Source organism: Roseovarius marisflavi (assembly GCF_900142625.1).
Classification (GTDB): domain Bacteria; phylum Pseudomonadota; class Alphaproteobacteria; order Rhodobacterales; family Rhodobacteraceae; genus Roseovarius; species Roseovarius marisflavi.
The window spans coordinates 1-57671 of the sequence record NZ_FRBN01000001.1 but is presented as its reverse complement, the minus strand read 5'-3'; the positions used below and the strand labels follow the sequence as shown (position 1 = coordinate 57671).

Here is a 57671-nt window from a genome sequence, read left to right as displayed (position 1 = left end):
CGGCCTTGCCACCATTGGCCGCATTCGCCCCGAAAAGGGCAGCGACCGCTTCGTTGAGGCGATGATCCGCCTGCTGCCCGACCACCCAGGCACCACCGCGCTTTTGATTGGCCGCGCGGCCAGATCGGATCAGGGGTTTCTGGACGGGCTGAAGCAAAAGATCGCGGCGGCCGGCCTGAGCGATCGCATTCTGTTTCCTGGCGAGGTTGCGCCCGATGCCCTGCCCGGCTTGGTGCGCGCGCTGAGCGTGGTCGTGCAATTGCCCCGCTACGAGGGCTACGGCATGGCCCCGCTTGAGGGCATGGCCAGCGGCGTGCCCTTCGTGGCCACCGATGCGGGCTATTACAGGAGCTTTTCGTGTGGCGGCGGTTGCGGTGTGATTGTGCCCGAGGAAGCCCCGGCCGAGACCGCCGCCGCCATCGAACGCCTCTTGAGCGCGCCCCAAACCCATGACGCCATGGCCCGCGCCGCGCGCGAGGCCGCCCAAACCCGGTTCAGCATCGTGGCCGAAGCCGACGGGATCGGCGCGGTTTATGAAATACTCTGGTCCGGCGCCTAGAGCATGTTGCTCAAAAGTGGGAACCGGTTTTGAGCGTCGACAACATGCAGAATCAATAACTTAGAGCCTGTCGCGTGAATTTTGAGCGAACGCGACAGGCTCTAAGGCAGCTCGACCGCGGCCTCGATGGTGCCGAAATCGGGATATTGCAGCAAAACCACCAGCGGGTCATCGCCGCTGATCCGGGTGTCGATCTTCAGCGGCGCGCTGCTGTCCCAGACGGCGAGTTGGATCATCTCGGTGACGATATTGGAATATTTCAACACCTTGCCCGCATTCTCGCCGCGTTCAATCGCAACGGTCGCCTCGGGGCGATAGCGCAGTAATTGAACCAGCATCGGCATGCCCTGGGCGACATCGGTCCTGGCGGTGATGCGTAGAAGGTTACCATCGCGCGTGGCCTTCAAAACAATGTCATCGACATCAGAACGGTGTTTCTCAATAAGTTCCGTCACATCGCGCGGCCGGTTGCCGACCACGTGATCCTTGCCATTGATGATCATCTGCGGGGTATAGACCATGCGGCGGTCCCCAGATTTGGCATAACCGCGCTGGCGGGCGGTGTGCTCGGGTTTCGCAAAAATGTCGGCCCAGCCAATGTAATCCCAGTAATCCACATGGAGCGACAGCGCGATCACATCACCGCGCGCCGCAAGTTGTTCCATGAATGCATCGGCCGGCGGGCAGGACGAGCAGCCCTGCGAGGTAAACAGCTCGACCACCACGGGCCGATCCTGCGCCTGCGATGCAACCGGCAGGGCAAGCATCACGGCGGCAGCGAGGATGGGGATGATCTGTTTCATAGGGTAAGCCTGGTCTGGGGGTGCGGTGCGTCTCATGTTATCATAGTTAGGCTCACACGCCGAGAATATCCAATCAAGGTTTCGAGAGACCGGCAAGAAATATTGAAATTCCGGCAAATTGTGTGCAATAGTATACAAAAGAATGCCTGCCCCTCTTGATCGAACCCCGCAAATCGGTCAGAAGCAGGGCAAATACTTCCTCATCGAACGTGAAAGGACGGCTCAAATGCCCATTAGCGTCGGACAAGACAGCTCGAACACCCGCAAAACCCTGAAAGTCGGCGACCAGACTGTCGCCTATTATTCGATCAAGGCCGCCGAGGCCGCCGGTCTGGGCGATTTCTCGCGCCTGCCCGCCGCCCTCAAGGTCGTGCTTGAAAACATGCTGCGGTTCGAAGACGGCAAGACCGTCACCACCGACGACATCAAGGCGTTTTCCGAATGGGCCGCGAACGGTGGCCGCGCCAACCGCGAGCTGGCCTATCGCCCGGCCCGCGTGTTGATGCAGGATTTCACCGGCGTTCCGGCGGTTGTCGACCTTGCGGCGATGCGCGACGGGATCCTGGCGCTTGGCGGCAAGGCCGAACAGATCAACCCGCTCAACCCGGTTGACCTTGTGATCGACCACTCGGTGATGATCGACGAATTCGGCAATCCGCGCGCCTTTCAGATGAACGTTGACCGCGAATACGAGCGCAACATGGAGCGTTACCAGTTCCTCAAATGGGGTCAGGGCGCGTTCAACAACTTCCGCGTTGTGCCCCCCGGCACCGGCATCTGTCACCAGGTCAACCTTGAATATCTGGCCCAGACCGTCTGGACCGATGTCGATCAGAACGGCGAGACCGTGGCCTATCCCGACACGCTTGTCGGCACCGACAGCCACACCACGATGATCAACGGCGTGGCGGTTCTTGGCTGGGGCGTTGGCGGGATCGAGGCCGAGGCCGCGATGCTGGGCCAGCCGATTTCGATGCTGATCCCCGAGGTTGTCGGCTTCGAGCTGACCGGCGCGATGCTTGAAGGCACCACCGGCACCGATCTTGTGCTCAAGGTCGTGGAAATGCTGCGCGCCCAGGGCGTTGTCGGCAAGTTCGTCGAATTCTACGGCGCGGGTCTTGATCACCTGCCGCTGGCGGATCGCGCGACCATCGCCAACATGGCGCCGGAATATGGCGCGACCTGTGGCTTCTTCCCGATCGACGACGAGACCCTGCGTTACCTGCGCAACACCGGCCGCGAAGAGGCCCGCGTGCAGCTGGTAGAGGCCTATGCCAAAGAAAACGGGTTCTGGCGTGGTGTCGATTACGCCCCGGTCTACACCGCCACGCTCAGCCTTGACATGGGCACCATCGTGCCCGCCATTTCCGGCCCCAAACGCCCGCAGGATTACGTGGCGCTGGATCAGGCGGCGGACAACTTTTTCAACGTGGTGTCGGAATACCGCGGCGAAGACCAGAGCGATGCCGCCGAGGATATGGCCTCTGAGGGCCCCGTGCCTGATGCGATCATCGACCCGCGCAAATCGCAAAAGGTCGAAGGCGAAGATTACGAGATTCGCGATGGCTCGGTCGTGATCGCTTCGATCACGTCGTGCACCAACACCTCGAACCCCTACGTGATGATCGGCGCCGGTCTTGTGGCCCGCAAGGCGGCCGCGCTTGGCCTGACCCGCAAGCCCTGGGTCAAAACCTCGCTCGCCCCCGGCAGCCAGGTTGTCAGCGCCTATCTTGAGGCCGCCGGCCTTCAGGAAGACCTCGACAAGATCGGCTTCAACCTTGTCGGCTATGGCTGCACCACCTGCATCGGCAACTCCGGTCCGCTGCAAAAAGAAATCTCCGAGGCGATTTCCGCAGGCGATCTGATGGCGACATCGGTCCTGTCGGGCAACCGCAACTTCGAGGGTCGTATTTCGCCCGACGTGCGCGCCAACTATCTGGCCTCGCCGCCGCTTGTCGTGGCCTATGCCCTGGCCGGTGACATGAATATCGACATCTCCAAAGATCCGATCGCGCAGACGCCCGAGGGCAAGGATGTCTATCTCAAGGATATCTGGCCGACCTCGAAAGAGGTTGCCGATCTGGTCGAACAGACCGTCACCCGCGAGGCGTTCCAGTCGAAATATGCCGATGTCTTCAAGGGCGACGAAAAGTGGCAGGGTGTCGAGACCTCCGAGGGCGAGACATACGACTGGCCCGCGCAATCGACCTATGTCCAGAACCCGCCCTACTTCAAAGGCATGTCCAAGGACCCCGGCACGATCAGCAATATCGAGAACGCCCGCGTTCTGGCGCTTTTGGGCGATATGGTCACCACCGACCACATCTCGCCTGCGGGCTCGTTCAAGGAAGACACTCCGGCGGGCAAGTACCTCACCGAGCGTCAGGTGCCCGTGCGCGAATTCAACTCTTACGGCTCGCGTCGTGGCAACCACGAGGTGATGATGCGCGGCACCTTCGCCAATATCCGCATCAAGAACGAGATGCTGGACGGGGTTGAAGGCGGTTACACCAAAGGCCCCGATGGCGAACAGACCTCGATCTTTGACGCCGCCGAGGCCTATCAGGCCAACGGCACCCCGCTGGTCGTCTTTGGCGGCGAGCAGTATGGCGCCGGGTCGTCGCGTGACTGGGCCGCCAAAGGCACTGCCCTCTTGGGCGTCAAGGCGGTCATTGCCGAGAACTTCGAGCGTATTCACCGCTCCAACCTGGTTGGCATGGGCGTGATCCCGTTCGAGTTCACCGGCGGGGATACCCGCAAGTCGCTTGGCCTGACCGGCGAGGAAAGCGTCTCGATCTCTGGTCTCGACACGATCAAGCCGCTGCAGGAAGTGCCCTGCTCGATCACCATGGCCGATGGCACGGTGAAAGAGATCATGATCAAGTGCCGGATCGATACCGCGATCGAGATCGAATATATCGAACACGGCGGCGTGCTGCATTACGTGCTGCGCAACCTGGCCAAATCGGCGGCCTAAACGTTCCAGGCATAAGAAGACAGGTAAATGCGGCTCCGAAAGGGCCGCATTTTTTTCCATTCAAGGCGATATTTTCGCAACAAACATCTACTTTAAGGTGTATTTGGAACGATTATTCCTTGACCAAATCTCTAGATTTTTTTTAGTCAGTATTATTGATTAAGGGAACTATGTAATGAGTCTATCGACGGAACAGATGATGCTCGTTGAGCAACGACTAAATAATGAGAAAAAATCTATTGGAATGGTATACCTGCTTTGGTTGTTTTTGGGTGGCCTGGGTATTCATCGCTTTTATCTGGGTAAAACGCGTAGTGCAGTTGGGATGCTGGTTCTGACTATCTTGGGTGGATTCACGCTTATGGTTTCCATAGGTGCTTTTTTACTGATTGGCCTCGGTATCTGGCTGCTAGTTGACGCGTTTCTCATTCCTGACATGATTAAGGCGGATTCGCAGGCGAAGCGCGCTATGATCGCGAATGAAGTGAACATCATGGCAAACTCAAAATTCACCTGATCCTTTTCGAGCGCAGGTCGCGTGCCAAGCGATTTCGACAAGACGAGATGACGAACTGAGGGCGGCCCACAGCGGGCCGCCCTTTTTGCAGTCTGCGCAAAAACCCGCCGCTGCACCGCAGAAACGCGCCATTTTTCGCCAGTGTCATGCGGATGACACAAGCGTTAGGGTATCCCCTCTTTCAAATTTGTCCAATGCGCCCAATCTTGGATGCAAGCCGATAGAAAGGAATATCCGATGCGTACTGCTCTCATTCTTTTACAGGCAGGTCTTTTGAGCTTTCTTGCCGTTTATGGTGCTCATAGCGAGGCGCACACCGGCTATGCCTGTCCCCTGCCCGCCACAATGAGCGGCACCACTTGCGCCGAGTGACGTGACCGCCCCGCCCTAGCGGGCCTCTTCAATCGCGGGCAGGATGGTGCTTTGCATCACCCGGCTGGTGATTGGTCCGGCAAAGCGCAGCACGATATTGCCCTCGCCGTCGATCACATAGGTCTCGGGCACGCCGTAGACGCCCCAATTGAGCGCCATGCGCCCCTTTTCATCGGCGCCCATGGCGGCATAGGGATTGCCCAGCTCATCCAGAAAACCAAGCGCATTCGCGGGTTTGTCCTTGTAGTTCACCCCGTAGATCGTAATCCCCTGCTCTGCGAGGGTTTCAAGATTGGGGTGCTCGACCCGGCAGGGCGCGCACCAGCTTGCCCAGTAATTCACCAGCTTGACCTTGCCATCTCGCAGGTCGCCATCGCCAAACACGGGCCCCGTGCCAAGCGCCGTGACCTCGACGGCGGGCGCCTGTTTGCCCTTGAGCGCCGAAGGCAGCTCATTGGGGTTGTCGCGCTGCAACCCGATAAAGGCGAGCCCGGCAAAGCCCGCGAAGATCACCAGCGGCGCCAGCATGAGCGGCGAAAGCTTAGCCATTATTTTTCACCTTGTTTTCAATCTCTTGAAGCTGTTTGTTCACGCGGTTCGCGCGCATCACGCTCACCACAATCAACCCGATGATAATGGCAATCGAGATCGCATAAGACGACAAAACCGCCTCGGCGTATTTTCCCAGATCCGGCATCATGCCCCCATTCTTTCACGTGCCAAAAGCACCCGCATCCGGCGGGCGCGGATTTCGGTGCGCGTGCGCAGCAAGACAAGCGCGACGAACAACAAGACGAACCCCGCGATGCACACCAAAAGCGGATACCAGAACACATCCGCGACGTTTTCCTCTTTATCAAGGCTAAGAGAGGCGCCCTGATGCAGGCCCTGATTCCAGAAATTGACCGCATAGCGGCTCAGCAGCGCAAAGACCGAGCCGACAAGGCACAGGATACTGGTCAGATCGGCGGCGGTGTCGTCATTCTCGATCGCCTCCCAGAGGGCGATATAGCCCAGATAGAACAGGAACAGGATCAAAAAGCTGGTCAACCGCGGATCCCAGGCCCACCATGTGCCCCACATCGGCTGGCCCCAGATCGCCCCTGTGATCAGCGCGATCACCGTCATCACCATGCCCACCGGCGCCGCCGCGCGGGCCGCAAGGGCGCTGACGTGATGGCGGCGCACGATCCAGACCAGCGAGGTCACCAGCATCATCAGCCAGGCGTTGATCGCCATAAGCGCGCTTGGCACATGCAGGTAGATGATCTTGACGGTCGATCCCTGCCGGTAATCCTCGGGCGTGAAGAAGAACCCCCAGATCAGCCCGAGGACAAGCGCAAGCGCCGCCAAGCCGGCCACCCAGGGCAAAACCCGGTCGGTGGTCTGGATAAATTTCTTGGGGTTCGCATACGCCCAGAGTGTGTTCAAGTTCATCCCAAATCCCATTTATCTAGCGCAGATTGACCCTTAGTACCGCAGCCGAGGCGAAAGGCAAAAGCGCGATGGTGCCGCAGGTGATCCCGGCCAGCATCAACAGCGGTGTCGTGGTATCAAACCCTTCGGCGCCGCGCCGTGCCATCTCGGCGCCAAAGATCAATGTAGGCACATAAAGCGGCAGCACAAGCAAGCTCAGCAACAGCCCGCCCCGCTTGAGCCCGACAGTCAGCGCCGCACCGAAGGTGCCGATCACGCTCAGCGCCGGGGTGCCCAGCAACAGCGACAGCACCAGCGGCTGATAGCCCGCGGCGGGCATGTTGAGCAGCAGGGCAAAAACCGGCGCGGCCAGCACAAGCGGCAGGCCGGTGGTCACCCAATGCGCAAGCGCCTTGACGGTGACAATCGCCTCCATCGGCAGCGGCGAGGTCGCCAACAGATCAAGGCTGCCGTCCTCCCAATCGAGCGCGAAAATCCGGTCGAGCGACAGCAGGCAGGACAACAGCGCGCCAAGCCAGAGGATGCCCGGCGCGATCGTCGCCAAAAGCGCGCTCTGCGGCCCGACACCGAAGGGCACCAGCGTCACCACGATCAGGAAGAACGCCAGCCCAAGGCCAAAGCCCCCGCCCGCGCGCATCGCAAGCCTGAAATCCCGGATCAGAAGCGCGATCATAAAAAGGCCCCGTCGAAATCGTCATGCTCAAGCGGCTTGGCCTTGAAGGGGGTGACATCAAGCACCTCTGCCTCGGTAAGGCCAAGGTCGATATGCGTGGCGATCACCGCAAGCCCGCCACCCGCAAGATGGGCGCGCACGGCGGCGGCAAACATCGCCACGGCCTCGACGTCAAGCGACACGGTCGGCTCGTCCAGCACCCAGATCTCGCGCCCGGTCACCAGGAGGCGCGCCAGCCCAAGGCGGCGCTTTTGCCCGGCCGAGAGGGCGCCGGCGGGCCGCTCGCCAAGCGGGGTAAGCTGAAACGCCTCCATCGCCTGTGAGATGTCGCTATTGCCAAAGGCCTGCGCCCAGAAGCCAAGGTTCTCGCGCACCGTGAGCGTGGCCTTGATGCCATCGGCATGGCCCGCGTAAACAAGGGAATCGGCGGGCGCGTCAACCTCGCCCGACACGGGCGGCTGAAGCCCGGCAATGGTGCGCAAGAGCGTGGTCTTGCCGATCCCGTTCGGCCCGCGCAGCACAAGCGCCTGACCGGGGGCAAGCGCAAACGACAGCCCCTCAAGCACCCGGATACCGCCGCGCGCGACGCTCAGATCACTGACACTTAGCCCCATCCCGCGGCTCACACCGGCAAAAGCGCCACCGCCACGCGCCGCCCCTCGGATAAAAGCACATTATAGGTCCGGCAGGCCGTGGGCGATGTCATGGTTTCAACACCAATTCCCGCCCCCTCAAGCGCGGTGCGCAAAGGCGCCGGGATATGGGCCATCTCGGCGCCGGTGCCGATGAACAAAACGTCGATCTCGCCGACAAGCGCCAACAGGCTCTGGCTGTCAGCGTAGCCGCCCCAGCCGCGCGCGCCGGTCACGGTGACGCAGATCGGCCCCTCCATCACCTGCCCGGCGACGCGGAAAAAGCCGGGGCCATAGCCGTCAATCGGGGTCGCGCCGTCAAAGCTGATTTCGGTCATGCGCATGGGTAAGCTCCCTTATGTCCAGAGTGGCAGGCCGCTTAGCACGGCCAGGGCGATCACGCTATAGGCCGCCCAACGGTAAAGCCGCTGATGGCGCGGGTCAAACAGCGCCTGGCCAATCAGCGAGGTGATGAAATAGGGCACCGCCAGCGTCAGCGCCAAGAGCGCGGTCGTCCATTCCAGACTGCCGCGTGACAGAAGGTTCACGGCAATCACCACATCAAGGGCCGCAAGAAACAGGATCGTGTTGGCGCGCACCGATTGCGCCGCCGACTGGCCCGCCAGATAGAACAGGATCACCACCGGCCCGGTCAGCCCGGTCATCCCGCCAATCACCCCGGCCATCGCGCCAATCGCCAAAAGCATCGGCCGCGAGACGATGCCGGAAAACCGCCAGCCCGCCACAAGCGCGCCAAGGGTAATCGCCGCCACCGCCGCCACCACCCAACGGATCGTCTCCGCCTCCAGCACCTGCATAAGCCAGAGACCAAGCGGCACGGTCACAAGCGCGGCAAGCGCCAGAAGCCCGACCTCGCGCCGGTCCGCCTGTCGCCAGGCGCGCGGCAAGAGGACGAAGGTGCTGACAATGCCGGTGAGGGTCATGACCCCGACCACGGTTTGCGGCGCAAGAAATATCCCCGCCACCGGCACGAAGACAAGCGCCGTGCCAAAGCCGGTAAAGCCCCGCACGATCCCCGCAACACCAATCGCCAGCAAAAGCCAGATCAGTCCGGGCGTCGCCCAGACCTGCCAGAGCAGATCAGGCATCGATGTTGGCGAACTGGTTCCCGGTCGTGGCATCCGGCTTGGACCAGTCCCGCTTGACGCCAAGCCACAAGAGAACCGTGCTTGCCACGAAGATCGACGAATAGGTGCCGACAATCACGCCCCAGATCATCGCAAAGACAAAACCGCGGATAACGTCGCCGCCAAGGAAATACAGCGCCAGAAGCGCCAGAAGCGTGGTGACGGATGTCATGACCGTGCGCGACAGGGTTTCGTTGATCGACAGGTTCAACACCTCTCCCAGCGGCTTTTTCTTGTACTTGCGCAGGTTTTCACGCACCCGGTCAAACACCACCACCGTATCGTTGAGCGAATAGCCGACGATGGTCAGAAGCGCCGCGATGATCGCAAGATCGAACTGAATCTGCAGCTCGGAAAACACACCGATGGTCAAAACCACGTCATGCACAAGCGCCAACACGGCACCGACCGCAAACTGCCATTCAAAGCGCATCCAGATATAGATAAGCACCGCGCCAATCGCCAGAATGACCGCGATCACAGCCGTCTGGATAAGCTCGCCCGAGACCTTGGGGCCGACGCTTTCGACCGACGTGAATTTGACATCCGGCACCGCCTCTTGCAATGCCGCCTCGACGGTAAGGATCATCTCTGCCGAGACGCTTTCCTGATCGTCCTGCGCCTGGATACGGATCATCGCCACGTTCTGATCGGCGCCAAAGGTCGGGTCAAAAACCTCGGTGATGCTGATATCGCCAAGCTCCAGCCCATCCATCGCCCCGCGATAGGTGCCGATATCGACCGGCTCCACGCTTTGGGTGCGGATCGTCGTGCCGCCTTTGAAATCAATCCCGAAATTCAGCCCCTGAAGCCCGAAAGACCCAAGCGCAACCAGCACAAACACCCCCGAAATGCCTAGCCAGAGCTTCCAGCGGCTAAAGAAATCCCAGCTTGTGACATCGGGCACAAGCCGCAGGGCACGGCCCTGAAGAACGGTTTTGGGGCGGCGACGCTCAAACCAGATCACCGCGATCAGACGGGTCACGAACAGCGCGGTAAAGACCGAGGTGATGATGCCAAGCCCAAGCGTGATCGCAAAGCCGCGCACCGGACCAGAGCCCATGGCATAAAGGATCACCGCCGTCAGGAAGGTGGTCAGGTTGGCATCGACAATCGCGCTCATCGCCTTTTCATAGCCAAGCTCGATCGCGCGCGCCGGGCCCTTGGCCGATTTCATCTCTTCCTTGATGCGCTCGAAGACAAGCACATTGGCATCGACCGCCATCCCGATGGTCAACACGATCCCCGCGATCCCCGGAAGGGTCAGCGTGGCGCCGATCATGCTCAGCAGGCCAAAGATCAGGCCGACGTTCACGATCAGCGCAATATTGGCGAAAATCCCGAAGGTGCCATAGCTGGCGAACATGAAGACCAGCACAAGCACGAAAGCCACGATACAGGCGATCTTGCCCGCCTCGATGCTGTCGGCGCCAAGTTCCGGGCCGACGGTGCGCTCTTCAAGAAACTCAAGCCCCGCAGGCAAGGCCCCTGCCCGCAAAAGAACCGCCAGCTTGGTGCTTTCCTCGACGTTGAAATTGCCGGTGATGATGCCCGATCCGCCGGCGATATGGCTCTGGATCACGGGCGCGCTGATCACTTCGCTGTCAAGCACGATGGCAAAGGGGTTGCCGATGTTCTCGGCGGTGTAATCGCCAAATTTGCGCGCGCCGGTCGGATTGAAGCGGAACGAGACCGCCGGGCGGCCGTTCTGGTCAAAATCGGGCTGGGCATCGACAAGCTCTTCTCCGGTCACCACCGGGGCGCGCTCAAGGATGTAATAGACGCCCTCGTCATCCAGCGAGGGCAGAACCTCGTTGCCGGCACCGGGGCGCTCTTCGGCGTTCGAGGTGCGGCTGACCACCGGCTGAAAGGTCAGTTGGGCGGTGGTGCCGATGATCTGCTTGAGTTCGGCCGCGCTGCCGACGCCGGGCACCTGGATCAGGATACGGTCGGCGCCCTGGCGCTGGATCGTGGGTTCGCGGGTGCCGACCTCGTCGATCCGGCGGCGGATGATCTCAAGCGCCTGACGCACGGTGCGGTCATCGGTGGCAAGCTGTTCGGCCTCGCTCAGGCGGACAATGATTTCACCGGCTTCGGCGCTGACGTCGATATCGCTGGCCCCGGCCCCGGTCAGGCTTGTGACCGGACGCGCCAGACCGCGCACAAGGCTGGCCGCCTCGCTTGCCATGTCCGGGCGCTCGACAAGGCGCACGCGCAGCTCGGCGTTCTCGGTGGATTGCAGACGGATCGGGCCGATGCGGTCGCGCTCTTCGCGCAAGAGATCACGCACCTCGGGCCACATGCCCTCGACCCGCGCCTGATAGACATCGGCCACCTTGACCTCGGCCAGAAGATGCGCGCCGCCGCGCAGATCAAGCCCGAGATTCACCAGCCCCGAGGGCATCCAGTCGGGCCATTGCGACAGCGCCTGCGCGATCTCCGGCGTCTCGGCGTTGCCCGCCTCGACGGCGGCGATGGCGTCATTATGGGCCTCGACCCGCGGGTAGAAAGCATTCGGCAGGGCCAGCCACAGACCAAGGGCGACAACCCCACAGATACACAGGCGTTTCCACAGGTCAATTTGCAGCATAATCCTGCCTTTTCAGAGAGTTACAGTAGGCCTTCGAGCTTAGCTTTCGGCCGGCTCGGTCTTGGAGAGAACCTGCGCGATGGTCGAGCGTACAACCCGCACCTTGACACCCTCGGACAGCTCGACCTCGACCTCATTGTCATCCTTGACCTTATGCACCTTGCCGATAAGACCGCCCTGGGTGACCACCTGATCGCCACGGCGCAGCGCATCGACCATCGCTTTGTGTTGCTTGAGCTTTTTTTGCTGCGGACGGATCAGCAGGAAATACATGATCGCGAAAATCAGGATAAGCGGGATAAACTGGCCAAAGGCTTCCATAGAGTCGTGTCCTTCATAGGTTGCGGCGGGAAAGACCCCGCGAATTGTTGCGGAAACTAGGGGGGGCGGTGGGTATTTGCAAGGCGCGAAAGCAAGCTATGGCCGAGGGAATGCCCAGACAAGCCTACAGACCCAAAGTGTCGCGCCTTGTGGCGCGTCCCGTTTCGCGGCAAGGTTGTGATCTGGGGATTGAAACAAGGTTATTTTCAGCGTGCAGATTTATGAAACCTATCAGGGCATCGTAACCCATCCCCTCTTGTGGATCTTCCTCGGCCTGACGCTGGTGTTCTATCTGGTGCAGGGTGCAACCCGCCAAAAGGAAAAGGGCTGGGTCTCCCCCGAAACCCATATCAAGGCCGTCGCCGCCTCTCTTGGGCTGGCGGGGGTGCCGACTTTGATCTTCGTGGTGATCGGCCTCACATGGCTTATCGTCGCAACAACGCTGTTGTTCGGCCTCTACAAGCTGATCTGGGACATGATCTGGCATGCGGTCCCTCAGGGGGATGATGAGGTTTGGCCTTGGCGGTTTTCGCTGGCGCAGGTTGCCGCGCTGACAACCGTCTTGGGCGCGGTGATCGCCCTGCCTTTGACCATCAACCGGCTGCTCTTGTCCCGGCGACAAACCGAGACGGTTGAACAGGGCCACATCACCGACCGGATCAATAAGGCGGTTGAGGGGTTGGGAGCTGAAAAAACCGTCAAGCGTGATGGCGATGAAAGAACCGAAGCCAACCTCGAAGTGCGGATTGGCTCGATTTATGCCTTGGAGCGGCTTAGTCAGGACAGCGAACGCGATCACATCCAGATCATGGAAATCCTTTGCGCCTATATCCGCCAGAATGCCGGGCGAGAGGATGTTGCCCTGCCCGAGGGCGAGGTGACGCCCGAGGCGTGGCGGGACTGGGCCAAGCAGGGGCACGAGCATCCCCGGCTGGATGTCGATGTGGCGCTCAAGGTGATCGAGCGGCGCGGGGCAGCGCGCAAGCAGCTGGAGAAAAACCAAAACCCGCCCTATCGTCTGGGCCTTGAACGCGCGCCGCTGCGCAAGATCATCCTGTCACAGCGCGACCTGACCGGGGCGGATTTACGAAATGCCGAGTTGCAGGGGGCGGACCTCTGGCGCGCACAGTTGCAGGGGGCGAACCTCTGGCGCGCGCAGTTGCAGGAGGCGCACCTCTGGGACGCGCAGTTGCAGGGGGCGGACCTCTGGGACGCGCAGCTGCAGGGGGCAAACCTCGGGGGCGCGCAGTTGCAGGGGGCGAACCTCGGGGGCGCGCAGTTGCAGGGGGCGAAGCTCTGGCACGCGGAGTTGCAGGGGGCGCACCTCTGGGACGCGCAGTTCGATGAAAACACAAACCTCAGCGTGGCTACTCTTCGAGGTGCCACGCTGAGGTTTATGAATTGTACAAATATACCACAACTCACCGAGCATCTGGAAGGCATGTTTGGCGATGCCTCGGTCACCCTTCCCGGCGGTCATGGGCCGGAACATGCAAGCTGGCCCAGGCATTGGCCGAGGTTTGAGTTGGGCTTCCGGCAGTTCGAAGAGTAATGGAAAAAATGGCAGGCGGACCCGGAGGGGTATGTGCCGCCCGGAGAGGACGCGCAGGGGTGAATGAGGTCCCGGGTCAGGCCCGGGATGACCGGGTTTCGTCTCATGCGTCGGGGCGTGGGTTTCACCCACCCTACACAGCCACAAAAAACTGGTGCATAAGGCGCTGACGACTCAACCACGCCAAGGATCAGACCCATGCATGATATCCGTGCCATCCGCGACACCCCCGATGCCTTTGATGCCGCTCTTGCCCGGCGCGGGGTGGCGCCGATCTCGGGTGAGATCCTGACGCTTGACGAGGCCCGGCGCGGCCGCATCCATGCCGCCGAGACCGCGCAGGCCGAGCAAAACCGCGCCAGCAAAGAGGTCGGCGCCGCCAAGGCCAAGGGCGACGAGGCCGAATTCGAGCGTCTGCGCGCGCTTGTGGCCGACAAGAAGGCCGAGGTCGCCACGATGCAGGCCGAGGCCAAGGCGCTTGATACACAGCTTAACGATCTGCTGATGGGCATCCCCAACCTGCCCCACGCCGATACGCCCGATGGTGCCGATGAGGCCGATAATGTCGAGATGCACCGCTGGGGCACGCCGCGGGTGTTCGATTTCACCCCGAAAGAGCATTACGAGCTGACCGGCGTCGTGCCGGGCATGGATTTCGAGCTTGCCGCGAAACTCTCTGGCAGCCGCTTTGTCGTGCTCAAGGGCGCGGTGGCGCGCATTCACCGGGCGCTTGCGCAGTTCATGCTTGATACGCATGTGGATGAAAACGGGCTAAGCGAGACCTGGACCCCGGTTCTGGTGCGCCCCGAGATGATGCTTGGCACCGGGCAGTTGCCGAAGTTCGGCGAGGACAGCTATGAGACCACCAATGGCTGGTGGCTTGTGCCGACCGCCGAGGTGACCCTGACCAACACCGCCAATGGCGAGACCCTGGACGAGGCCAGCCTGCCGCGCCGGATGGTGGCCCATACGCAGTGTTTCCGCTCCGAGGCCGGAAGTGCGGGGCGCGACACCGCCGGCATGCTGCGCCAGCATCAGTTCGAGAAGGTCGAAATGGTCAGCCTGACCCACCCCGACCACAGCCGCGCCGAGCTTGACCGCATGACGCGCTGCGCCGAGGGGGTTTTGGAAAAGCTGGGCCTTGCCTATCGCACGGTTGTTTTGTGCACCGGCGATATGGGCTTTGGCGCGCAACGCACCCATGATATCGAGGTCTGGCTTCCCGGTCAGGATACCTATCGCGAGATTTCTTCCGTGTCGGTTTGTGGCGACTTTCAGGCGCGCCGGATGAACGCGCGCTTCAAGCCCGCCGCCGGTGGCAAGCCCGAGTTTCTGCATACGCTCAATGGCTCGGGCCTTGCGGTCGGGCGCTGTCTGATCGCGGTGCTGGAAAACGGCCAGAACGCCGATGGCTCGGTGCGCCTTCCCGATGTTCTGCACGGCTATCTGGGGGGCAAAACCATGCTTCAGGCGGATGGCACGCTTGCCTGATCGCGTCGCCGCGATCCTTGTCTTTGTGCTGGCGATAGGCTTTGCCCTGTCGCCGTTTGCCACCGGCGGATTTGCGGGGTTTCGTCCGGATCAGTTTCCGGTGCCACAGATCAACGCGCCGGTGCAACCGGCGGGCTATGCCTTTGCGCTCTGGGGGCTGATTTACCTCTGGCTGATCTTTGGCGCGGGGTTTGGCGCTATCCTGCGTGTTGCCGCCAGCGACTGGCAGCGCGTGCGCCTGCCGCTGATGGTGAGCCTTGGGATCGGCATCTTCTGGATTCCGGTGGCGCAGGTGACTGTTCTCTGGGCCACGGTGATGATCTGGGCAATGCTGGCTGGCGCGATCTGGGCGCTTTTGCGGGCACATTACCGGGATCGCGTCTGGCTTGAAGGGCCGGTCGGGCTTTATGCCGGCTGGCTGACGGCGGCAAGCTCTGTGGCGCTTGGGCTGGTGCTGGCGGGCTATGGCATTCTTGGTGCGCAGGCAGCGGCGATTGCGATGATCGGGCTGGCGCTGGTGATCGCGCTTGCGGTTCTGGTGATCCGGCCAGGCACGCCAAGCTATGGGTTTGGCGTTGGCTGGGCCTTGGTCGGGGTGATCATGCGCAACCTTGAGACCGGCAATATGGCGGTGATCACGCTCTGTATCGCGGGCCTTGCGGCCATCGCGATTGTCACATGGCGCGGTGCGCGCGCCCTGTCGCGCGCCTGATCCAAGCCGGGCAGCGGTGCCCCGAAGGGCACCTCCTCAGGGTTTCGGCGCTTTGCCAAGATGCTTGCGCAGGCTGGACGGCCCCGACTTTTTCTTGGCTTTATAGGGATTCTTGTCCGACTGGCTCCGCATGTAAAGGCGGATCGGCGTGCCCGGCATGTCGAAATCGGTGCGCAGGCCATTCACAAGATAGCGCGAATAGCTTTCCGGCAATTTATCGGGATGCGAGCACATCACAACAAAGCCCGGCGGGCGGGTCTTGGCCTGGGTCATATAGCGCATCTTGATGCGCTTGCCGCCCGGCGCGGGGGGCGGGTGCTGTTCAAGCATGCCCGTCAACCAGCGGTTCAGCTGGGCGGTGGTGACCCGGCGGTTCCAGACCTCATAGGCTTTTTCCACCGCGTCGCGCAGCCGGTCCAGCCCCTTGCCGGTCTTGGCCGAGACGGTGACAAGCGGCGCGCCGCGCAGTTGCGGCAAAAGCCGCTCAAACGACTCGCGCAGATGGCGCAGCTTTTCCTGTTTCTCGGGTTCGATATCCCATTTGTTGACCGCCACGACCACCGCGCGGCCTTCGCGCTCGGCCAGATCGGCGATCCGCAGGTCCTGTTGCTCGAAGGGAATTTCCGCATCCAGCAGCACGACGACCACTTCGGCGAATTTCACCGCCCGAAGCCCGTCGGAGACCGACAGCTTTTCAAGCTTTTCCTGAACGCGCGCCTTTTTGCGCATGCCCGCCGTGTCAAAAATCCGTACCGGAAGCCCGTCCCAGTCGATCTGAAGAGAAATCGCGTCGCGGGTGATTCCCGGCTCGGGGCCGGTCAACAGGCGGTCTTCACCGAGGATCTTGTTGATCAGCGTCGATTTGCCGGCGTTGGGGCGGCCAACAACCGCCACCTGAAGCGGCCGCGCCGTAGTGGGCCTGCGATAGGTGTCTTCGTCTTCGTCGTCCTCATCAAGGGCGACATCGACTTCGGGGGTCTCGGATTTGGCGCGCTCTTCAAACGCGTCCGACAGCGGCATGAGCTGTGAATAAAGATCGTTGAGCCCCTCACCGTGCTCGGCCGAAAGGCGGATCGGCTCGCCGAGGCCAAGGCCGTAAGCCTCGTTGACGCCCACGTCGGCGGCGGCGCCTTCGGCCTTGTTGGCGGCAAGGATCACATGCGCCGAGCGTTTGCGCAGGATTTCGGCCAGCGTCTCGTCAAGCGGGGTAACCCCGGCGCGCGCATCAATCAGGAACAGGCAGATATCGGCCATATCCACCGCGCGTTCGGTCAGCTTGCGCATCCGCCCCTGAAGCGATTCGTCGGTCGCATCTTCAAGGCCGGCGGTGTCGATCACGGTAAAGCGCAGGTCGCCCAACCGCGCGGCGCCTTCGCGCAAATCGCGCGTCACGCCGGGCTGGTCATCAACCAGAGCAAGGCGTTTGCCGACAAGGCGGTTGAACAGCGTGGATTTGCCAACATTCGGGCGGCCCACGATGGCGAGGGTAAATGTCATCTTTGTTTCTGCTCCGACACGGGATCAAGCCGGTCTGATACAGGATCGCGCGGTCAACGGAAAGCCAGCAATTGGCCCTTTTTTGAAACGACGTAAAGCGTGTTGCCCGCAACGACCGGATTGCTGGTCGCCCCGCCGGGCAATTCGACCATCCCACGCGGCAGGCCCGAGGCCGGATCAAAGAACCGCAGCACCCCGTCGCCCGAGGCCACGATCAGCTGACCACCGGCAATGACGGGGCCAAAGTGGCCGATGATGTCGGACTGGCGGCGCGGACGCTTGTTCTTGAACAGCGGAAGCTCATGCCCCCAGATGCGGCGGCCATCCTCGGTTGCCAGACGCACAAGCTCGTTGCGGTCGGTGACGATGAAGATGGACTCACCCGCAGGCCAGACCCGGTTCAGCGGGCCTTCGGTTGCGGTCCAGATCCGGGCGCCATTGCCAAGGTTGAGCGCGACGGTGCGCCCCGAGTGGCTTCCGGCGTAGACACGCTCGCCCACGACCACCGGATCGCCGGTGATATCGTCAACCCGCGCACTGGCAACACCAAGCCGCTCGCCCGCGATCTGTGCATCCCAGAGACGCAGGCCACCCTTCCGGAACGCGCCCTGAAGCTCGCCCGCGCCAAAGGCAAAGACCGCGTATTTATCGGTGATCGCCGGGGCCGGACCGCCCAGAACATTGTGGATATCGGGCGAACCCGAAAGCTGCCAGCGGATGCGCCCGGTTTCGGTTTCCAGCGCCCAGGCGACATCATCGCCGGCCACCACATAAACCAGATCGCCAAAGACCGCCGGGGTGCCGGTGCCGGCGGCGCCAAGCTCTTGCTGCCAGATCACGGCGCCGGTGGCCGGATCAAGCGCCGTCAGAAGGCCAAAACCCGAAGAGACAAACACCTTGTCCGCGCCATAGGCCAGACCACCGCCGCTGGCATTGGACGAGGCGTCATTCGGCGGGGTGATATCGGTTGACCACAACAGCGCGCCGGTGGTCGAAACGGCGCTGATCTGGGCCTGTGCGTCAAGCGTGAAGACACGCCCGCCCGCGACAACCGGATCGGCGGTGATGCGCACGCGACGCCCGTCACCGGCGCCGATATTCACCGCCCAGGCCAGTTGCGGATTGGCCCCGAGGGCCGGATGGCTTGTGCGGGTGGCGGCTGTGCCGATGGCCTGGGGCCAGTCTGAATTAGCTGTGGCGGCGGGCAAGGCGACCAGTTCGACGCTGTTCTCGGGGGTCACGTTCGCCTCGGCCTGGCCCGCATCGGTTTGCAGAACCTCGCGAAGCCCCTGACGCTCGCCGGGCAGGATCGGGTCTTTCTTGTTACAGGCGGTCAGGGCAAGGACCGTTACCAGCCCAAGGATCAATCCGTTGCGTTTCACTACTCGTGCCCTCACTTTTCGCCCTTTTCCGCCCATCGGAAATCTACCCGCTGAGCGCCCCGTCTTACTCGGATGCGGTCGCACCCACCTGGTCGATGCGCGCCGTCTCGGGCGGTTTGCCGCCCAGGGCCACAATCACTTGTGTGACGCGCCGACGCAAGCCCGCTGTGGCCTCGGCGTCAGCGGCGATTTGCATCATCCGCTCCAGCGCCGCTGTCTTGTCGCCGGTTTCCAGATCAATCAGGCCAAGCTGCTCTTCGGCCAAAAGCCGCACAAGCCCGCCCGAGCGCGTCAGCCCGTCCATCAGGGTGCGGCGGGTGGCAACGTCAAGCCCCGACTCAGGAAGCGCCACCGCCTTAAGCGTGGCAATCTGGCGATAAACCGGATCGGTGCCCTCGCGCTCGGCCATTGCCAAAAGGCGCCTGGCGGCGTCCTGCGGGCTCTCGGTCGCGGTCTCGGAGGCGGCCAGAAGATCAAGAACCGCCTGCGCCGACGGGTTGGGCACGGTGATCTCGCCCAGGGCCTGCGCGCGTGCATTTCGGTCTTCGAGGGCAAGCGCCGCTATAATCCTGTCGCCAAGCGCCTGTGCCGCATCGCGGGCCTGCGCCTTTTGCCACTCGTTCCAGGCCGCGCCGCCAACCAGCAAAAGGATCGCCAGAACCGCGATCCAGCCATAGCGGCGCATATACCCGAACAGACGGTCGCGGCGGACCTCTTCTGTGACTTCTTCAATGAAACTGTCGCTGTCGCTCACGCCCCGGCTCCCTTGCATTTTTCCCCTCTTAACCCGAAGCCCTGGCCCTGCCAAGGGGCGGCGGGCATTGCCGCGACGGAGCGGCTTGCGAGCGGCCGAAGAAAAGTTTAATCTGAACTGGTCAGTTTAGCGTGTGACGGTTTAAAGCCTCCGCATGCGCCTTTGTTGTGCAGCATGGTGGTCATGCGACCTGATGCGCCCGAGTCGGAAAGTTGCAAGATGCGTATAGTTCCTATTTTGATTGCCATTCTGGTCTCTGCGCTGATCTACGCCTTTGTGTTCGAGCGCGAACGCCTTCTTGCGCTGCTGCCCGCGCCGACACCCGAGGCGAGCGAGACCGCAAGCGACACCCCCGATACTGACGCGCCGAGCAATGCGCCGGACAAGGTTGGCGTCGTCGCCATCCATAGCCAGGCGCGGGTGATCGACAGCGCGGTGATCCTGCGCGGACGCACCGAGGCGGATCGCCTTGTAGAGCTGCGCGCCGAAACATCCGGCCTCGTGATCTCGGAACCGCTGCGCAAGGGCGCCTTCGTGGCCAAGGGCGATCTGCTGTGCCGCCTTGATCCGGCGGCGCGCAACGCCAATCTGGCCGAGGCCCGCGCCCGCCTTGCAGAGGCGATGACCCGCATCCCCGAGGCCGAGGCCCGCGCGGCAGAGGCCCGCGCCCAGCTTGCAGAGGCCGAAATCAACGTCAACGCCGCCGAGAACCTTGAGCGCGGCGGTTTCGCCTCGCAGACCCGCGTGGCCGCCACCCGCGCCGACCTCAGCTCGGCGCGGGCCTCGGTACAATCGGCCAGTTCCGGGCTTGAGGCCGCGCGCGCAGGCATCGAATCGGCCCGCGCCGCCGTAAGCGCCGCCGAAAGCGAGATTGCCCGCCTTGAGATCGCCGCGCCCTTCGAGGGCGTTCTGGAAACTGACACCGCCGAAATCGGCAGCCTTTTGCAACCCGGCGCGCTTTGCGCCACGGTGCTGCAACTTGATCCGATCGCGCTTGTCGGCTTCGTGTCGGAAATGCAGGTGGCCCGCGTCGAGCGTGGTGCCATGGCCACTGCGCGGCTTGCCTCGGGCCAAACCGTCGAGGGGCGTGTGTCCTTTCTGTCGCGTGCCGCCGATAACACCACCCGTACCTTTCGCGTCGAGATCGAGGTGCCCAACCCGGACCTTACCCTGCGCGACGGCGAAACCGCCGAGATCACGATCAGCGCCGAAGGCAAGACCGCGCATCTGTTGCCGCAATCGGCGCTGACGCTTGATGATGAGGGCACGCTTGGGGTGCGCATCGTCGATGCCGAGAGCCGCGCCCTGTTCACCCCGATCACCCTGTTGCGCGACACGCCGCAGGGGGTCTGGATGACCGGCCTGCCCGAGAGCGCCGATGTGATCGTGATCGGCCAGGAATACGTCACCGACGGCGTGCCCGTCAGCCCCGCCTTTCAGGAGCTTGGCCAATGACCGGCATCGTCGATTGGGCCGCCGCTCGCGCGCGCATGGTGTTGGCCTTTGTGGTGCTGTCGATCCTGGCGGGCACGCTGGCCTATGTCGGCCTGCCCAAAGAGGGCGAGCCCGATATCGAGATACCGGCCCTGTTCGTTTCGGTCCCCTTCCCCGGCATTTCCGCCGAAGACAGCGAGAAATTGCTGGTCAAGGTGATGGAAACCGAGCTGAGCGATCTGGACGGGCTCAAGAAAATGACCGGCACGGCGGCGGAAAACTATGGCGGCGTGGCGCTTGAGTTCGAATTTGGCTGGGACAAGACCAAGATTTTGGCCGATGTGCGCGATGCGATGGACACCGCCGAGGCCGAATTTCCCGATGGCGCCGAGAAATACACCCTGCGCGAGGTGAATTTCAGCGAATTCCCGATCATCATCGTCAACCTCAGCGGCCCGGTGCCCGAACGCACCATGGCGCGGCTTGCCAAGGATCTTCAGGACACGCTTGAGGGCATGGAACCGGTGCTTGAGGCCGGCATCGCGGGCAACCGCGACGAGATGGTCGAGGTGGTGATCGACCCGCTGCGCCTTGAGGCCTATAATGTGACCGCGCTTGAGCTGATCAATGTGGTGCGCAACAACAATCAGCTTATTGCCGCAGGCGAAGTCGACAATGCGCAGGGCACGTTCTCGGTCAAAATCCCGTCGTCCTTCGAGGAAACCCGCGATATCTATCGCCTGCCGATCAAGACCAATGGCGACCGGGTGGTGCGGCTTGGCGATCTGGCGACGATCAACCTGACGTTTGAGGATCGCATCGGCACCGCGCGCTTTAACGGCGAGACCACGGTGGCCTTGCAGGTGGTCAAGCGCAAAGGCTTTAACATCATCGACACCGCCGACCTTGTGCGCGCCGAGGTCGCCCGCGCCGCCGCCCGCTGGCCCGACGAGGTACGCGCGGCGGTAACCGTGGGCACCTCGAACGATCAGTCGCGCACCGTCGCCTCGATGGTAAGCCAGCTTGAAGGCTCGGTCCTGACGGCGATTGCGCTTGTGATGATCGTGATCCTGGCGACGCTTGGCATTCGCCCGGCCCTTTTGGTGGGCTTTGCGATCCCGACCTCGTTTTTGCTGTGCTTTGCCCTGTTGGCGATCATGGGCGTGTCGATTTCCAATATCGTGATGTTCGGCCTCATTCTGGCGGTGGGCATGCTGGTGGATGGCGCCATCGTTGTGGTCGAATATGCCGACAAGCGGATTGATGAGGGCGTCGGCCCGATGCATGCCTATGTCAGCGCCGCCAAGCGGATGTACTGGCCGGTGGTCAGCTCGACCGCGACCACGCTTTGCGCCTTTTTGCCGATGCTGTTCTGGCCCGGCATGCCGGGTCAGTTCATGGGCATGCTGCCGGTCACCCTGATCTTTGTTCTCAGTGCGTCGCTACTGGTGGCGCTGGTCTATCTGCCGGTGCTCGGCGGGGTGACCGGGCGGTCCGAGCGGTGGTTCAAGGAGCGGACCGCGCAGATCGCCAACGGCTTCTGGCTCTGGCATCTTTTGTTGCTGCCAGTGGCGGCGGGCGCGGTCCTGCTGGCTGGCAAGGCGGTGCCGCTCTTGCTGGCGGATGTCAGCGCCGCCTTTGCCGGCATGGACAGCACCGAAATCCTGGGATCGGTGATGCCGGTCCTGACCAAGGTCTTCGTGCTTTTGCTTGGCGTCGTGATCTTGGCGGCCATCGCGATCAGCGGCGTCGCCGGGTTTTTCCTCGGACTTCTGGCTATCGGCCGCCGTTTTGGCAATATGGGTCGCGCGCTTCTGCGTCGCGTGCTGCCCGACCGCCGCCCGCGCGTCAAAGCGGGCTATCGCCGCTCGCCCTTTGGCCGGGTGATCCATCTGATCACCGGCAATCCGGTCTCGCCGCTGCTGGCGTTTTGTGCGATTTTCGTGCTCGTCGGCTCGGTTCTGATCTATTACGTCAACAACAACAACGGCACCGAATTCTTTGTGGAATCCGAGCCGGAACAGGCCATCGTCTATGTGCGCGGGCGCGGAAACCTGTCGATTGATCAAAAGGACGATCTGGTCAAACAGGTCGAAGAGGTCGTGCTGGCGCATCCCGGCGTGCAGACCGCCTTTGCCTTTGCCGGGGATGGCGGGCTGAACAACAACACCGGCGGCGCACAGCCGCCCCGCGACACCATCGGTCAGGTCCAGCTTGAAACCATCCCCTGGGATGAGCGCCCGGTGAAGCGCGAAACCTGGTTCACCATTCCGCTCCTTGGCTATGAGGTTGGCCGTGCGGTCAAGGACGAGGCCTTTGACGGCGACACCATCATTGCAGAGCTGACCACGAAGCTTGAGAAAATCCCCGGCATCAAGATCGAGATACTCGGCAAGGCCCGCGGCCCGGCTTCGGCCAAGCCGTTGCATCTGCGCCTCAAGAGCGATGACTGGGACGCGCTGATCGGATTTACCGAAACGGCACGCGGGCATTTCGATGAAACGACCGGTCTGCACAAGATTGAAGACACCCTGCCCCTGCCCGGCATCGACTGGCAGATTGATGTCGATGTGGAAAAAGCCGGCCGCTTTGGCGCAGATGTGGCCACCGTCGGCGCGATGGTTCAACTTGTGACCCGCGGCATCCTGCTTGACACGATGCGGGTCGAAAGCAGCGATGAAGAGATCGAGATCCGCGTCCGCCTGCCCGAAAAAGACCGGGTTCTGTCGACGCTTGATAACCTCAAGGTGCGCACCGAAGACGGGCTTGTGCCGCTGAGCAATTTCACCACCCGCACCCCGGTACAGAAACTGGCCCAGATCGACCGTGTCGATCAGACCCGGTTTTTCGACATCAAGGCCGCCATTGTTGACGGGCTGAGCAAGACCGCCACCGATGCGCAGGGCCACGACATCACCGTGCCGATCACCGCCAACGAGCGAATCGAAGAGCTGACCACCTGGCTGGAAAGCGGCGTCATGCCCGCCAATGTGACCTATGAATGGACCGGCGACGCCGAGGACCAGAAAGAATCCGGCGCCTTCCTGCAAAAGGCTTTTATGGGCGCTTTGGGGTTGATGTTCATTATCCTGCTGGCGCAGTTCAACAGCGTCTATAACGCGGTTCTGGTGCTCTTGGCGGTGGTGCTTTCGACCACAGGCGTGTTGATCGGGATGCTGGTGATGAACCAGCCGTTTTCGATCATCATGACCGGCACCGGCATTGTCGCGCTTGCGGGGATCGTGGTGAACAACAACATCGTGCTGATCGACACCTATCAGGAATTCAGCCGCTACATGCCCCGGATCGAGGCGATCACCCGCACCACCGAGGCGCGCATCAGGCCGGTTTTGCTGACCACGATCACCACCATGGCGGGGCTTGCGCCGATGATGTTCGGGCTCAGCCTTGATTTCGTCGCGGGCGGCTATGCCTTCAACAGCCCGACCGCGCTCTGGTGGAAACAGCTGGCGACGGCGGTGGTGTTCGGGCTTGGCATTGCCACCGTGCTGACGCTGATCTTTACGCCTGCGATGCTGGCGATGCGGGTCTGGGCGGGCACCTATGTTCTCTGGGCGGCGCAATTGATGGCGAAACTGTCGATGGGTCGCAGCAGCCGCGCCGCGCGCGATTGGGCCCTCACGCGCGCCGCACGCCGGGTGCATGCGCCGGAACTTGTCTGGCCGGATGAGAGCGCGCCCGAGATCGGTTATGTTGAAGAGCCCGACACACCGCCCCCCGATCTTGAAGACCTGAAGCGCATTCTCGAGAGCCGCGACCCAAGCAAGCCGCTGCGCGCAGCCGAATAATTCGCTCAGGCCGCAAAAGGCGGCGGTACCGCGATTGCCCGCTGTCGGTCGTCGATTTGGTGAAATTTGGAAACAATCCGACAGCCCTGCCCGTTCTGTTTCACTCAGCGCCCCAGAAACGCCTCCGCCCTTGAAATGTGGCCATTTATGGGCAAATATATGTCGAAATATAGAGCAAAACGCATGCCGGGGAGACAGCGTCATGTGGGATTGGTTCACTTATTACTATGGCGGAAGCACGGGCGACTCCGGCGGTTCGACCTCAACGGCATCTTCGGTGCCCGAGATGGATGCCGCAAGCGGCACGCTGGCGATTGCCGTGGTACTGGCCGCGCTTGTTCTGGCCTGGGAAATCAAGCGCCGCACACGGGCCTGATCAGATCACGGGCCTGATCAGATCAGCGACCAGTCGCCCCGCCAAAGGGCGACAGCTGCGATAACAGCATTGGCAACAGCATGGGCGGCAATGGCATCAGCCAGCCGCCCTTTGCGCATGTAAAGCAGCGAAAAGACAAGCCCCGCAAGCCCGGCCTCGATCCAGCGACCATGCATCGCGGCGAACAGCGTGGCCGAGACCAGCACCGCGACGATCCGCGAGACCACCCCGCCTGATCAAGGCGCGCCTGAACATAGCCGCGCAAAAACATCTCTTCGATCAGCGGCACAAGTACCACCGTTCCGAAAATCCGCAAACCCGCCCATAGCGCCAGAGCCGCCCGGCCGGGCCAGATAACACATTGCGGTCGCGCGCGCCCACCAGAGCGCGCCCAGCATCATCGCCACCTGAAGCGGATAGCCAAGTGTCGGCGAGGACCAGAATGCCTGAACAACAAGCCCCGAGAGGGCGAATACGATAAAGGGCACAATCCGCTCGGCCACGTCATCCTGTGCCAGCGGGGCAGCAGGTTCTCGTTCGCGCTCCAGATCGCGCATCACAAAGCTACTGCGGCTGACCAGAACCAGCACGCCAATCGAGAGGGTCGAGAACATCAGCCAGCCGGCAAAGCTGTGAAAGCCGTTGACCGCAAGTTCTGGCGACAGATGCGCGCCGATCAACGGAAGCGCGGTGATGCGCAGCACGTTGAACACCCAGCTTGTCACAAGCGCCAGAGGCCAGATCACCAGCCAGAAGCGCTTGAGGCGCAAAGCGTCGCGAAACAACACCGCGAAGAGCGCCAGAAACACCGTGATCAGAACAAAGCCTTCGATCCCCGAGCAGCTATCGGCGACCCTGACCAGAAAATCATCCGCCCCGATCACATGCACGCTCGGGTCCGCTGTCACCCGGTCGGACACCAGCGACAAAATCACCACCACGGCGATAAAGGTGATATCGGTCAGAACCTCCTGATACCAGAGCGGCCCAAGCAGAACCATGAGCCCCGGCAAGACCGCCGCAAGCCCGATCAGCGCCAGGAGCGACCGCGCCCGCCCACGCAGCCAGTGCCACCAAGCGCCCGGCTTTGCCAGCCAGAAAAGACCGCCAAATGCGGCCAAAGCCGCGCCAAGCACAAGCACCGGAAACACAAGGTGAAACGCCGCGCTCATATCCGGCGGGGCCACCACGCCAAGCGGCGCAAGAATCAGGCCAAAGCCAAGCCCATGCACCAGCCCGGACATCCGCCCGCCCGGTGCGGTGCGACAGATATCGGCACAGTCGTGGCGCGCGCGGTCGCGCCTAAAGGTAGATGCCAAGCAGGAAACTGACGCACATCACCCCAAGCGCCAGCCCGGGCAGACCTCGGCAGGCGCCCTCAATCGCGGCCTGGCGGCATTCAATCTGGCTCAGGACCTGAAAGGCGAGGATCACCACGACCATCTCGGCCACGTATAACGCGCCAAGCCAGACCGCCCGCGAGGGCAGAAAGCGGGTCTGTGTTGCCTCTGTCATGGCCCAAAGCCCTATGTCCGAGACTTGATCGCAATAAGGCAGGCTTTGGGCGATTTGCAGGAGACCGCGTTAAAGCCCGAGCTTGTCGCGCATAAAGGCAAGCGCCACGCTTAGCCCATCAGGCGCAATCCCATGGCCCGTGCCCTTCATGATATGGGCATAGACATCCTGCCAGCCCGCCCCCTGCAAGGCCTCCGCGGCCTCGGGCAGGGATTGCACCGGCACCACGTCATCGGCATCGCCATGCAGCAACAGGATCGGCGGGCGGCTGACGGTATCGTCCTGCAACATCTCAGGCGACAACAGACGCCCCGAGAAGGCCACGACACCCGCCACCGCATCTTCGCGGCGCGGCGCCACATGCAGCGACATCATCGTGCCCTGGGAAAAGCCGAACAGGACCACCTGTTCGGGCAACAGATCCTCATCCACCATCAGCGCATCCAGAAACGCGTTCAGATCCTCAGAGGCCGCCATCAAGCCGCGATGCGCCTCTTCCTCGCTTGATCCGTCGATCCAGGGGATCGGAAACCATTGCAGCCCGAACGGCATGCCGGAAATGGATTCAGGCGCATCAGGCGCCAGGAATAACGTATCGGGAAGGTGCTCGCCCAAAGGATCGGCCAGCCCCAGAAGGTCGGCACCATTGGCGCCATAGCCGTGCAAAAAAACCACCGCCGAGCGGGTTGCGCCCGAAATTGGTTCCTTGCGCTCTGCTTTCAATACGCGTGTCATCTGATCCCTTCCCTGTCCTTCGCAATCCGGTAGTAGGCCCATAAAAGCCGCGCCGCAACCGATCGCCACGGCGCCCAACCTTCGGCCATCTGCCGAAACGCCCGCTCTTTCGGGCGCTCCGGCAGGTCATAAAGCAGGCGCGCGGCCTCTTGCAACGCAAGATCACCGGGAGCAAAGACATCGGCGCGCCCGAGGCTGAACATTGCATAAATTTCCGCCGTCCAGACCCCGATTCCGGGCACTTGGGTCAGCGTGGCGATCACCGCATCGTCGGGCGCGCTGCGCAGGGCATGATAATCAATCTCGGCCTCGGCCAGGGCGCGGGCATAGCGCGCCTTCTGACGGCTAAGCCCCTCGGCGCGCAGGCTCTCCTCTGAGGCGGCCAGAACCGCTTTCGGCTCGCTTAACCCTGCGGCCTTGAGCCGGGTCCAGATCGCATTGGCCGAGGCGACGCTGACCTGTTGGCTGACAATCGCGCTCAACAACCGCTCAAACCCATCCTCTGTGCGCCGCAATGGCAAGTCGCCGGTCTGCGCATAGGCCTCTTTCAGGCGCGGGCAGATGCCACAGAGATAGGCCGTACCCTCTTTCACATCCGCCTCGGTCTCAATAATCCGCCCGGTCATAGCGCATTCACCCAAGTCAGCGCCGCCTCGACGGTTTCCACGCGCGGCGCGTCGGGCTGTTCGGGGCGGTTGATCACAAGCACCCGAAGGCCAAGATCGCGCGCCGCCACGAGTTTCGACATCGGCGCGCTGCCGCCTGCATTCTTGACCACAAGCCAGTCGATGGCGAGGCGCTTGAACAGCTCGCGCTCATGCTCTTCGCTGAACGGCGGCCGCCCGATCAGGTATTCGCCGTTTTCAAACGGAAACGCCGCCTCGGGCGGGTCGATCTGACGACAGATAAGATAGCATCCGGCGAGGTTGGCAAAGCGCTCAAGCGTTTGCCGCCCGGTGGCCAGAAACACCCTCGCGCCCTTCGGGATATGGGCGACGGCGTCTTCTTCGCGGTCGATGAACACCCAATTATCACCGGGGCCTGCCGTCCATTCGGGGCGCAACAGCTGGCAATAGTGAATGCCCTGCGCCGCGCAGACCCGCGCGCTGCGCCGTGAGATATGCGCCGCAAAAGGGTGCGTTGCGTCAAGCACCGCCCTGATCTCCGCCTCTTGCAGATAGCGCGCAAAGCCCTCTGCCCCGCCAAACCCGCCAATCCGAAGCGGCACACCAAGCGCCTGCGGCGCCCGCGTTGCCCCCGCCAGCGAGGCCACTACATCGCGGCCCTGCTCGCTCAATGCACGCGCCAATGTCTGGGCTTCTCCCGTGCCCGCCAGCAACAGGATCGTCATGCGCCCGGCCCAGGCGCGCCCGCGCGGGCAATAACCGCGCCCTTGCGATCAATCACCACGATATCAACGCCGATCGCATCGGGCAACATGGCCCGCACCTTTTCAAGCGCCGTCTCCGCCACCCAATTTGCCAGGGTTTCCCCAGCCTCTTCATAGGCTTGAAGCGCAGTATTCATGTATTTCAGGTCAGGCATGCCAAGCACCTCGGCCAGGGCGTCAAAATCCACCTGACTGCGCCCGGAATGCAGATCGCGCGCGCCCTGCGCCAGCTTGACCATCTTGCCGATCCCGCCGCCAATTGTGACATGGGGCAAGGGATGCTTGGCGAGATACTTCAACAACCCACCGGCAAAATCGCCCATATCCAGCATGGCATGATCCGGCAGGCCGTAAAGCTGTTGCACCACCGTCTCGCTGGTGGCCCCGGTACAGCCCGCCACATGCGCCAGGTCGGCACCACGCGCCACGTCGATCCCGCGGTGAATAGAGGCGATCCAGGCGGCGCAGGAAAACGGCCGTACAATGCCGGTGGTGCCAAGGATCGACAGACCGCCCTTGATGCCCAAACGCGGGTTCCAGGTCTGCTGCGCAAGCGCCGCGCCGCCGGGCACCGAAATCGTGATCTCGATATCGGGGCGCTCGCCAAGCCGCTCGGCGGTGTCGGCAACGGTGGCCTGCATCATCTGGCGCGGCACCGGATTGATGGCCGGTTCTCCGGGCGGGATCGGCAGGCCCGGCATGGTAACCACACCCACGCCCTCACCCGCGCGAAACACGACGCCCTTTGCCGAGTGCGCCACCCGTGCGATGATCATCGCGCCATGGGTGACATCCGGGTCATCGCCCGCATCCTTGATCACCCCGGCCTCGGCCCAACCCTCGCCCTGATCGGCATGCGCGATGGCAAATTCCGGCATCTCGCCCTTGGGCAGGGTTATCACCACCGATTTCGGGCAAGGCGCCCCCCATAGCATTTCAAGCGCCGCGCGCGTGGCGGCGGTGGCGCAGGCGCCCGTGGTCCAGCCGCGGCGCAGGGGGGTATCGGGTTTGCGTGCCATATCTTGCGCGGACTATAGGCGCGCCGCCGCACAAGGCCAATTGCCAAATCCACCCGGAGGATCTTTCGCGGCCTCCCCCTTCTTCTTGCCCTAAATATCCCCGCCGGAGGCTCCTCAGCTGTCCGCATGCGGAGCGCGTGAAGTGTGATCATGTCGCTCTTCACCCGGTGTTGCGTCGCTTGCCACCTTTTCCCCCGGGCAGACTCGCGGCATATAGAGGCATGACCGACTCGCACCCCTCTTTTCCCGCCCGCCTTGCCGGGCATGACTGGCCCGAACTCAAACCCGGCTGGGTCTGGCTTTGCGGCGCAGGCCCCGGTGATCCGGGGCTTTTGACGCTGCATGCGCTCAATGCGCTCAATCAGGCCGATGTGGTGATCTATGACGCCCTGGTGCAGCAGGATATTCTAGCCTGGGCCCCGCAGGCCCGCCACATCTATGCGGGCAAACGCGGCGGCAAGCCCTCGGCGAAACAGCGCGACATCTCTTTGCAACTCGTCGATCTGGCACGCGCCGGTCACAAGGTGCTGCGCCTCAAGGGCGGCGATCCGTTTGTCTTCGGGCGTGGCGGCGAAGAGGCGCAAACCCTGGTGCAACATGGCGTGCCGGTGCGCATCATCCCCGGCATCAGCGCGGGCATCGGCGGTCTGGCCTATGCCGGCATCCCGGTGACCCATCGCGACGTCAACCAGTCGGTGACCTTTGTCACCGGCCATGATCAATCCGGCGAAACCCCCTGTTCGCTCGACTGGCAGGCCATCGCCAAGGGTAGCCAGGTCCTCGTGATCTACATGGGCATGAAGCACGCAGCCCAGATCACTGCCTCGTTGCTCGCCGCGGGCCGCCCCGCGGATGAGCCTTGCGCGGTGGTGTCCTCGGCCACCACCCCGGACCAAAAAGTGCTTGAAACCACCCTCGGCCAGATGGCCGCCGATATCGAGGCCAGCGGGATGGAGCCGCCGGCGATCCTCTGCGTCGGGCGCTCTGTCCTGATGCGTCAGGTGCTTGACTGGCAAGGCATGATGGCAGGCGCGGCACCGCGCGACCTTGATCCTCTGGGGCGTGGCCTCCCGGCCGAGGTTTCATGCCCGGGCTGATCCTGGCCGCGCCCTCGTCGGGTGCGGGCAAGACAACCGTGACGCTGGCGCTTTTGCGGCTTTTGTCCCGCGAGGGGCTGGCGGTGCGCGGTGCCAAATCCGGCCCCGATTACATCGACCCCCGCTTTCACGAGGCCGCCTGTGGCGCGCCCTGCCCCAATCTTGATGCCTGGGCCATGTCACCTGAGCGGCTTGCCGATCTGGCCGCAGGCGACGGTCTTTTGATCATCGAAGGCGCGATGGGTCTGTTTGACGGCGCCGCGCCCGACGGGCGCGGCGCGGTGGCCGACCTTGCGCGCAAAATGTCGCTTCCGGTGGTGCTTGTGGTCGATGCCGGGCGAATGGCCGGTTCTGTCGCCCCGCTGGTGGCCGGATTTGCCGGGTATGATGCCTCCGTGCGCGTGGCCGGGGTCATTCTCAACAATGTCGGCTCCGAGCGCCACGAGGCAATGTTGCGCCGCGCGCTCGCCCCGCTAGGCCTGCCGGTTCTGGCAGCCCTGCGCCGCAGCCCCGACCTCGCGCAGCCCTCGCGCCACCTTGGATTGGTGCAGGCCTCAGAGCGCGCCGATCTTGAGGCTTTCCTGAACACGGCGGCGGATGCGCTTGGTGCCACGCTTGATCGCAATGCGATTTTGGCGCTTGCCGCACCCTTGCCCGCCCCCGGCAAAGCCGCCCGCCTTGTGCCACCCGCGCAGGTGATTGCCGTGGCACAGGACCGCGCCTTTGGCTTTGCCTACCCGCATATGCTGGGCGATTGGCGCGCGGCGGGCGCAGAGCTTCGCATGTTCTCGCCACTCGAAGATGAGCCGGTGCCCGACGCCGGTTTCGTGTTTCTGCCCGGCGGCTATCCCGAGCTGCATGCCGGGCGGCTGAGCAACGCTCACACCTTCATGCAAAGCCTGAGGATCTCCGCGCAAAACTCTGATATTTATGGAGAATGCGGCGGATACATGACCCTTGGTGAGGGCCTGATCGACGCGGACGGCACGCGCCACGCCATGGCAGGCCTCTTGCCGCTTGAGACCAGTTTTGCCACACGCAAACTGCACCTGGGATACCGGCGGCTCACCGCCCCTGACGGGCCGTTTCGCGGCGCATGGGCCGGGCATGAATTTCATTACGCCAGCACCCTGCGCGCCGAAGGGCCGCCGCTGTTTGCCGCTCAGGACGCCGAGGGCACCGCCCTGCCCGATATGGGATTGAAGCACAGCCGGGTCAGTGGCTCGTTCGCGCATCTGATCGACCGGCGTTAATTGCGCTTGCGGCGCATGCGCACGCGGTCTAGCACTTTGCCCATGACTGATGCCGCCCTCATGCCCGACGATAGCCGCGCCCGGCGCAATGTTGCCGTTCTGGTCGCTGCACAAGCGGTTCTTGGCGCGCAGATGCCGATGATATTTGTCGTGGCCGGCTTGGCCGGGCAATCCTTGGCCACCAATATCTGTTTTGCCACCCTGCCGATTTCGCTGATCGTCCTCGGCTCGATGCTCTCGGCAACGCCGGTTTCGCACCTGATGCAGACCTACGGGCGCCGCGCCGGCTTTATGCTTGGCGCAGGGGCTGGCGCAATCGGAGGGGCAATTGGGGCCTATGGCCTTTATGTCGCGTCGTTTCCACTCTTCCTTTTCGGAAGCCTGATCACCGGCACCTATATGTCAGCACAGGGGTTTTACCGCTTTGCCGCTGCCGACACGGCCAGCGACGGCTTTCGCCCCAAGGCGATCTCTTACGTGATGGCGGGCGGGTTGCTGAGCGCCATTATCGGCCCGCAACTTGTCAAGATCACCTCGCAGGCGATGGTGATTCCGTTTCTCGGCACCTATCTTGCGGTGATTGCGCTGAACCTTGGCGGCGCGTTCTTGTTTCTGCTGCTGGATATTCCCAGGCCGCCGGTGCCGTCAGTGGACGCACCGCGCGGGCGTACCCGGATGGAATTGCTCAGAACACCACGCATCGCCGTCGCCGTGATCTGTGCAATGGTGGCCTACGCGCTGATGAACCTGGTGATGACGTCGACCCCGCTGGCGGTGGTCGGCTGTGGTTTTACCGAAAACCATGCCGCTGATATTGTCACGGCCCATGTGCTGGCGATGTATGTACCGTCCTTCTTCACAGGCCATCTGATCGCGCGCTTTGGCGTCGAGAGGATCGTGGCGACCGGCCTTTTGATCCTGGCCGCTGCCGGTGCCGTGGCCTTGCAGGGCATCGAGATCGGCAACTTCTTCGGCGCATTGATCCTGCTTGGGCTTGGCTGGAACTTCGGCTTTATCGGGGCCACGACCATGCTTGCCGGAGCCCACGCCCCGCACGAGCGCGGCCGGATGCAGGGGCTGAACGACCTTCTGGTCTTCGGCGGCGTAACCTTCGCCTCTCTTGCCTCTGGCGGCTTGATGAACTGCTCGGGCGGTGATGCTCAGACCGGCTGGACAGCGGTCAATCTCGCCATGGCGCCGTTTCTGGTTCTGGCGGGCGGCGCGCTGATCTGGCTGATGCTGCGCCCGAAAGACGCCTGAGAGCTATGAGACAAATGTCGAATTTGAGTATTTTCAGAACGGTGAAAGACATGTTGCCTCCTTTCATCTTTCCCTGAAATACTCATTTCCAAGGGGCCTGCCGCAAACACTAACCGAATTGGGAATCACATGATTTTGGACATTTGGCAAAGCTATCGGCGCCTGCCCATTTGGGTGCAGCTTTGGGTCGCGCTTATCCTTGTGCCGGTGAATGCCGCCTCGCTGGTGTTTTTGGGGGCGCCGATGGGGGCCTGGGTGGCGGTCATGGCTGTCGGGGCGATGCTTTTGAATGGGGTGATCATGCTGGTTGAGCGCGGGTTTTCAAAGATGATGGCCCTGCCGCATGTGCTGATCTGGACGCCGCTTGTCGTGCTGATCCTGTGGCTTTTGGCAAAGGGCGATCTCGCGCCGGGATATGCGCGTTACCTTATGGTCCTGCTTGCGGTTGATCTGTTTTCACTGGCGCTGGATTATGCCGATACCGTGAAATGGCTCAAGGGAGAGCGCCACATCGCGTGACGCTGGCCCGAAGCGAGGCCGCCCAACCGGGAGGAAGAGCGGCCTCCGTTGCTGCTTTAGCCGAGTTTGCTCAGGCGTTTGAACAGGCTTGAGGTATCCCAACGCCCGCCGCCCATGTTCTGCACATCCTTGTAGAACTGATCCACAAGCGCCGTGACCGGCAGGCTGGCGCCGGTTTCATCCGCCGTGCTCAGGCAGATGCCCAGATCCTTGCGCATCCAGTCGACGGCAAAGCCATGCTCGAACTTGTCGTCGATCATCGTCTCGTAGCGGTTCGACATCTGCCAGCTGCCGGCGGCGCCCTGGCTGATCACCTCGACCACGGCACGCCCGTCAAGACCGGCCTTGTCGGCGAAATGCAGCGCTTCGCTGAGCCCCTGAACCAGACCGGCAATGGCAATCTGGTTGCACATCTTGGTCATCTGACCGGCGCCACTCTCGCCGATCCGGCGGCACAGCTTGGCATAGGTGTTCATCACCGGCTCGGCCGCGTCATAGGCGCCCTGATCGCCGCCACACATGATCGAGAGCTGGCCGTTTTCGGCCCCTGCCTGACCACCGGAAATCGGCGCATCGACAAAGTTCAGCCCCGCCGCCTTGGCCGCGGCGTAAAGCTCGGTCGTGACCTTCGCCGACACCGTGGTGTGATCGACAAATGTGGCCCCGGCCTTCATACCCGCAAAAGCCCCGTCCGGCCCAAGACAAACGCCGCGCAGATCATCGTCATTGCCGACGCAGGCCATCACGAAATCCGCGCCTTCCGCCGCCTCGCGCGGGGTCGCGGCATGCGAGCCGCCATGCTCGGCCGCCCATTTATCGGCTTTTGCCGCCGTGCGGTTATAGACGCAGACATCGTGGCCAGCCGCCTGCAAATGCCCCGCCATCGGATAGCCCATCACACCGAGCCCAAGAAACGCCAGTTTCGTCATTGTCTTTCCTCTCCCATTGTCTCGCCCCGGATTTCTGACTATCCCCAAAGCCTGATGCAAGTGGAAAATAGGACGGGCGACAGGCATGTCACAGGTTATGAAGTGGTTATTGCGCCTTGCGGGCGGGGCCGTCCTTCTGGCGCTGCTGGTTTTGAGCGGAGCCTATTTCTTGTTGTCGCGCTCCTTGCCCGATTATGACAGGCACCTCACGGTAAGTGGCCTGAGCGCCCCGGTCGAGATCGTGCGCAACAATGCCAATGTTCCGCATATCTTTGGTACCACCGACGCGGATACGTTTTTCGGGCTCGGCTATGCCCATGCCCAGGATCGCCTCTGGCAGATGATGATAATGCGCCGCACGGCTCAGGGCCGCCTCTCAGAAGTGTTCGGCGCGCGCACGCTCAACATCGACAAGGTGCTGCGCCGCTTTGATCTTTACACGCAGGCGCGCCAGTCGGTCGAGGTGCAGGATGCGCAAACCCTCGCCGCGCTCAAGGCCTATTCCGCGGGCGTTAATGCACGGCTGGCCGAAATCAACGCCTCCGCCCTTGGCCGCGGCGCGCCGGAACAGTTCCTTTTCAACGCACCGATTTCGCCCTGGCAGCCGGCCGATTCCATTGCCCTGATCAAATTGCTGGCCGTGCAACTGTCGTCGCATCTTGAAAACGAGGTGCTGTTTGCGCGCTCCTCACTGGCGCTTGAAGACGCGGCACGGCTTGACGATATCATGCCGCTCGCCCCCGGAAGCGGGATCGCCGCCCTGCCCGGTTATGCCGCTCTGTTCCCGGCCGAGAGCTGGCGGCGCGTGGCCCGCGCCGAGACCGCGCCCAAAGACCCGCTGTCGCCGTTCAACAAGCGCGCCTTTGCCGGGGCCTCGAACGCCTTTGCTGCTGCGCCTGCGCGCTCGACCTCGGGGGGCACTCTCTTGGCCAATGATCCGCATCTGGGGTTTTCAGCCCCCGGCATCTGGTATCTGGCCCGGCTTGAGTTGCGCTCCGGTGGCGTGATCGGCGGCACCATTCCGGGCATTCCGGTGGTCCTGACCGGACGCAGCGCGCGCTTGGGCTGGGGCGTGACCTCGTCCTACATGGATGATCAGGACCTGTTCATCGAAGAGCTCAACCCGGCCAACCCGTCGGAATATCGCACGCCTGACGGGTACAAACCGTTCCGCACCTCGCGCTCGATCATCCAGATCAAGGACGAGGCCCCGGTCACGCTGACCCTGCGCTGGTCCGACAATGGCCCGATCCTGCCCGGCAGCCACTATGACCTCGCCGAGGTCACCCCCGCCGGTCATGTCGCCGCCCTGAGCTGGACCGCACTGAGCGCGCAGGACACGACGATGACCGCCGCAATGGCGCTGATGCGGGCGCAATCGGTGGATCAGGGGATCGAGGCCGGGCGGCTTTTCGTGGCGCCCTCGCAGAACCTGACGCTTGTCGATCAAGAGGTGATCGCTCTTAAGTCCATCGGCGCAATGCCGCGCCGCGATGCGCGTCACGAAAGCCAGGGCCGCATGCCAAGCCGTGGCTGGTTGCCGGAAAACCGCTGGCAGGGGATGCTGGCCTATGCCGCCCACCCCGAATTCATTGCCCCTCAGGGCGGGATCCTCGGCAACACCAACAACAAGGTGGTTGACCGGCCCTTCCCGCTTCACATGAGCTTTCTGTGGGGCGACACACAGCGCGTGCACCGCTGGCGACGCCTGATGCAGAACCGCGAGGTGCATACCCGCGACAGCTTTATCGAGGCCCAGCTTGACAACGTAAGCTTTACCGCCCGCTCGCTTCTACCCCTGATCGGTGCCGATCTGTGGTTCACCGGCGAGGCCGCCCCCGAGGGCACACCAGAGCGCCTGCGCCAACGCGCGTTGACGCTTTTGGCAGAGTGGAACGGCGAGATGAACGAACACCTGCCCGAGCCGCTGATTTACGCCGCCTGGATGCGCGCGCTTCAAAATCGGCTGATCCGCGATGATCTCGGCCCCCTGGCTTATGAGTTTGACCACCCTGACCCGGTCTTTATCGAGCGCGTGTTCCGCAATGCCGATGGCGCTTCGGCCTGGTGCGATGTCAAGCAATCCTCGCCGATTGAGACCTGCACCGATATCGCGCGCATGGCACTTGACGACGCGCTGATCTGGATATCAGAGCGCTATGGCACCTCGCTGGAAAGCCTGCGATGGGGCGACGCACATCAGGCCACCCATGACCATCAGGTCCTCGGCGAAGTGCCACTCCTGCGCTATTTCGTGAACATCCGCCAATCCACCTCGGGGGGCGACAACACCCTGTTGCGCGGGCGCACACGCGGCGGCGACGGGCCCGATCCGTTCCAGAACGTGCACGGCGCCGGCTACCGCGGGGTCTATGACTTCGCCGATCCCGACAGCAGCGTGTTCGTCATCGCCACCGGCCAGTCGGGCCATTTCCTCAGCCGCCATTACGATGACCTCTCGCAACTCTGGCGGCGCGGCGAATATATCCCGATGTCGCTTGACGAGGGCCTGGCGCGCGCCGCTGCCGTGGGCATCACCACGCTGACCCCGGCAGCCCCCTGACACCCCTTCTTCTTGGCACAAATACTCCCGCCGGAGGCGTCCCGCCCGCGCCCCATGATACAGCACCGCCCATGAAAAATGGCAGGCCCGTAAAGGCCCGCCATTCCAATCGCTTCGCATGGCGTTCAGGATCAGTGCGCAGCCGCCACCGCGCGCCGGGTCATCACCGTCACAAGATGGGCGCGGTAATCGCCCGATCCGTGCAGATCGCTGATCATGCCCGATCCATCAACGCTTAGTTCCTCAATCGCCTCGGGGGCGAAATTCGCGCTCAGCGCGGCCTCGGCCTCAGACCAGCGGAACACGCCGCCCTCGGACGCGCCGGTCACCGCCACGCGCACGCCGTCGGCGTATTTGGCGACAAACACCCCGACAAGCGCGAAGCGCGAGGCGGGTTGCTCGAACTTCTGATAGCTGGCCTTTTCGGGCACCGGAAAGCGCACCTCGGTGATGATCTCGCCATCCTCAAGCGCCGTGGTGAACAGCCCGTCAAAGAAATCATCCGCCGCGATCTCGCGATTGCTGGTGATGATTGTCGCGCCAGAGCCAAGAACCGCCGACGGATAACAGGCCGAGGGGTCATTATTGGCCAGGCTGCCGCCGATGGTGCCGCGATTGCGCACCGCCGGGTCGCCGATGTGACCGGCAAGATCGGCAAGCGCGGGATAGGCCCCGGCGCCCGCCGCGACATCGGCATGGCATGTACCACCGCCAATGCAAAGGCTGCCGTCATCGGTCGTACAGATCCCCTTCATCTCGGAAATCCCGGTCAGGCTGACAAGTTTGGCCGGCGCCGCAAGGCGCTGTTTCAGCGTCGGGATAAGGGTCTGCCCGCCGCCAAGCGCCTGCGCCTCTTCATGGCCAAGGGCGCTCACCGCATCGCCGATGGTGGTCGGACGTTCGATATCAAATGCATACATGCTGTCTCTCCTTACCCTTGCATCGCTGCCCAGACCCGCGAGGGGCTGAGGGGCATGTCGATATGGGTTACGTTCTTGCCACCAGATTGCAGCGCGTCGATCACCGCATTGACCACCGCAGGCGGGCTGCCGATGGCCCCCGCCTCGCCGCAGCCCTTCACACCCAAGGGATTGTGGGTACAGGGCGTCTGACAGGAGTGATCGACCGTATAGAACGGCACATCATCGGCGCGCGGCATCGCGTAATCCATGTAGGATCCGGTTTGCAACTGGCCGTTCTCGTCATAGGCGCAGGCCTCAAGCAGGGCCTGTCCGATGCCCTGACCGATGCCGCCATGCACCTGGCCGGACACGATCATCGGGTTGACGATATTGCCAAAGTCATCTGCCGCCGAGAACCGCTCGATGGTGACGCGCCCGGTCTCGGGATCAACCTCGACCTCGCAGGCATAGGCGCCCGAGGGGTAGGTAAAGTTCGACGGATCGTAAAACGCGGTTTCCTCAAGGCCCGGCTCGATATCCTCAAGCGGATAGTTGTGCGGCACATAGGCCGCCAGCGTGACATCGCCCCAGGCGACGGATTTATCCGTGCCCGCAACGCTGAACGCGCCGTCCTTAAGTTCGATATCGGCCTCGCTGGCCTCCATCAAATGCGCCGCGATCTTCTTGGCCTTGTTGATGATCTTCTCGGTGGCGCGCACCATCGCGCTTCCGCCCACGGCGAGCGAGCGAGAGCCATAGGTGCCCATGCCCATCGGCCCGTTGTTGGTGTCGCCGTGGATAATCTCGACCATGCTGGCGTCAATCCCGATCATCTCGGCAATCACCTGCGGAAAGGCGGTTTCATGGCCCTGTCCGTGGCTGTGGCTTCCGGTCATGACCACAAGACCGCCGGTGGCATTCACCCGCACCGTGGCGGATTCATAAAGGCCCGCGCGCGCGCCCAACTGGCCGACAAGGTTGCTGGGCGCGATGCCGCAGGCCTCGATGTAGCAGTTGATGCCAAGACCGCGCAGCTTGCCTTTGGCCTCGCTCGCCTTGCGGCGCGCCTCAAAACCGCTGAGATCACCGATCTCTTGCAGCTTGTCCATGGTGGCATGGTAATCGCCGGTGTCATATTCCACCGCCACGGGCGTGGCATAGGGGAACTCGGTGATAAAGTTCTGACGGCGCAGGGCGATGGGGTCAACGCCCAACTCGCGCGCCGCCTTGTCGATCACGCGCTCAAGCTGGAACGTCGCCTCGGGGCGCCCGGCGCCGCGATAGGCATCGACCGGAACTGTGTTGGTAAAGACCGCCTTGACGTTCACATAGATCAGCGGCGTCTTGTAATTGCCCGCCATCAGAGTGCCATGCAGCCATGTCGGCACCGAGGGCGCGAAGGTCGACAGATACGCCCCCATATTGGCATGGGTATCGGTGCGCAGCGCGGTAAAGTTGTTGTCCTTGTCCAGCGCCAGCTCGATCTTGGTGACGTGATCGCGCCCATGCGCGTCGGACATGAACGCCTCGGAGCGCGTGCTTGTCCATTTCACCGGGCGGTTGAGCGCCTTGGCGGCAAAGGTACAGAACGCCTCTTCGGCATAGTGGAAAATCTTGGTGCCAAAGCCGCCGCCCACATCGGGCGAGACCACGCGCAATTTATGTTCGGGAATGCCAAGCACAAAGGCGCCCATCAGCAGGCGGATCACATGCGGGTTCTGCGAGGTGGTGTAAAGCGTGTGATCGCCGGTCGAGCGGTTGAAATCACCCACCGCCACGCGCGGCTCCATCGGGTTGGCGATCAGCCGGTTGTTGACCAGTTCAAGCGTGGTGACATGCGCGGCCTTCTCGAAGGCCTCGTTCACCGCGCCCTTGTTCTCTTCGACAAATCCCCAGTCATAGCAAAGGTTACTCTTGAGATCGTCATGCACCTTCGGCGCGCCCTCCTTGAGGGCGTCCTTCATGTTCACGACGGCGGGCAATTCGTCGATGTCATATTCGATGGCCTCGGCCGCATCGCGGGCCTGGGCATAGGTTTCGGCAACGATCGCGGCAATCGGATCACCGACATGTCGCACCTTGCCCTGGGCCAGAACCGGATGGGCCGGCTCCTGCATCACCTCGCCAAAGCGGTCGGTGACCTGCCAGCCGCAGGGAATGCCGCCGACGCCCTCGAAATCCGCACCGGTAAAGATGCGCAGCACGCCGGGCATGGCCGAGGCCGCCTCGGTGTCGACCTTGTTGATTAGCCCGTGTGCCACGTCCGAGCGCAGGAAATGCACATAGGCCTGACCGTGCAGGTTGATGTCATCGGTGTAATTGCCGTTTCCGGTCAGAAACCGGACGTCCTCGCGGCGCTTCGTGCTGGCGCCAATGCCTCCGTCTTTGGGCATGTCTTAATCCTCCCTTGGGGTCCGTGTGATGAACGCGGCGTGGGTTTCACCCACCCTACGCATCATTCGGCAGCGATTGCGCTGACGTCCTGGCCGGATGCGGCCAGGATCGCCTTGACGATGTTGTGATAGCCGGTGCAGCGGCAGATATTGCCCTCAAGGTAATCACGCACCTCGGCCTCGGTCGGCTTGGGGTTGTCCTTGAGAAGAGCCGCCGCAGACATCACCATGCCCGGCGTACAGAACCCGCATTGCAATCCGTGATGATCCTGAAACGCCTGCTGGATGGTGTTGAGCGTGCCATCGGGCGCGGCCATGCTCTCAATCGTGAGAACCTCGGCGCCCTCGGCCTCGGCGGCGAACATGGTGCAGGCCTTGACCGCCTTGCCATCCACATGCACCACGCAGGCGCCACACTGGCTTGTGTCACAGCCGACATGCGTGCCGGTCAGTCCAAGGGTTTCTCGCAGAAATTCGACAAGCAGCGTCCGGCCTTCAATCTGGCCCGACGCGGACTTGCCATTCACGGTCATGTTGACCTGTGGCATTGGCACCTCCCGTTGGTATTTATCTTTTCTCCAGATCAGACCTTAGTAGGATCGGCCTGACTGTCCAGTCCGACTAAAGCATGCCCTCCGCAACTTGAGAACCCAAATTCTTGAAATTCAGTCGCGCCCGGCACGGCGCGGTTGCGGACGGGTCGGGATTTCCTTGAGAAGGCCCCCCACCCCCATCGCCGCCATTTCCGCCGATCCCACCGACAGGCCGCAGGCGACCCGCGACAGCACCCAATCGGCGCCATGCAACACCGGGCTGCGGGCACTTCCGGGCAGGCCGATCACCGGGGTGCCGCGCAGATCGCCGAGAAACAAAAGGTTTCCGGGATCGACCGGCATGCCAAAGCGCGTCACCGTTCCGCCCGCAAGCCGCAGCGCCTGCGGCGCGGTATCGAACGGATCAGAGGTGGCCGAGGCCGTGAGAATAAGCACGATATCGCCCCTGGCGGCGGCGATATCCTGTGCGAGGGCGGTGGCGTCATGGGCGCAGGTCCGGGTCTCGATCAGCTCCATTCCAAGGCCGGTCACCCGCGCGGCAATCGCCTCGGCGCCCTTGGTGCCGGGGCCGCCGGGAATATCGGTGACGATCAGGCTGGCGGTTCTGTGCTTTGCCTGCACCAGCCGCACCGCGTCGCGCGCAAGGTCTGCGGCGCGCGCAAGCGCCGCAACGGGCACGCCATAGGCGATGATCTTGACCGTGGCGATCATGCCGCCTGTCCGGATTTGATGAAAATCTGGCACGGTGGCGACGGTGATCATCGGGTCAACCGCATTGGCAGCGTTGATCTTGTCGGCGTCAAGACGCACCACGCCGGGGCGCTCGGCACTGAGGTTCACCCGCCCGGTAAAGGGCGCGCTGAGGTGGATATCGCGGCCCTGCCCCAAAAGCGCGCGCGCCAGTTCTGCGGCGGCGGCGTCTTCGTGCAGATCGCCCGGTTCAAGGCGCGCCACGGTGACCTCGTCAAACCCCGCCGCGCGCAGGACTTTGAGGTGATCGCCGTCAAGCACCACGCCCTTGCGCAAGCGCCCGTCCGGCAATTGCTCGGAATGGGCAAGGATCGCGCCGATCGCCTGATCAATCGGAACGGGGCCGAACTTCACGCGCCGAGCCTTAGAACACGGGTGATTTCCGCCAGCACCGCCACGGCAATCTCGGCCGGGCCCGCCGCGCCGATATCAAGCCCGATGGGACCGTGAATGCGCGCGATTTCATGCTTGGAAAACCCGGCCTGCTCAAGGCGTTCCACCCGCTTGGCATGGGTGCGGGTCGACCCGAGCGCGCCGATATAGAATATATCCGAGCGCAGCGCCTCGGCGAGAGCCGGATCGTCAAGCTTGGGGTCATGGGTCAGCAGAACAAGCGCCGTGCGGCTATCGAGGCCATAGGCCTGCACCGCCTCGTCGGGCCACTCGTGCAGGATGGTTTCACCGGGAAAGCGCGCCTCGGAGGCAAAGCTTTCGCGCGGGTCGATCAACAGCGGGTCATAGCCCGCGATCCGCGCCATCGGCACAAGGGCCTGGGCGATATGCACCGCACCGACTATGATCAGGCGCAGCGGCGGGTTGTGGATGGCCACGAAGGTTTCGCCATCCTCTTCAAAGCCCGAGCGGTCCATGCGAAAGCGTTCGCCGTGGCCCTCGCGCTCAAGCCTCCGTATGGCGGTCATCCCGGTGACATAGGCCACCGGCACGCGCGCGTCGCGTGCCAGAACGAGATCTGCCAAAAGCGGTTCGGGCAGGACCGAGCCGACCGGCTCGACCAGCACCCGGATGGTGCCGCCACAGGCGAGGCCAACCGCAAAGGCATCGCCGTCAGTGACGCCATATTCAAGCATCACCGGCTTGCCGTCCTCAATCGCGTCCAGCGCCTCGGCGACGACTGCGCCCTCGACACAGCCGCCGGAGACCGAGCCGGCAATCTCGCCCGCGCCGGAAATCGCAAGCTGGCTGCCGACCCGGCGCGGCGCGCTGCCCCAGGTTTCGACCACCGTTGCCAGAGCCGCGCCCTTGCCGGCGCGGTGCCAGGCAAGCGCGGTTTCGGGGATGTCGTCAAATCTGGTCATCGTCCTCTCCCTCCGGGGATCATATCTAGCACAAACCTCGCGCCCATCCCCAAGATTTTTCGTCGGAAAATCTCACCCCTCCTCCGAGAGCGCAGCCATGAGGCGGGCCTTTTCGCCAGTATCATCGCGGCGCGAAATTGCCAGCGCCAGATCTTCCAGCGTCGCGATGGAATGGCCCGCCCGGAACGCATCCACATGCGGCAGCATGGCGCGAATGCCTTGCGCCTTGGGCGCGAAGCCTTCCCAACGCAACAACGGATTGAGCCAGATCAGCCGTCGCGACGACAGATGCAGGCGCTCCATCTCATGGCCCAGCGCCTCGGGCGCATCGCGGTCAAGGCCGTCGGTGATCAAGAGAACAACCGCGCCCTGCCCCATCACCCGGCGCGACCAGTCCCGGTTGAATTCATGCAGGCAGGCGCCGATCTTGGTGCCGCCCTCCCAGTCCTGCGCCTGTCGCCCGGCGGCGGCAAGTGCGGCATCGACGTCGCGCGTCGCCAGTTGCCGGGTGATATTTGTCAGCCGCGTGCCAAAGGTAAAGGCATGCACCTTGGCCCAGCCTGCGCCTTTCTGATTGGCCACCGCATGCAGGAAATGCAGGACCATGCGGCTATATTGGCTCATCGAGCCGGAGATATCGCAAATCACCACCAGATTGGGCCAGCGTTCACGCGGTTTTTTGCGGTGGATGCGGCGCATCTCACCGCCGTGGCGCAGCGCGGCGCGCAGGCTGCGGCGGGCGTCGATCTGGCGGCCCTGCGGGCTGGCTTCTCCGCGCCGCGACGCAAAGGGCGCCACCGGCAAGGTCAGACGCGCCAGCATGCGCTTGGCGGCGGTCATCTCTGCGTTGCTCATCTGCTCAAAATCAAGCTGGCGCAGGCGTTCTTCGCCCGACATGGTGGCGCTGGCATCGATCTCGATTTGCACCTCGTCGCTTTCTTGCTCTTCTATCTCGGGGGCATCGCGACTGATCCCGTCAAGCAGCGCCTCGGCCGCGCGCTTTTCGGCGGCCTGCGCGCTACGGTCTTCTTGCACACCACGAATGGCGGGCAGCATCATCGCCATCATGTGTTCGACATAACGCGGATCGCGCCAATAAAGCCGGAATATCTGGGCAAAGACCACCAGATGTTCGGGCCGCGTCACCAGACAGGCACGCAGCGTGTAGAAAAAGTCGGTCCGGCTTGTGAAGCCTGCCACCGCCACGGCGCGGATAGCGTCAATCACCCGGCCTGTGCCAATCGGCAGCCCGGCGGCCCGCAGCGCGCGGGCAAAATGGGTGATGTTATGGGTGAGTTTGGGATCATCCGGCAGATCAAGCCGGGCATATTCGCTCATGGTGCACGATGGGGGGCTGTCTGCCCCCCACACCCCCCGAGAGCATTTGTGCCAAGAAGAAGCATCAGTGCGGGTCCAGGCTTGCCTTGACGTCATCAAGGATGCGTTTGGCCTCGGAGCCCTGGAGTTTCTGGATGTCGTCCTGATACTTGAGGATCGCGCCCAGAGTATCGGCGATCACCTCGGGGCTGAGGCTTATGACATCGAGGGCAAGCAGGCATTTCGCCCAGTCGATGGTTTCCGCAACGCCGGGCTTTTTGAACAGATCCTCGGTGCGAAGGGCCTGGACGAATGCTACAACCTCACGTGAGAGCTGATCGGCAGCCTCGGGGGCGCGGGCCTGTAGTATCTCGATCTCGCGGTCAAAGGTCGGGTAATCGACCCAGTGATAGAGACAGCGCCGCTTGAGAGCGTCATGCACCTCGCGGGTGCGGTTCGAGGTCAGGATGACGATCGGGGGTTCGGGCGCATGGATTGTACCGAGTTCGGGGATCGTCACCTGAAAATCCGACAGGGCCTCGAGCAGAAAGGCTTCGAACGGCTCGTCGGTGCGGTCGATTTCGTCGACCAAAAGGACCGGTGCACCGCCCGCCTGCGGGCGCATCGCCTGCAAGAGAGGGCGCTCGACGAGGTATTCCTCGGTAAAGAGCTCATCCTTGAGGTGGCCGCGATCCACGCCACCTGCGGCCTCGGCGGTGCGGATGGCGATCATCTGTTCGGCAAAGTTCCATTCATAGACCGCGCTTGAGACATCGAGCCCCTCATAACATTGCAAACGGATCAGGCGGCGGCCCAGCGCGGCGGCGATGGCCTTGGCGATCTCGGTCTTGCCGGTCCCTGCCTCACCCTCAAGAAACAGCGGCCGCCCGAGGGTGAGCGCCAGAAAAGTGACCGTGCCAAGGCCGCGCCCGCAGATATAGTTCTGCTCTGCCAGGATATCCTGCACGGCGTCGATGGATGTGGGGTTTTGCACTTTGGCTCTCCGCTTGTGTCCGCTTTGTGCACAGAACTGCATGGCGGCGCGTAATGGTCAAGGGTGCCAACCTGAGACAATCGTGGTAAATACCCCCGGAATGCACACGGATTTACCAAAGTTTTGCCCAAGTTCTCACGCATGATGACGGCAACAAAGCCGCATTCAAGCGGACAGGCATAAGCAAGGTACGAGCAGATATGCAAGATAGCGCCCAGATGTTTGACGCCGATCTATCCGGTCTAGGCTGGGCGGATTGGTGTGAGCGTGCCAATGACCTGGCGGGCGATGACGGCTATTGCCAACCGCTTGGGGCCGGCCATGCGGCCGTGCTTGTGGAGCGCAAGCCAATCTTGCTTGTGACCTTTGAAACCCATCAAAAGCTGACCGAGCTTTCGCCACAGGCACAGCCGTTTGGCTGGAGCATGGTAAAGGCGCTTGGCTGGTCGCATCTCTGTGTGGTCAGCAATGGCAACACCTGGTTTCGCGATGGCCGGGTCTATGGGTTTTTCGACCGGCTTACCGATGACGGCTTTTTTGACGATTTCGAGCAGGTGATCTTTTATGGCGCCGGGCCCTGCGGCTATGCGGCGGCTGCCTTTTCGGTTGCGGCCCCCGGTGCAAGGGTTCTGATGCTTTCGCCTCAGGCCACGCTTGATCCGCGTGTTGCCGAATGGGATGACCGATATATCAAAATGCGCCGCGTCAGTTTTTCTGATCGTTACGGCTATGCCCCCGATATGCTGGATGCCGCCGATAAGGCGGTTTTGCTCTACGATCCCGAGATCGAGCTTGACGCGATGCATGCGGCGCTGTTCACGCGGCCCAATGTCTTGCGATTTCGCACCCGCTATCTTGGCTACCGGATCGAGGCAAGACTGATGCGCATGGGGATGATCCAGAGTGCCCTGGTCCAGCTGAGCACCAACAAGCTTGACCGGCTGAGCCTGTCGCGGCTGTTCCGGGCGCGTCGCGACGATACCCCCTATCTCTTAAGCGTTCTAAAGCGGCTCATGGCCGATCAGCGCGACAAGCTCACGGTGATGCATTGCCGTCGCGCCCTTGACCGCAAGGTTGGCGGCCCACGTTTCCGCAAGGCGCTCTATCTGGCCAAGAGTCGGCTTGAAGAGCTTGAAGGCGGCCCTGAGGTCTGACGGCACACAATCTCTGGCCTTGAGGCGCACGATTGTGTAAGGCCTGCGGCATGAATCAATCCCTGACCCTCCGCCGCCCCGACGACTGGCACCTGCATTTGCGCGATGGCGCGATGTTGCGCGCCGTCCTGCCCGAAACCACGCGCCATTTTGGCCGGGCGATCATCATGCCCAACCTGGTGCCACCGGTGGTGACTGCTTGCGATGCCCTAGCGTACCGCGACCGGATCATCGCCGCGCGCCCCGAGGGGGTGGATTTTACACCGCTGATGACGCTCTACCTCACCGAGCAGACAGACCCGGCGGATGTTGCGGCGGCCCATGCCAGCGGCCTTGTCTCGGCGGTCAAACTCTACCCGGCGGGCGCCACCACCAATTCCGCCAGCGGCGTGCGCGACTTCGACAAGGTGCGCGGTGTTTTGGAAAAAATGGCCGAGATCGGCCTGCCGCTTTGCGTGCATGGCGAAGTGACCGACGCCGAGGTTGATATCTTTGACCGCGAGGCGGTGTTCATCGACCGCGTGCTTGATCCGCTGCGCCGCACCACGCCGGGCCTGCGGGTGGTCATGGAACATATCACCACCGCCAACGGGGTGGAGTATGTCAAAGCCAATGACCGCGATCTTGGCGCCACGATCACCACGCATCACCTGATCATCAACCGCAACCACATCCTCGTGGGCGGGATCAAACCGCATTACTACTGCCTGCCGGTCGCCAAACGCGAAACCCATCGTCTTGCACTGCGCGCGGCTGCCACCTCGGGCGACCCGCGGTTTTTCCTCGGCACGGATAGTGCGCCCCATACCGATGCCCTCAAGGAAAACGCCTGCGGATGTGCGGGCTGCTTCACGGCCACGAATACAATGTCGATCCTTGCCCATGCCTTTGAACAAGACGGCGCTTTGGACCGGCTCGAAGGCTTCACCTCTCTCAACGGCCCGGCCTTTTACGGGCTCACGCCGAATGAGGCGAGACTGACCCTGACCAAGGGCGACACCCCGGTCCCCTACCCGGACAAGATCGACACAGACGATGGCCCGGTCACCGTGTTCGACCCCGGCTTCCCATTATATTGGCGGGTCACCTGATCTTCTTCTTGCTCTAAATATCCTCGCCGAAGGCATGAAAACTCTTTGGAGCTAACCCTGCGAAAAAGGACCACGCGCATGATTCCCTCCTCCTACCCCTCGCCCCAGGACATGGCCCGCCTGAGCGCGCGCATGCTGTTGGAAATCAAGGCCGTGCATTTCAATGCGGATGAGCCATTTACGCTGGCCTCGGGCCTGCCCTCGCCGACCTATATCGACTGTCGCAAACTGATCAGCTATCCGCGCATCCGCTCGACGCTGATGGATTTCCTGACCGTCACGGCGATGCGCAACGCGGGCTTTGAGGCGTTTGACAATATCGCCGGCGGCGAAACGGCCGGCATCCCCTTTGCCGCCCTCGTGGCCGAGAGGATGGCCCTGCCGATGACCTACGTGCGCAAGAAGCCCAAGGGCTATGGCCGCAATGCCCGGATCGAGGGCGCCATGTCCGAGGGCGAGCGCGTGCTTCTGGTCGAGGATATGACCACCGATGGCGGATCAAAGCTCAGCTTCGTCAATGCGATCCGCGAGACCGGCGCGACCTGCGCGCATACGGCGGTGATCTTCTACTACGACATTTTCCCGGAAACAGAGAAAACCCTCGGCGATCATGGGGTCGCTCTGCACTATCTTTGCACCTGGTGGGATGTGCTGGCAGAGGCCCGCGCACAGGGCGCATTTGATACCGCCACTCTGGATGGAGTCGAATCCTTTCTCAACGACCCGCGCGCCTGGCAGGCTGCCCGCCGCTGAGTCGCCACGCCTGGACCTGTGCGATGGCAGGGGAAATTAAATGACATTGCGTCATCCTTGCCACGCGCGCCGGGCTAAAGCACCGAACAAGCACCACATATTGACGAATTCAAAAAACATGAGGCAATATGTACCCCCGTGTGATATCCACAGGGTATCCACAGACATATACAATTTGCGCGCCAGCGCGTGAAATTTGTAATACATCACCCCAAGGCAGGCAGGGGATTAGCATGAACGAAATCGCAGGATTCAACGCCACCGGAGCCGAGGTTCAGGCGGCCGATACCATGCCCCATTCGATCGAGGCCGAGCAACAGCTGTTGGGGGCGATCCTGACCAACAACGACGTCTACGACCGGATTGCCCAGATCATCGGCGCACAGCATTTCTATGACCCGGTGCATGCACGCATCTACGAGGTTGCGGCGGCCCGTATTGCCAAAAATAACCTCGCCTCGCCGGTGACTCTGCGCGCCTTTCTCGAGGATGACGAGGGCCTGAAAGAGCTTGGCGGCCCGGCTTACCTTGCGCGCCTTGCAGGGGCGGCGATCTCGACCTTTGCGGTGCGCGATTATGCGCGGATGATCTATGACCTTGCGATCCGGCGCGAGTTGATCGCACTTGGTCACAATATCGCGGGCAAGGCCGCGCGCGTGGATGTCGACAGCGAACCGAAAGAACAGATCGTCGAGGCCGAACAGGCGCTTTACCAGCTCGCCGAACAGGGCCAGACCGAATCGGGCTTTCAATCTTTCCTCAAGGCGGTCACCGATGCGGTGAACGTGGCCAATGCCGCCTATCAGCGCGAAGGCGGGCTTGCGGGCATTTCAACCGATCTCGTGGATATGGATAAAATGCTGGGCGGGCTGCACAAGTCTGACCTTCTGATTCTGGCCGGGCGCCCCTCAATGGGGAAAACCTCGCTTGCGACCAACATCGCCTTCAACGTCGCCAAGGCCTATAAACGCGGCACCCTGCCCGATGGCACCGAAGGCGCCATTGATGGCGGCGTGGTTGGGTTTTTCAGCCTTGAGATGAGCGCCGAACAGCTTGCGGCGCGGGTTCTGGCCGAAGCCTCGGAAATCTCGTCGCACAAGATCCGTCAGGGCGACATGGACGAGACCGAGTTTCGCCGCTTCGTCGAGGCGGCCAAGACGCTTGAATCCTGCCCGCTGTTCATCGACGACACCGCCGCCATTCCGATTTCGCAACTCGCCGCGCGGGCGCGCCGCCTCAAGCGGACACATGGGCTTGATTTGTTGATCGTCGATTACCTCCAGCTGGTGCGCGGCACCTCGGACAACCGCGTTCAGGAGATTGGCGAGATTTCGATGGGCCTCAAGGCCATCGCGAAAGAGCTGAATATCCCGGTGATCGCCCTCTCGCAGCTTTCACGTCAGGTGGAATCGCGCGAAGACAAACGCCCGCAGCTCAGCGATCTGCGTGAATCCGGCTCAATCGAGCAAGACGCCGACGTGGTCATGTTCGTGTTCCGCGAAGAATATTACAAAGAGCGCGAAAAGCCCGGCGATCACGAACTTGAAAAAACCGCCGAGTGGCAAGAGGCGATGGCGCGTCTGCACGGCAAGGCCGAAGTGATCATCGGCAAGCAGCGTCACGGCCCCATCGGCACGGTCGAGCTTAGCTTTGAGGCGCAATTCACCCGTTTCGGCAATCTGGTCAAGGCCTGGCAGCAGAACGCCGGGCAGGAGTTTTAAGCCACCGCCAATACCGCCTTTTCTGCGGTCGCGTTTTCATTTATGCGCAGGCTCATGCCCAGATACGCCCTTAAAGTAGAATATAACGGTGCCCCCTTCGTCGGCTGGCAACGCCAACCCAATCACCCCTCGGTGCAGGGCGCGATCGAGGCCGCCATTGCCAGAATCGAGCCCGGCCCCCACACCATCGCCGCCGCCGGGCGCACCGATGCGGGCGTGCATGCCTATGCGCAGGTGGCCCATTGCGATCTCGTGCGTGATTGGAGCACGTTTCGTCTGATGGAGGCGGTGAATTTCCACCTCAAGCCGCTGCCGATTGCGATTGTCGGATGCGAGCGGGTGGCTGACGACTGGCATGCCCGGTTTTCCGCGACCGAGCGGCGCTATGTGTTTCGCGTGCTGGTGCGCCGCCCGCCCGTCACCCACGAGCGGGGCCTGGTCTGGCAGGTGCTGCGCCCGCTTGACCTTGAGGCGATGCGCGAGGGCGCAGCCCGTCTGATCGGCTTGCACGATTTCACCACCTTCCGCTCGACCATTTGCCAGTCGGCCAGTCCGGTCAAAACCCTGAACGCCATCGAGATCGAGGAAATCCCGCTCTCGCTTGGCTCTGAGGTGCGGTTTCACCTGCGCGCGCGCTCGTTTCTGCACAACCAGGTGCGCAGCGTCGTGGGCACGCTGGAGCGGGTCGGTGCCGGATCGTGGACGCCCGACAAGGTGCGCAGCGCGCTGCTTGAACGCGACCGCGCGGCCTGTGGCCCGGTCGCGCCACCTCATGGGCTTTATCTGGCCGGGGTCGAATATGACGACAACCCCTTTGCCTGAGCCGCGCGGCGGGGTGCGTTTTCGCTTTGATCTTGGCGCACAGCCACGCTAGAAGCCGGTTCAGCGGTCCCGTAGCTCAACTGGATAGAGCACCTGACTTCTAATCAGGATGTTGGGGGTTCGAGTCCTCCCGGGATCGCCAGTAAGCTTTTTTGTAACGTGCCAAAAAAGGGAGTGCTTGCGCAAAACAAAGCGATAGCGTGCGCAAAACCTCATTTCCGAGAAAGCATAGAGCCGAGCAACCCCATAATATTCGTTTTAATTCAAAGAGATAAGGCGAATTTTTCTATGTATCTGAAAATACCTGTCTTGCGGTGATTTACGGCTGACTTGACACATTGGCGTTGCTCGGCTTTCTGTTGACCCAACAGGTTCCGGAAGCCGTCGTTCGAAACACCTATAGTGAACGGCAGCTTTGGGCCGTTAATGCCCATAAAGCCTTCGTCGGCTCACAATCTTGAATGGCCCTAGCACTCCGTAAAGCGTTCAACCTGAACGCCCACTGGTTCATGAGCCTTGCGGATGCCCGAAAAAAGCTGGAGGATTGGCGTAGACACTACAACGAGGACAGCCCCCACAGCGCGATCGGTTACACCGTCCCGATTGCCATGCATTTTCCGGGCGGCGCAACCAGCCATCCGTCGTGATCAGAGCCGAAGAATTCCACTATCCGGCGGTCCCAAGTTGGGGAGCAGCGCAGGGGAGTAATTCATCCAGCCTGTTAACCTTGTGATCATGGATGCGGTCGAGGATATCGGCGAGGTGAGCCTGCGGGTCGAGGCCGTCCAGCTTGGCCGTTTCGATGACAATCATGGCACGCGCAAGTGTTTCCGCCCCAGTATCAGCGCCCGCGAAGAGCCAGTTTTTTCGTTCTATTCCAATCGGGCGCAAGGCCCGCTCGGCTGGAAGATCTTCTCTTGAATACGTGTCATTGATCGACACTCCTTGATTGCGCTCCATAAGAGCAGAAATGTCAGATCAAGCCGTGTGTTTTACATATTACATGCCTCCCGGTCTCTGCGATCCTCCAAATCTCCCGGCTTCTTCTTGCGACAAATATCCCGGGGGAATCGAGGAAAATTCGCCGAATTTTCCTGGATGGGGGCAGCGCCCCCTGCCCGCCTCACCCCCTGTATGCCCTCAATGTGTCGCTGGCATCCGGTCTTCGACAATGCCCGCCCACCAGCTACAGCCGACCGGGATCGCCTCGTCGTTGAAGTTGTAATCCGGGCTATGCACCATGGCGGTATCGCCATTGCCGATCAGGATATAAGCGCCGGGCCGCTCTTCCAGCATAAAGGCGAAATCCTCGCCCCCCATGACAAGCGGCGCCTCGTTGCATGCGCCGCTGACCTTTTGCGCCACGCTGGCGGCAAAATCGGTCTGCTCCTCGTGGTTGACCATCACCGGATAGCCCCGGTAATAACTGACCTCGGCGCGCCCACCGAAACCACTGGCCACGCTCTTGGCAATCGCCTTGAGCCGCTGTTCCGCCAGATCGCGCATCCCGGTGCTCATGCTGCGCACCGTGCCCTTGAGATGCACCTTTTGCGGAATCACGTTGAAGGCATTCGACGAGGTCTGAAACGAGGTGACCGAGACCACCACCTGATCCACCGGATCGGCATTGCGGCTGGCAATGGTCTGAAGCATTGTCACCATATGCGCCGCCATCACCGTGGTATCGACGGTCTCATGCGGTTTGGCGGCATGCCCCCCCTTGCCCGTCAGCTCGATGTCGAACTGATCGGTGGCGGCGAAAAAGCTTCCGGGGCGGATGGCGAAGGAGCCGAGCGGCTGACCGGGCCAGTTGTGCATGCCGTAAACCTCCTGCACGCCGAACCGCTCCATCAATCCGTCTTCGCACATTTCACGCGCGCCCGCGCCGCCCTCTTCGGCGGGTTGAAAAATCACCACGGCAGTGCCATCAAAATTGCGGGTTTCGACCAGATATTGCGCCGCGCCAAGCAACATCGCGGTGTGTCCGTCATGGCCGCAGGCATGCATCGCGCCGGGCGTCTTGCTGGCATACTCCACCCCGGTCGCCTCGTGTATCGGCAACGCATCCATATCCGCGCGCAGCCCCACGACCTTGCCCGAGCCGGTGCTCTTGCCCTTGATCACACCGACAACCCCGGTGCGCCCGATGCCGGTCACCACCTCGTCACAGCCGAACGCCCGAAGCCTTTCGGCCACAAGCGCACTGGTGCGGTGGGTTTCATACAAGATCTCGGGGTGCGCGTGGATGTCGCGCCGCACGGCGGTGATCTCATCATGCAATTCGGCAAAGCGGTTCTTGACGGGCATCGCGCAGGTCTCCTGATGTCTCATGGAATTTGTCGCGCAGCGTGGCGCAATCACGCCGCAACGGCAAGGGCGCCCGGTGCCCTGCGGGCATTTGGCCATATACATCTGCGCCAAGGTCGGGTAAGGGTCGCGGCTTGCGCCCATGTGCGCCCCTCCCCCCTACCAAAGCAGACCTATCAATGATCATCTCCAGCCTATCCAAAACCCTTGCCGCACGCGGCTATGACACCCTGACAGCCGTGCAAGAGGCGGTCACAGACCCGAACCTTGCCACGTCTGATTTGCTGGTGTCGGCCCAGACCGGCTCGGGCAAGACGGTGGGCTTTGGGCTTGCCATTGCGCCGACGCTTCTGGGTGAGAGCGAAACCCTGCCCCCGGCTGCCGCTCCGCTGGCGCTGATCGTGGCGCCGACGCGCGAGTTGGCCTTTCAGGTCATGCGCGAGCTGAGCTGGCTTTACGCAGAGGCCGGCGCGCGGGTTGCAAGCTGTGTTGGCGGGATGGACATGCGCGACGAGCGCCGCACGCTGGACCGGGGTGCGCATATCGTTGTCGGCACGCCGGGACGGCTGTGTGACCATATCAAGCGCGGCTCGCTTGATATGACATCGCTGCGCGCGGTGGTGCTGGACGAGGCCGATGAAATGCTCGACCTCGGCTTTCGCGAGGACCTTGAATTCATGCTGGCCGCCGCGCCCGAGGATCGGCGCACGCTGATGTTCTCGGCCACCGTGCCGCCGATGATCGCCAAGCTTGCGCAACAGTTTCAGCGCGACGCCGTGCGCGTCAGCACCCAGTCGGGCAACAAGCAACACGCCGATATCACCTATCAGGCGCTGCGAGTCGCCCCGCAGGACGCCGAAAATGCGGTGATCAACCTGCTGCGGTATCACGACGCGCAAAACGCCATCGTCTTTGCCAATACCCGCGCCACCGTGGCGCGTCTCACGGCGCGCTTTGCCAATCGCGGCTTTTCAGTCGTCTCGCTCTCGGGCGAGCTGAGCCAGACCGAGCGCACCCATGCGCTTCAGGCGATGCGCGACGGGCGCGCGCGGGTCTGCGTGGCCACCGATGTGGCGGCACGCGGCATTGACCTGCCCAATCTTGAACTGGTCATTCACGCCGAACTGCCAAGCAACTCCGAGGCGCTTTTGCACCGTTCGGGCCGCACCGGGCGTGCCGGACGCAAAGGCATTTCGGCGCTGATCGTTCCGGCCAAGACCGCCAAAAAGGCCGAGCGCCTTTTGAAATTCGCCAAGATCACCGCCGAATGGACCACCCCGCCGACGCCCGAGGATATTGAGGCGCGCGATCACGAGCGGCTGTTGTCCGATCCGGTCTGGTCAGAAGAGCCCTCAGCCACCGAGGCCGCCTTTGCCGAACAGCTTTTGGCCCAGCACAGCCCCGAACGGATCGCGGCGGCCTATCTGCGGCTTTATCAGTCAAGCTGGTCAGCGCCTGAAGAGCTTAGCCCGCCCGACGCCCGCCCGCCCGCGAAAGAGCACAAGCCCTTCGGCCCGAGCACCTGGTTTGCCCTCTCGGTTGGGGCCAATGACCGGGCCGAAGCTCGGTGGTTGCTGCCGCTGTTGTGCCGTGCCGGCAATCTTGACAAGGATTGCATCGGTGCGATCCGCGTGCAGCCGACCGAGACCTTTGTCGAGCTGACCGAGGCCAGTGCGACCGGCTTTTGGGCCGCGATTGGTGCCGACGGCAAGCTTGAGGATGGCGTGAGCGTGCGTCGCGTCGAAGGCGCGCCCGATCTCGGCCGCAGCTCTGCGCCGCGCGCACCACGCGATGATCGTGGCCCGCGCCGCGACACCCGCCCGCCCCGCGACAATGACGGCGACAGCGCGCGCTACAAGCCCAGCCCGGACGCGGCCCCCGCACCCAAGCCCGCCTATGAAAAACCGGCCTATAAAAAGCCGGCCACCGAAAAATCCGCCGAAAAATCCTATGACAAGCCCCGCGCCGAGAAGTCGCGCTTTGCCAAGCCGAAATCGACCCCGATGACCAAGGCGGTCGAGGACGGCGCGGTCACGCCGTTGCGCAAGCAATCCGGTGAAAAACCCGCCCATAAGGCCCCTAAAAAGGTCTGGGACAGCAAACCGTCAGAGGCCCCCACGGGCAAACCCGCGAGCAAACCCTATGACAAGGCTGCAGGAAAACCCGGCGGCAAGCCGTTTGGCAAACCCGCAGGTAAGCCGTTTGGTAAACCGGGTGCGAAACCGGCAGGCAAACCCTTTGGCAAACCCGGCGGAAAACCGGCAGGCAAGCCCTATGCCAGGACCGATGACCGCACGGCAGATCCCGCCAAGCCCAAGCATAACCCCGCCAGCGATTCCAGCCGACGCTTTACCCCGCCGGGCATGGCCGCGAAACCGGGCAAGCCGGGCGGCGGCAAACCGTTTGGCAAAGGCCCCGGTAAAAAGCCCGTCGGCAAAGGCGGCGCGCCCAAGGGCCGTCCGGGCTTTGGCGGCGCGACGCCCCCGAAGCGCAATAAACCCTAAACGGTCCTGGCCCGGTTCAGCCGGGCCAGCGGGGCATGCATGAAATCATGCCCGGCCTCGAACCGGGCCTTGGTGATGAATTCGTCAGGCTGATGTGCCTGCGCAATATCACCGGGGCCACAGATCACCGCCGAATTGCCGCGGTCCTGAAACTGACCCGCTTCGGTGCCATGGCTCACCACATGGCCGACATTTTCGCCGGTGATCTGGCGCACAAGCGCCTCAGCTGCGCCGCCCTCTTCGGGCTTGAGACCTGGCACCAGAAATTTCGGCATCACCACAATGCGCCTGTCGGGATGAACTGCCTGCATTTCGGCCTCGACCTCGGCGACCCGGGCCATGAAACGCGCGCTCCGAGCATCCGGATGCTTTGCCCGGCACCACCCGGAAATCCATGCCAAAGCGGCAATCCCTGGCGGTAATCTTATGGGCTGTGCCACCTGAGATGGTGCCGACATGAAGGGGTGCCCAAGGCGGCTCGGACATTGCTGCAAGCTCGCTTGGCACGCGGGTGCGGTTTTCGGCGTTCATCCGGTTGGCCCATTCAATCAGCGGCGGCGAGGCCATGTTCGCATTGACCCCGCTATGCATCAGCGAGGAATGCACCTCAAAGCCGATCGCACGTACATTATGGCCAATTCCGCCCTTATGGCCGGTCACCACCTGCATCACCGAGGGCTCGCCGATAATCGCAGGCTCGGCCTTTGGCAGCACCTCGAGCATCCGCTCGATCATCGGCGGCGCACCGACACAGCCGGCCTCTTTGTCGTAACTCAGCGCCAGTTGCAGAGGTCGCGCCACACCGGCATGCTTTGCCTCGACCAGCACCCATATCGCCAGAGTGTCAAAGCCCTTCATGTCGCGACAACCGCGCCCGTAATATTAGCCATCCCGTTCGACCACGGTGAACGGGTCACTGGCCGGCGCGGACCATCGGCTGGCACCACATCGGTATGACCCGACAGAACCACACCGCGGCCGCCCTGGCCCGACATGGGCAAACGGCGCCGCCTTTTGCAGGCTTTCGTCATAATGGCGATGCGCGGTGACGCCATGGCTATTCTGATAGCCCTCGACCCGATCTACGAGAGGTAAATTGCTGTCGCGGCTGACGGTGGGAAAGCTGACCAGCTTTTCCATTAAGTCACAGGGACTCAGGCGTATTGCCATGTTAATATCTGCTGTCAGAGGTCAACACGAAATGGGCCAGTGTCACCTCTTTATAAACCGATGGGTCGGCCACGTATCCCACCGGATGGATGGGCGATGGGATGGATTGGAACATCAAATCCTTCTCGGAATTGCGACGCCTCGGACCGGCGATTGGCACCAACTTAAGCGGGGCCTGTGTATAGGGCGGCTGCGGTTCCTCAAAGACCGCGTGGCGCGGCCCACGCTCGACAATAAGGCCAAGATACGTCGCCACCACATCATGGCTGATGAACAGATACCTCAGGCCAGGATCGGCCTGCGGCTCCATCATCAGGTCAAGCACCTGCGCCTGAACGCTCACGTCAAGCGCCGAGACCGCCTCATCCGCGGTGATCAGCTTGGGATTCAGCGCAAGTGCGCGGGCAATCGCGACCCGCTGACGCTGACCACCGGATCATTCATGCGGAAAACGGCGCAGAAAACGGAGTGGCAGCGCGACCCGGCCAAACAGCATCGCCACCCGGTCATCCGAGATATAGCTAAAAGTTGGTGATGGCCCCTGAGGGGCGGCATATCATGGCGTTGTTCACGCGCCGCAATTCTCATCTGAGAAAAGGATATGCCA

At 62.5% G+C, this 57671-nt stretch carries 47 protein-coding genes, 1 tRNA gene and 5 pseudogenes (1 of these 53 running past the window's edge); 23 read left to right on the top strand and 30 right to left on the bottom strand.

Annotated elements, in window-relative coordinates:
- A protein-coding gene (locus tag BUB78_RS00265) for a glycosyltransferase family 4 protein (RefSeq protein WP_073193933.1) crosses the window boundary here: on the top strand, positions 1-559 show its 3' portion. It extends 485 nt beyond the left edge of the window; only the last 559 of its 1044 coding nucleotides appear in the window; the start codon falls outside the window, past its left edge; it ends in the stop codon at positions 557-559.
- A 101-nt stretch (positions 560-660) separates the two neighbouring features.
- On the opposite strand, the gene BUB78_RS00260 is transcribed toward BUB78_RS00265, so the two are convergent.
- Complete coding sequence (locus BUB78_RS00260; protein WP_073193932.1) at positions 661-1362, bottom strand: DUF1223 domain-containing protein; 702 nt, start codon at positions 1360-1362, stop codon at positions 661-663.
- Between the two features lie 226 nt (positions 1363-1588).
- Here BUB78_RS00260 and acnA point away from each other — a divergent pair, with 226 nt between their 5' ends.
- The 3 genes from acnA to BUB78_RS21365 all read left to right on the top strand — a co-directional run bounded on the left by acnA (position 1589) and on the right by BUB78_RS21365 (position 5228).
- A complete protein-coding gene (acnA, locus tag BUB78_RS00255) occupies positions 1589-4339 on the top strand; it encodes an aconitate hydratase AcnA (RefSeq protein WP_073194536.1) in 2751 nt (916 codons plus the stop codon).
- Positions 4340-4514: 175 nt separating this feature from the next.
- Positions 4515-4856, top strand: a complete 342-nt coding sequence (locus tag BUB78_RS00250; protein ID WP_073193931.1) for an NINE protein — start codon at positions 4515-4517, stop codon at positions 4854-4856.
- 237 nt (positions 4857-5093) lie between these two features.
- The gene (locus BUB78_RS21365) at positions 5094-5228 is read left to right on the top strand and encodes a hypothetical protein (RefSeq protein ID WP_281248823.1); all 135 of its coding nucleotides are present in this window, start codon (positions 5094-5096) and stop codon (positions 5226-5228) included.
- Between the two features lie 15 nt (positions 5229-5243).
- On the opposite strand, the gene BUB78_RS00245 is transcribed toward BUB78_RS21365, so the two are convergent.
- From BUB78_RS00245 to yajC, 9 genes are read right to left on the bottom strand one after another with little or no spacing between them, the layout of a single operon-like run.
- Positions 5244-5777 carry a DsbE family thiol:disulfide interchange protein gene (locus BUB78_RS00245; RefSeq protein WP_073193930.1) on the bottom strand — a complete coding sequence of 178 codons (534 nt, stop codon included), beginning with the start codon at positions 5775-5777 and terminating at the stop codon, positions 5244-5246.
- Complete coding sequence (ccmD, locus tag BUB78_RS00240) at positions 5770-5928, bottom strand: heme exporter protein CcmD (protein WP_084732703.1); 159 nt, start codon at positions 5926-5928, stop codon at positions 5770-5772. Before ccmD ends, BUB78_RS00245 begins: the two co-directional genes overlap by 8 nt.
- Complete coding sequence (locus tag BUB78_RS00235; protein ID WP_073193929.1) at positions 5925-6665, bottom strand: heme ABC transporter permease; 741 nt, start codon at positions 6663-6665, stop codon at positions 5925-5927. The genes ccmD and BUB78_RS00235 overlap by 4 nt, the downstream gene beginning before the upstream one ends.
- 16 nt (positions 6666-6681) lie before the next feature.
- Complete coding sequence (gene ccmB / locus BUB78_RS00230) at positions 6682-7338, bottom strand: heme exporter protein CcmB (protein WP_073193928.1); 657 nt, start codon at positions 7336-7338, stop codon at positions 6682-6684.
- Entirely contained in the window at positions 7335-7952 is a 618-nt protein-coding gene (gene ccmA / locus BUB78_RS00225; protein ID WP_073193927.1) for a heme ABC exporter ATP-binding protein CcmA, read from the bottom strand. Before ccmA ends, ccmB begins: the two co-directional genes overlap by 4 nt.
- Before the next feature lie 8 nt (positions 7953-7960).
- Positions 7961-8314 carry an Mth938-like domain-containing protein gene (locus tag BUB78_RS00220; protein WP_073193926.1) on the bottom strand — a complete coding sequence of 118 codons (354 nt, stop codon included), beginning with the start codon at positions 8312-8314 and terminating at the stop codon, positions 7961-7963.
- 12 nt (positions 8315-8326) lie between these two features.
- Positions 8327-9079, bottom strand: coding sequence for a sulfite exporter TauE/SafE family protein (locus BUB78_RS00215; RefSeq protein ID WP_073193925.1), 753 nt, complete (start codon positions 9077-9079; stop codon positions 8327-8329).
- Complete coding sequence (secD, locus tag BUB78_RS00210) at positions 9072-11708, bottom strand: protein translocase subunit SecD (protein ID WP_073193924.1); 2637 nt, start codon at positions 11706-11708, stop codon at positions 9072-9074. Before secD ends, BUB78_RS00215 begins: the two co-directional genes overlap by 8 nt.
- A 39-nt stretch (positions 11709-11747) precedes the next feature.
- Entirely contained in the window at positions 11748-12029 is a 282-nt protein-coding gene (gene yajC / locus BUB78_RS00205; protein ID WP_073193923.1) for a preprotein translocase subunit YajC, read from the bottom strand.
- A gap of 211 nt (positions 12030-12240) precedes the next feature.
- On the opposite strand from yajC, the gene BUB78_RS00200 reads away from it, so the two are divergent.
- From BUB78_RS00200 to BUB78_RS00190, 3 genes are all read left to right on the top strand, one after another.
- Complete coding sequence (locus BUB78_RS00200) at positions 12241-13581, top strand: pentapeptide repeat-containing protein (protein WP_073193922.1); 1341 nt, start codon at positions 12241-12243, stop codon at positions 13579-13581.
- 198 nt (positions 13582-13779) lie between these two features.
- Entirely contained in the window at positions 13780-15072 is a 1293-nt protein-coding gene (serS, locus tag BUB78_RS00195) for a serine--tRNA ligase (RefSeq protein WP_073193921.1), read from the top strand.
- The gene (locus BUB78_RS00190) at positions 15065-15784 is read left to right on the top strand and encodes a hypothetical protein (protein WP_245813315.1); all 720 of its coding nucleotides are present in this window, start codon (positions 15065-15067) and stop codon (positions 15782-15784) included. Before serS ends, BUB78_RS00190 begins: the two co-directional genes overlap by 8 nt.
- A gap of 36 nt (positions 15785-15820) precedes the next feature.
- Here BUB78_RS00190 and der read toward each other — a convergent pair whose 3' ends face one another.
- The 3 genes from der to BUB78_RS00175 form a co-directional block, all read right to left on the bottom strand.
- Entirely contained in the window at positions 15821-17281 is a 1461-nt protein-coding gene (der, locus tag BUB78_RS00185) for a ribosome biogenesis GTPase Der (RefSeq protein ID WP_073193919.1), read from the bottom strand.
- 53 nt (positions 17282-17334) lie between these two features.
- The gene (locus BUB78_RS00180) at positions 17335-18663 is read right to left on the bottom strand and encodes a PQQ-like beta-propeller repeat protein (RefSeq protein WP_245813314.1); all 1329 of its coding nucleotides are present in this window, start codon (positions 18661-18663) and stop codon (positions 17335-17337) included.
- Between the two features lie 64 nt (positions 18664-18727).
- On the bottom strand, positions 18728-19417 hold the full coding sequence (locus BUB78_RS00175) for a tetratricopeptide repeat protein (RefSeq protein ID WP_073193917.1): 690 nt from the start codon (positions 19415-19417) through the stop codon (positions 18728-18730).
- 219 nt (positions 19418-19636) lie between these two features.
- Here BUB78_RS00175 and BUB78_RS00170 point away from each other — a divergent pair, with 219 nt between their 5' ends.
- The 3 genes from BUB78_RS00170 to BUB78_RS00160 all read left to right on the top strand — a co-directional run bounded on the left by BUB78_RS00170 (position 19637) and on the right by BUB78_RS00160 (position 25036).
- Entirely contained in the window at positions 19637-20872 is a 1236-nt protein-coding gene (locus BUB78_RS00170; RefSeq protein ID WP_073194531.1) for an efflux RND transporter periplasmic adaptor subunit, read from the top strand.
- Complete coding sequence (locus BUB78_RS00165) at positions 20869-24660, top strand: efflux RND transporter permease subunit (RefSeq protein WP_073193916.1); 3792 nt, start codon at positions 20869-20871, stop codon at positions 24658-24660. The genes BUB78_RS00170 and BUB78_RS00165 overlap by 4 nt, the downstream gene beginning before the upstream one ends.
- Before the next feature lie 202 nt (positions 24661-24862).
- Positions 24863-25036, top strand: coding sequence for a VPEID-CTERM sorting domain-containing protein (locus BUB78_RS00160; RefSeq protein WP_073193915.1), 174 nt, complete (start codon positions 24863-24865; stop codon positions 25034-25036).
- A 17-nt stretch (positions 25037-25053) separates the two neighbouring features.
- On the opposite strand, the pseudogene xrtE reads toward BUB78_RS00160, so the two are convergent.
- The 5 genes and pseudogenes from xrtE to BUB78_RS00130 all read right to left on the bottom strand — a co-directional run bounded on the left by xrtE (position 25054) and on the right by BUB78_RS00130 (position 29695).
- Positions 25054-26551: pseudogene (xrtE, locus tag BUB78_RS21505) on the bottom strand (exosortase E/protease, VPEID-CTERM system).
- A gap of 69 nt (positions 26552-26620) precedes the next feature.
- The gene (locus BUB78_RS00145) at positions 26621-27286 is read right to left on the bottom strand and encodes an alpha/beta hydrolase (protein WP_073193913.1); all 666 of its coding nucleotides are present in this window, start codon (positions 27284-27286) and stop codon (positions 26621-26623) included.
- Complete coding sequence (locus tag BUB78_RS00140) at positions 27283-27912, bottom strand: DNA-3-methyladenine glycosylase family protein (RefSeq protein ID WP_073193912.1); 630 nt, start codon at positions 27910-27912, stop codon at positions 27283-27285. Before BUB78_RS00140 ends, BUB78_RS00145 begins: the two co-directional genes overlap by 4 nt.
- Positions 27909-28637 (bottom strand): cobalt-precorrin-6A reductase, encoded by a 729-nt coding sequence (locus BUB78_RS00135; protein ID WP_073193911.1) that lies wholly within the window; start codon positions 28635-28637, stop codon positions 27909-27911. Before BUB78_RS00135 ends, BUB78_RS00140 begins: the two co-directional genes overlap by 4 nt.
- Positions 28634-29695, bottom strand: coding sequence for a cobalt-precorrin-5B (C(1))-methyltransferase (locus BUB78_RS00130; RefSeq protein ID WP_073193910.1), 1062 nt, complete (start codon positions 29693-29695; stop codon positions 28634-28636). The genes BUB78_RS00135 and BUB78_RS00130 overlap by 4 nt, the downstream gene beginning before the upstream one ends.
- A 221-nt stretch (positions 29696-29916) precedes the next feature.
- Here BUB78_RS00130 and cobA point away from each other — a divergent pair, with 221 nt between their 5' ends.
- The 4 genes from cobA to BUB78_RS00110 all read left to right on the top strand — a co-directional run bounded on the left by cobA (position 29917) and on the right by BUB78_RS00110 (position 33824).
- Positions 29917-30792, top strand: a complete 876-nt coding sequence (gene cobA, locus BUB78_RS00125) for a uroporphyrinogen-III C-methyltransferase (RefSeq protein ID WP_073193909.1) — start codon at positions 29917-29919, stop codon at positions 30790-30792.
- Positions 30780-32045 (top strand): cobyrinic acid a,c-diamide synthase CobB, encoded by a 1266-nt coding sequence (locus BUB78_RS00120; protein WP_073193908.1) that lies wholly within the window; start codon positions 30780-30782, stop codon positions 32043-32045. Before cobA ends, BUB78_RS00120 begins: the two co-directional genes overlap by 13 nt.
- Positions 32046-32087: 42 nt before the next feature.
- Positions 32088-33305, top strand: coding sequence for an MFS transporter (locus BUB78_RS00115; RefSeq protein ID WP_073193907.1), 1218 nt, complete (start codon positions 32088-32090; stop codon positions 33303-33305).
- 129 nt (positions 33306-33434) lie between these two features.
- Positions 33435-33824 carry a hypothetical protein gene (locus BUB78_RS00110; RefSeq protein ID WP_073193906.1) on the top strand — a complete coding sequence of 130 codons (390 nt, stop codon included), beginning with the start codon at positions 33435-33437 and terminating at the stop codon, positions 33822-33824.
- Positions 33825-33880: 56 nt separating this feature from the next.
- Here BUB78_RS00110 and BUB78_RS00105 read toward each other — a convergent pair whose 3' ends face one another.
- On the bottom strand, positions 33881-34840 hold the full coding sequence (locus tag BUB78_RS00105) for an NAD(P)-dependent oxidoreductase (RefSeq protein ID WP_281248822.1): 960 nt from the start codon (positions 34838-34840) through the stop codon (positions 33881-33883).
- Between BUB78_RS00105 and BUB78_RS00100 the strand changes: the two genes are divergently transcribed.
- Positions 34839-37316: a penicillin acylase family protein gene (locus BUB78_RS00100; protein ID WP_073193904.1), complete on the top strand. Its 2478-nt coding sequence runs from the start codon at positions 34839-34841 to the stop codon at positions 37314-37316. The genes BUB78_RS00105 and BUB78_RS00100 overlap by 2 nt on opposite strands.
- Before the next feature lie 131 nt (positions 37317-37447).
- Here the strand turns inward: BUB78_RS00100 and BUB78_RS00095 are convergent, their stop codons facing one another.
- The 7 genes from BUB78_RS00095 to BUB78_RS00065 all read right to left on the bottom strand — a co-directional run bounded on the left by BUB78_RS00095 (position 37448) and on the right by BUB78_RS00065 (position 45542).
- A complete protein-coding gene (locus tag BUB78_RS00095; protein ID WP_073193903.1) occupies positions 37448-38236 on the bottom strand; it encodes an FAD binding domain-containing protein in 789 nt (262 codons plus the stop codon).
- A gap of 11 nt (positions 38237-38247) precedes the next feature.
- Complete coding sequence (locus BUB78_RS00090) at positions 38248-40611, bottom strand: xanthine dehydrogenase family protein molybdopterin-binding subunit (protein ID WP_073193902.1); 2364 nt, start codon at positions 40609-40611, stop codon at positions 38248-38250.
- 62 nt (positions 40612-40673) lie between these two features.
- Entirely contained in the window at positions 40674-41159 is a 486-nt protein-coding gene (locus BUB78_RS00085; protein WP_073193901.1) for a (2Fe-2S)-binding protein, read from the bottom strand.
- A 117-nt stretch (positions 41160-41276) separates the two neighbouring features.
- Positions 41277-42269 (bottom strand): molybdopterin-binding protein, encoded by a 993-nt coding sequence (locus BUB78_RS00080; protein WP_073193900.1) that lies wholly within the window; start codon positions 42267-42269, stop codon positions 41277-41279.
- The gene (locus BUB78_RS00075) at positions 42266-43231 is read right to left on the bottom strand and encodes an XdhC family protein (protein WP_073193899.1); all 966 of its coding nucleotides are present in this window, start codon (positions 43229-43231) and stop codon (positions 42266-42268) included. Before BUB78_RS00075 ends, BUB78_RS00080 begins: the two co-directional genes overlap by 4 nt.
- Before the next feature lie 72 nt (positions 43232-43303).
- On the bottom strand, positions 43304-44569 hold the full coding sequence (locus tag BUB78_RS00070; protein ID WP_073193898.1) for a vWA domain-containing protein: 1266 nt from the start codon (positions 44567-44569) through the stop codon (positions 43304-43306).
- Between the two features lie 64 nt (positions 44570-44633).
- A complete protein-coding gene (locus BUB78_RS00065; protein WP_139279214.1) occupies positions 44634-45542 on the bottom strand; it encodes an AAA family ATPase in 909 nt (302 codons plus the stop codon).
- Between the two features lie 200 nt (positions 45543-45742).
- Between BUB78_RS00065 and BUB78_RS00060 the strand changes: the two genes are divergently transcribed.
- From BUB78_RS00060 to BUB78_RS00030, 7 genes and pseudogenes are all read left to right on the top strand, one after another.
- Positions 45743-46696, top strand: a complete 954-nt coding sequence (locus BUB78_RS00060; RefSeq protein ID WP_073193896.1) for a phosphoadenosine phosphosulfate reductase — start codon at positions 45743-45745, stop codon at positions 46694-46696.
- A 50-nt stretch (positions 46697-46746) separates the two neighbouring features.
- Entirely contained in the window at positions 46747-47787 is a 1041-nt protein-coding gene (gene pyrC / locus BUB78_RS00055; protein WP_073193895.1) for a dihydroorotase, read from the top strand.
- Positions 47788-47865: 78 nt separating this feature from the next.
- Positions 47866-48540 (top strand): orotate phosphoribosyltransferase, encoded by a 675-nt coding sequence (locus BUB78_RS00050; protein ID WP_073193894.1) that lies wholly within the window; start codon positions 47866-47868, stop codon positions 48538-48540.
- Between the two features lie 233 nt (positions 48541-48773).
- On the top strand, positions 48774-50261 hold the full coding sequence (locus BUB78_RS00045; RefSeq protein ID WP_073193893.1) for a replicative DNA helicase: 1488 nt from the start codon (positions 48774-48776) through the stop codon (positions 50259-50261).
- Positions 50262-50315: 54 nt separating this feature from the next.
- Entirely contained in the window at positions 50316-51083 is a 768-nt protein-coding gene (gene truA, locus BUB78_RS00040; RefSeq protein WP_073193892.1) for a tRNA pseudouridine(38-40) synthase TruA, read from the top strand.
- Between the two features lie 65 nt (positions 51084-51148).
- Positions 51149-51225, top strand: a tRNA-Arg gene (locus BUB78_RS00035).
- Between the two features lie 349 nt (positions 51226-51574).
- A pseudogene (locus BUB78_RS00030) lies at positions 51575-51730 on the top strand (integrase core domain-containing protein); the annotation flags it as partial.
- A 19-nt stretch (positions 51731-51749) separates the two neighbouring features.
- Here BUB78_RS00030 and BUB78_RS00025 read toward each other — a convergent pair.
- Both BUB78_RS00025 and BUB78_RS00020 read right to left on the bottom strand, forming a co-directional pair.
- Positions 51750-51989 (bottom strand): annotated as a pseudogene (locus BUB78_RS00025) (transposase domain-containing protein); the annotation flags it as partial.
- Between the two features lie 234 nt (positions 51990-52223).
- Positions 52224-53390, bottom strand: coding sequence for a M20 aminoacylase family protein (locus BUB78_RS00020; RefSeq protein WP_073194528.1), 1167 nt, complete (start codon positions 53388-53390; stop codon positions 52224-52226).
- 179 nt (positions 53391-53569) lie between these two features.
- Here BUB78_RS00020 and BUB78_RS00015 point away from each other — a divergent pair, with 179 nt between their 5' ends.
- Entirely contained in the window at positions 53570-55894 is a 2325-nt protein-coding gene (locus tag BUB78_RS00015) for a DEAD/DEAH box helicase (RefSeq protein WP_073193891.1), read from the top strand.
- Here BUB78_RS00015 and argE read toward each other — a convergent pair.
- Both argE and BUB78_RS21360 read right to left on the bottom strand, forming a co-directional pair.
- A pseudogene (gene argE / locus BUB78_RS21500) lies at positions 55891-57064 on the bottom strand (acetylornithine deacetylase). The gene BUB78_RS00015 and the pseudogene argE overlap by 4 nt on opposite strands.
- Position 57065: 1 nt before the next feature.
- Positions 57066-57572 (bottom strand): annotated as a pseudogene (locus BUB78_RS21360) (ATP-binding cassette domain-containing protein); the annotation flags it as partial.
- Between the last annotated feature and the right edge of the window lie 99 nt (positions 57573-57671).

What these genes read in the sequence shown, in the direction of transcription:
- acnA (WP_073194536.1), top strand. Translation starts at nt 1,589, where the DNA reads ATGCCCATTAGCGTCGGACAAGACAGCTCGAACACCCGCAAAACCCTG.
- cobA (WP_073193909.1), top strand. Translation starts at nt 29,917, where the DNA reads ATGACCGACTCGCACCCCTCTTTTCCCGCCCGCCTTGCCGGGCATGAC.
- BUB78_RS00015 (WP_073193891.1), top strand. Translation starts at nt 53,570, where the DNA reads ATGATCATCTCCAGCCTATCCAAAACCCTTGCCGCACGCGGCTATGAC.
- BUB78_RS00215 (WP_073193925.1), bottom strand. Translation starts at nt 9,079, where the DNA reads ATGCCTGATCTGCTCTGGCAGGTCTGGGCGACGCCCGGACTGATCTGG.
- BUB78_RS00165 (WP_073193916.1), top strand. Translation starts at nt 20,869, where the DNA reads ATGACCGGCATCGTCGATTGGGCCGCCGCTCGCGCGCGCATGGTGTTG.
- BUB78_RS00135 (WP_073193911.1), bottom strand. Translation starts at nt 28,637, where the DNA reads ATGACGATCCTGTTGCTGGCGGGCACGGGAGAAGCCCAGACATTGGCG.
- yajC (WP_073193923.1), bottom strand. Translation starts at nt 12,029, where the DNA reads ATGGAAGCCTTTGGCCAGTTTATCCCGCTTATCCTGATTTTCGCGATC.
- BUB78_RS00160 (WP_073193915.1), top strand. Translation starts at nt 24,863, where the DNA reads ATGTGGGATTGGTTCACTTATTACTATGGCGGAAGCACGGGCGACTCC.
- serS (WP_073193921.1), top strand. Translation starts at nt 13,780, where the DNA reads ATGCATGATATCCGTGCCATCCGCGACACCCCCGATGCCTTTGATGCC.
- BUB78_RS21365 (WP_281248823.1), top strand. Translation starts at nt 5,094, where the DNA reads ATGCGTACTGCTCTCATTCTTTTACAGGCAGGTCTTTTGAGCTTTCTT.
- ccmA (WP_073193927.1), bottom strand. Translation starts at nt 7,952, where the DNA reads ATGGGGCTAAGTGTCAGTGATCTGAGCGTCGCGCGCGGCGGTATCCGG.
- BUB78_RS00070 (WP_073193898.1), bottom strand. Translation starts at nt 44,569, where the DNA reads ATGAGCGAATATGCCCGGCTTGATCTGCCGGATGATCCCAAACTCACC.
- BUB78_RS00120 (WP_073193908.1), top strand. Translation starts at nt 30,780, where the DNA reads ATGCCCGGGCTGATCCTGGCCGCGCCCTCGTCGGGTGCGGGCAAGACA.
- ccmD (WP_084732703.1), bottom strand. Translation starts at nt 5,928, where the DNA reads ATGATGCCGGATCTGGGAAAATACGCCGAGGCGGTTTTGTCGTCTTAT.
- pyrC (WP_073193895.1), top strand. Translation starts at nt 46,747, where the DNA reads ATGAATCAATCCCTGACCCTCCGCCGCCCCGACGACTGGCACCTGCAT.
- BUB78_RS00220 (WP_073193926.1), bottom strand. Translation starts at nt 8,314, where the DNA reads ATGCGCATGACCGAAATCAGCTTTGACGGCGCGACCCCGATTGACGGC.
- BUB78_RS00090 (WP_073193902.1), bottom strand. Translation starts at nt 40,611, where the DNA reads ATGCCCAAAGACGGAGGCATTGGCGCCAGCACGAAGCGCCGCGAGGAC.
- secD (WP_073193924.1), bottom strand. Translation starts at nt 11,708, where the DNA reads ATGCTGCAAATTGACCTGTGGAAACGCCTGTGTATCTGTGGGGTTGTC.
- BUB78_RS00060 (WP_073193896.1), top strand. Translation starts at nt 45,743, where the DNA reads ATGCAAGATAGCGCCCAGATGTTTGACGCCGATCTATCCGGTCTAGGC.
- BUB78_RS00170 (WP_073194531.1), top strand. Translation starts at nt 19,637, where the DNA reads ATGCGTATAGTTCCTATTTTGATTGCCATTCTGGTCTCTGCGCTGATC.
- BUB78_RS00250 (WP_073193931.1), top strand. Translation starts at nt 4,515, where the DNA reads ATGAGTCTATCGACGGAACAGATGATGCTCGTTGAGCAACGACTAAAT.
- BUB78_RS00245 (WP_073193930.1), bottom strand. Translation starts at nt 5,777, where the DNA reads ATGGCTAAGCTTTCGCCGCTCATGCTGGCGCCGCTGGTGATCTTCGCG.
- BUB78_RS00100 (WP_073193904.1), top strand. Translation starts at nt 34,839, where the DNA reads ATGTCACAGGTTATGAAGTGGTTATTGCGCCTTGCGGGCGGGGCCGTC.
- BUB78_RS00095 (WP_073193903.1), bottom strand. Translation starts at nt 38,236, where the DNA reads ATGTATGCATTTGATATCGAACGTCCGACCACCATCGGCGATGCGGTG.
- BUB78_RS00235 (WP_073193929.1), bottom strand. Translation starts at nt 6,665, where the DNA reads ATGAACTTGAACACACTCTGGGCGTATGCGAACCCCAAGAAATTTATC.
- BUB78_RS00260 (WP_073193932.1), bottom strand. Translation starts at nt 1,362, where the DNA reads ATGAAACAGATCATCCCCATCCTCGCTGCCGCCGTGATGCTTGCCCTG.
- truA (WP_073193892.1), top strand. Translation starts at nt 50,316, where the DNA reads ATGCCCAGATACGCCCTTAAAGTAGAATATAACGGTGCCCCCTTCGTC.
- BUB78_RS00075 (WP_073193899.1), bottom strand. Translation starts at nt 43,231, where the DNA reads ATGACCAGATTTGACGACATCCCCGAAACCGCGCTTGCCTGGCACCGC.
- BUB78_RS00140 (WP_073193912.1), bottom strand. Translation starts at nt 27,912, where the DNA reads ATGACCGGGCGGATTATTGAGACCGAGGCGGATGTGAAAGAGGGTACG.
- BUB78_RS00020 (WP_073194528.1), bottom strand. Translation starts at nt 53,390, where the DNA reads ATGCCCGTCAAGAACCGCTTTGCCGAATTGCATGATGAGATCACCGCC.
- BUB78_RS00085 (WP_073193901.1), bottom strand. Translation starts at nt 41,159, where the DNA reads ATGCCACAGGTCAACATGACCGTGAATGGCAAGTCCGCGTCGGGCCAG.
- BUB78_RS00145 (WP_073193913.1), bottom strand. Translation starts at nt 27,286, where the DNA reads ATGACACGCGTATTGAAAGCAGAGCGCAAGGAACCAATTTCGGGCGCA.
- BUB78_RS00045 (WP_073193893.1), top strand. Translation starts at nt 48,774, where the DNA reads ATGAACGAAATCGCAGGATTCAACGCCACCGGAGCCGAGGTTCAGGCG.
- BUB78_RS00050 (WP_073193894.1), top strand. Translation starts at nt 47,866, where the DNA reads ATGATTCCCTCCTCCTACCCCTCGCCCCAGGACATGGCCCGCCTGAGC.
- BUB78_RS00130 (WP_073193910.1), bottom strand. Translation starts at nt 29,695, where the DNA reads ATGGCACGCAAACCCGATACCCCCCTGCGCCGCGGCTGGACCACGGGC.
- der (WP_073193919.1), bottom strand. Translation starts at nt 17,281, where the DNA reads ATGACATTTACCCTCGCCATCGTGGGCCGCCCGAATGTTGGCAAATCC.
- BUB78_RS00110 (WP_073193906.1), top strand. Translation starts at nt 33,435, where the DNA reads ATGATTTTGGACATTTGGCAAAGCTATCGGCGCCTGCCCATTTGGGTG.
- ccmB (WP_073193928.1), bottom strand. Translation starts at nt 7,338, where the DNA reads ATGATCGCGCTTCTGATCCGGGATTTCAGGCTTGCGATGCGCGCGGGC.
- BUB78_RS00105 (WP_281248822.1), bottom strand. Translation starts at nt 34,840, where the DNA reads ATGCCTGTCGCCCGTCCTATTTTCCACTTGCATCAGGCTTTGGGGATA.
- BUB78_RS00115 (WP_073193907.1), top strand. Translation starts at nt 32,088, where the DNA reads ATGACTGATGCCGCCCTCATGCCCGACGATAGCCGCGCCCGGCGCAAT.